The sequence below is a fragment of the Hyphomicrobium sp. genome (assembly GCF_020852195.1).
GTDB lineage: Bacteria > Pseudomonadota > Alphaproteobacteria > Rhizobiales > Hyphomicrobiaceae > Hyphomicrobium_C.
Genome location: NZ_JADZBI010000066.1, coordinates 1 through 43,608, shown reverse-complemented (window position 1 = coordinate 43,608; position 43,608 = coordinate 1). Strand labels below are relative to the sequence as shown.

At 66.0% G+C, this 43,608-nt stretch carries 42 protein-coding genes and 1 tRNA gene; 27 read left to right on the top strand and 16 right to left on the bottom strand.

Features of this window, described 5'->3' with window-relative positions; all coding sequences use genetic code 11:
- The coding region (locus tag IT540_RS05160) for a cyclopropane-fatty-acyl-phospholipid synthase family protein (RefSeq protein WP_291174160.1) at positions 1 to 800 on the top strand (800 nt) is incomplete at its 5' end.
- 72 nt (positions 801 to 872) lie between these two features.
- Here the strand turns inward: IT540_RS05160 and IT540_RS05155 are convergent.
- Complete coding sequence (locus tag IT540_RS05155; protein WP_291174158.1) at positions 873 to 1,373, bottom strand: DUF2147 domain-containing protein; 501 nt, start codon at positions 1,371 to 1,373, stop codon at positions 873 to 875.
- A gap of 136 nt (positions 1,374 to 1,509) precedes the next feature.
- On the opposite strand from IT540_RS05155, the gene hrpB reads away from it, so the two are divergent.
- Complete coding sequence (gene hrpB, locus IT540_RS05150) at positions 1,510 to 4,086, top strand: ATP-dependent helicase HrpB (protein ID WP_291174156.1); 2,577 nt, start codon at positions 1,510 to 1,512, stop codon at positions 4,084 to 4,086.
- A 68-nt stretch (positions 4,087 to 4,154) separates the two neighbouring features.
- On the opposite strand, the gene IT540_RS05145 is transcribed toward hrpB, so the two are convergent.
- Positions 4,155 to 4,439 (bottom strand): hypothetical protein, encoded by a 285-nt coding sequence (locus tag IT540_RS05145; protein WP_291174154.1) that lies wholly within the window; start codon positions 4,437 to 4,439, stop codon positions 4,155 to 4,157.
- A gap of 325 nt (positions 4,440 to 4,764) precedes the next feature.
- On the opposite strand from IT540_RS05145, the gene IT540_RS05140 reads away from it, so the two are divergent.
- The gene (locus IT540_RS05140) at positions 4,765 to 4,941 is read left to right on the top strand and encodes a hypothetical protein (RefSeq protein WP_291174152.1); all 177 of its coding nucleotides are present in this window, start codon (positions 4,765 to 4,767) and stop codon (positions 4,939 to 4,941) included.
- Positions 4,942 to 5,334: 393 nt separating this feature from the next.
- Here IT540_RS05140 and pabB read toward each other — a convergent pair whose 3' ends face one another.
- The gene (gene pabB, locus IT540_RS05135) at positions 5,335 to 7,188 is read right to left on the bottom strand and encodes an aminodeoxychorismate synthase component I (RefSeq protein WP_291174150.1); all 1,854 of its coding nucleotides are present in this window, start codon (positions 7,186 to 7,188) and stop codon (positions 5,335 to 5,337) included.
- Between the two features lie 339 nt (positions 7,189 to 7,527).
- Between pabB and IT540_RS05130 the strand changes: the two genes are divergently transcribed.
- A tRNA-Met gene (locus IT540_RS05130) sits at positions 7,528 to 7,604 on the top strand.
- Positions 7,605 to 7,619: 15 nt separating this feature from the next.
- Here the strand turns inward: IT540_RS05130 and IT540_RS05125 are convergent.
- A complete protein-coding gene (locus tag IT540_RS05125) occupies positions 7,620 to 8,849 on the bottom strand; it encodes a helix-turn-helix transcriptional regulator (RefSeq protein ID WP_291174148.1) in 1,230 nt (409 codons plus the stop codon).
- Positions 8,850 to 9,073: 224 nt separating this feature from the next.
- Between IT540_RS05125 and IT540_RS05120 the strand changes: the two genes are divergently transcribed.
- Positions 9,074 to 11,356 carry a tetratricopeptide repeat protein gene (locus IT540_RS05120; protein WP_291174146.1) on the top strand — a complete coding sequence of 761 codons (2,283 nt, stop codon included), beginning with the start codon at positions 9,074 to 9,076 and terminating at the stop codon, positions 11,354 to 11,356.
- A 26-nt stretch (positions 11,357 to 11,382) separates the two neighbouring features.
- Here IT540_RS05120 and IT540_RS05115 read toward each other — a convergent pair whose 3' ends face one another.
- The 5 genes from IT540_RS05115 to IT540_RS05095 all read right to left on the bottom strand — a co-directional run bounded on the left by IT540_RS05115 (position 11,383) and on the right by IT540_RS05095 (position 17,729).
- Positions 11,383 to 13,002 (bottom strand): pilus assembly protein TadG-related protein, encoded by a 1,620-nt coding sequence (locus tag IT540_RS05115; RefSeq protein WP_291174144.1) that lies wholly within the window; start codon positions 13,000 to 13,002, stop codon positions 11,383 to 11,385.
- A gap of 81 nt (positions 13,003 to 13,083) precedes the next feature.
- The gene (locus IT540_RS05110) at positions 13,084 to 13,521 is read right to left on the bottom strand and encodes a pilus assembly protein (protein ID WP_291174142.1); all 438 of its coding nucleotides are present in this window, start codon (positions 13,519 to 13,521) and stop codon (positions 13,084 to 13,086) included.
- Between the two features lie 234 nt (positions 13,522 to 13,755).
- Positions 13,756 to 14,478 (bottom strand): GntR family transcriptional regulator, encoded by a 723-nt coding sequence (locus IT540_RS05105; RefSeq protein WP_291174140.1) that lies wholly within the window; start codon positions 14,476 to 14,478, stop codon positions 13,756 to 13,758.
- Positions 14,479 to 14,794: 316 nt separating this feature from the next.
- A complete protein-coding gene (locus IT540_RS05100) occupies positions 14,795 to 16,963 on the bottom strand; it encodes a DUF1217 domain-containing protein (RefSeq protein WP_291174138.1) in 2,169 nt (722 codons plus the stop codon).
- Between the two features lie 271 nt (positions 16,964 to 17,234).
- Positions 17,235 to 17,729: a MarR family transcriptional regulator gene (locus IT540_RS05095; RefSeq protein WP_291174136.1), complete on the bottom strand. Its 495-nt coding sequence runs from the start codon at positions 17,727 to 17,729 to the stop codon at positions 17,235 to 17,237.
- A gap of 198 nt (positions 17,730 to 17,927) precedes the next feature.
- On the opposite strand from IT540_RS05095, the gene IT540_RS05090 reads away from it, so the two are divergent.
- The 4 genes from IT540_RS05090 (at position 17,928) to IT540_RS05075 (ending at position 22,367) form a co-directional block, all read left to right on the top strand.
- Complete coding sequence (locus IT540_RS05090) at positions 17,928 to 18,950, top strand: helix-turn-helix domain-containing protein (RefSeq protein ID WP_291174134.1); 1,023 nt, start codon at positions 17,928 to 17,930, stop codon at positions 18,948 to 18,950.
- Positions 18,951 to 19,044: 94 nt separating this feature from the next.
- On the top strand, positions 19,045 to 19,650 hold the full coding sequence (gene recR, locus IT540_RS05085; protein WP_291174132.1) for a recombination mediator RecR: 606 nt from the start codon (positions 19,045 to 19,047) through the stop codon (positions 19,648 to 19,650).
- 140 nt (positions 19,651 to 19,790) lie between these two features.
- Positions 19,791 to 21,164 carry an MATE family efflux transporter gene (locus IT540_RS05080; protein ID WP_291174129.1) on the top strand — a complete coding sequence of 458 codons (1,374 nt, stop codon included), beginning with the start codon at positions 19,791 to 19,793 and terminating at the stop codon, positions 21,162 to 21,164.
- 99 nt (positions 21,165 to 21,263) lie between these two features.
- Positions 21,264 to 22,367 carry a glycosyltransferase family 4 protein gene (locus IT540_RS05075; RefSeq protein ID WP_291174127.1) on the top strand — a complete coding sequence of 368 codons (1,104 nt, stop codon included), beginning with the start codon at positions 21,264 to 21,266 and terminating at the stop codon, positions 22,365 to 22,367.
- A gap of 151 nt (positions 22,368 to 22,518) precedes the next feature.
- On the opposite strand, the gene IT540_RS05070 is transcribed toward IT540_RS05075, so the two are convergent.
- A complete protein-coding gene (locus tag IT540_RS05070) occupies positions 22,519 to 22,986 on the bottom strand; it encodes a RimK/LysX family protein (protein ID WP_291174124.1) in 468 nt (155 codons plus the stop codon).
- A 171-nt stretch (positions 22,987 to 23,157) separates the two neighbouring features.
- Between IT540_RS05070 and def the strand changes: the two genes are divergently transcribed.
- From def to truA, 4 genes are all read left to right on the top strand, one after another.
- Positions 23,158 to 23,676, top strand: a complete 519-nt coding sequence (gene def, locus IT540_RS05065; protein WP_291174122.1) for a peptide deformylase — start codon at positions 23,158 to 23,160, stop codon at positions 23,674 to 23,676.
- A 48-nt stretch (positions 23,677 to 23,724) separates the two neighbouring features.
- Positions 23,725 to 24,675, top strand: coding sequence for a methionyl-tRNA formyltransferase (gene fmt / locus IT540_RS05060; protein ID WP_291174119.1), 951 nt, complete (start codon positions 23,725 to 23,727; stop codon positions 24,673 to 24,675).
- Positions 24,676 to 24,753: 78 nt separating this feature from the next.
- Positions 24,754 to 25,005 (top strand): hypothetical protein, encoded by a 252-nt coding sequence (locus tag IT540_RS05055; RefSeq protein WP_291174117.1) that lies wholly within the window; start codon positions 24,754 to 24,756, stop codon positions 25,003 to 25,005.
- 75 nt (positions 25,006 to 25,080) lie between these two features.
- Positions 25,081 to 25,818 carry a tRNA pseudouridine(38-40) synthase TruA gene (gene truA, locus IT540_RS05050; protein ID WP_291174115.1) on the top strand — a complete coding sequence of 246 codons (738 nt, stop codon included), beginning with the start codon at positions 25,081 to 25,083 and terminating at the stop codon, positions 25,816 to 25,818.
- A gap of 24 nt (positions 25,819 to 25,842) precedes the next feature.
- Here truA and IT540_RS05045 read toward each other — a convergent pair whose 3' ends face one another.
- The 3 genes from IT540_RS05045 to folE form a co-directional block, all read right to left on the bottom strand.
- The gene (locus IT540_RS05045; protein ID WP_291174113.1) at positions 25,843 to 26,259 is read right to left on the bottom strand and encodes a universal stress protein; all 417 of its coding nucleotides are present in this window, start codon (positions 26,257 to 26,259) and stop codon (positions 25,843 to 25,845) included.
- A gap of 90 nt (positions 26,260 to 26,349) precedes the next feature.
- Positions 26,350 to 27,168, bottom strand: coding sequence for an SDR family oxidoreductase (locus IT540_RS05040; protein ID WP_291174111.1), 819 nt, complete (start codon positions 27,166 to 27,168; stop codon positions 26,350 to 26,352).
- Positions 27,169 to 27,234: 66 nt separating this feature from the next.
- Positions 27,235 to 27,837: a GTP cyclohydrolase I FolE gene (gene folE / locus IT540_RS05035; RefSeq protein WP_291174162.1), complete on the bottom strand. Its 603-nt coding sequence runs from the start codon at positions 27,835 to 27,837 to the stop codon at positions 27,235 to 27,237.
- A gap of 263 nt (positions 27,838 to 28,100) precedes the next feature.
- Here folE and IT540_RS05030 point away from each other — a divergent pair, with 263 nt between their 5' ends.
- From IT540_RS05030 to radC, 6 genes are all read left to right on the top strand, one after another.
- Entirely contained in the window at positions 28,101 to 29,105 is a 1,005-nt protein-coding gene (locus IT540_RS05030) for an alpha/beta hydrolase (protein WP_291174109.1), read from the top strand.
- Between the two features lie 51 nt (positions 29,106 to 29,156).
- The gene (locus tag IT540_RS05025; protein ID WP_291174108.1) at positions 29,157 to 29,570 is read left to right on the top strand and encodes a tellurite resistance TerB family protein; all 414 of its coding nucleotides are present in this window, start codon (positions 29,157 to 29,159) and stop codon (positions 29,568 to 29,570) included.
- A 322-nt stretch (positions 29,571 to 29,892) separates the two neighbouring features.
- Positions 29,893 to 31,761 (top strand): monovalent cation:proton antiporter-2 (CPA2) family protein, encoded by a 1,869-nt coding sequence (locus IT540_RS05020; RefSeq protein WP_291174107.1) that lies wholly within the window; start codon positions 29,893 to 29,895, stop codon positions 31,759 to 31,761.
- A 172-nt stretch (positions 31,762 to 31,933) separates the two neighbouring features.
- Positions 31,934 to 32,596, top strand: a complete 663-nt coding sequence (gene rplS, locus IT540_RS05015) for a 50S ribosomal protein L19 (protein ID WP_291174106.1) — start codon at positions 31,934 to 31,936, stop codon at positions 32,594 to 32,596.
- 202 nt (positions 32,597 to 32,798) lie between these two features.
- Entirely contained in the window at positions 32,799 to 33,623 is an 825-nt protein-coding gene (gene map / locus IT540_RS05010; protein ID WP_291174105.1) for a type I methionyl aminopeptidase, read from the top strand.
- Positions 33,624 to 33,638: 15 nt separating this feature from the next.
- Complete coding sequence (gene radC / locus IT540_RS05005; protein WP_291174104.1) at positions 33,639 to 34,418, top strand: DNA repair protein RadC; 780 nt, start codon at positions 33,639 to 33,641, stop codon at positions 34,416 to 34,418.
- A gap of 13 nt (positions 34,419 to 34,431) precedes the next feature.
- Here radC and IT540_RS05000 read toward each other — a convergent pair whose 3' ends face one another.
- The gene (locus IT540_RS05000; RefSeq protein WP_291174102.1) at positions 34,432 to 35,019 is read right to left on the bottom strand and encodes an NAD(P)H-dependent oxidoreductase; all 588 of its coding nucleotides are present in this window, start codon (positions 35,017 to 35,019) and stop codon (positions 34,432 to 34,434) included.
- A 79-nt stretch (positions 35,020 to 35,098) separates the two neighbouring features.
- On the bottom strand, positions 35,099 to 35,503 hold the full coding sequence (locus IT540_RS04995) for a helix-turn-helix domain-containing protein (RefSeq protein ID WP_291174100.1): 405 nt from the start codon (positions 35,501 to 35,503) through the stop codon (positions 35,099 to 35,101).
- A 112-nt stretch (positions 35,504 to 35,615) separates the two neighbouring features.
- On the opposite strand from IT540_RS04995, the gene IT540_RS04990 reads away from it, so the two are divergent.
- Positions 35,616 to 36,503 carry an alpha/beta fold hydrolase gene (locus IT540_RS04990; RefSeq protein ID WP_291174098.1) on the top strand — a complete coding sequence of 296 codons (888 nt, stop codon included), beginning with the start codon at positions 35,616 to 35,618 and terminating at the stop codon, positions 36,501 to 36,503.
- A 126-nt stretch (positions 36,504 to 36,629) separates the two neighbouring features.
- Positions 36,630 to 37,595: a thioredoxin-disulfide reductase gene (gene trxB, locus IT540_RS04985; protein WP_291174097.1), complete on the top strand. Its 966-nt coding sequence runs from the start codon at positions 36,630 to 36,632 to the stop codon at positions 37,593 to 37,595.
- A 66-nt stretch (positions 37,596 to 37,661) separates the two neighbouring features.
- On the opposite strand, the gene IT540_RS04980 is transcribed toward trxB, so the two are convergent.
- A complete protein-coding gene (locus IT540_RS04980) occupies positions 37,662 to 38,528 on the bottom strand; it encodes a hypothetical protein (protein WP_291174095.1) in 867 nt (288 codons plus the stop codon).
- Positions 38,529 to 38,836: 308 nt separating this feature from the next.
- On the opposite strand from IT540_RS04980, the gene IT540_RS04975 reads away from it, so the two are divergent.
- The 6 genes from IT540_RS04975 to leuD all read left to right on the top strand — a co-directional run.
- Positions 38,837 to 39,739: a LysR family transcriptional regulator gene (locus tag IT540_RS04975; protein ID WP_291174093.1), complete on the top strand. Its 903-nt coding sequence runs from the start codon at positions 38,837 to 38,839 to the stop codon at positions 39,737 to 39,739.
- Positions 39,740 to 40,044: 305 nt separating this feature from the next.
- Positions 40,045 to 41,451, top strand: a complete 1,407-nt coding sequence (gene leuC, locus IT540_RS04970) for a 3-isopropylmalate dehydratase large subunit (protein ID WP_291174091.1) — start codon at positions 40,045 to 40,047, stop codon at positions 41,449 to 41,451.
- 94 nt (positions 41,452 to 41,545) lie between these two features.
- Positions 41,546 to 41,962: a metallopeptidase family protein gene (locus IT540_RS04965; RefSeq protein WP_291174089.1), complete on the top strand. Its 417-nt coding sequence runs from the start codon at positions 41,546 to 41,548 to the stop codon at positions 41,960 to 41,962.
- A gap of 190 nt (positions 41,963 to 42,152) precedes the next feature.
- On the top strand, positions 42,153 to 42,692 hold the full coding sequence (locus IT540_RS04960; RefSeq protein WP_291174087.1) for a hypothetical protein: 540 nt from the start codon (positions 42,153 to 42,155) through the stop codon (positions 42,690 to 42,692).
- Positions 42,693 to 42,900: 208 nt separating this feature from the next.
- Positions 42,901 to 43,332: a hypothetical protein gene (locus IT540_RS04955; protein WP_291174085.1), complete on the top strand. Its 432-nt coding sequence runs from the start codon at positions 42,901 to 42,903 to the stop codon at positions 43,330 to 43,332.
- A gap of 21 nt (positions 43,333 to 43,353) precedes the next feature.
- A partial coding sequence (leuD, locus tag IT540_RS04950) for a 3-isopropylmalate dehydratase small subunit (protein ID WP_291174083.1) occupies positions 43,354 to 43,608 on the top strand: 255 nt, incomplete at its 3' end.

Genomic DNA, 43,608 nt, shown 5'->3' with positions numbered 1-43,608 from the left:
TCTCCGACGACAACACGCTGGAGGAGGCGCAGCAAAACAAGCTGCGGCTCATCGCCTCGAAGCTCGACCTCAAGCCCGGCCAGAAGGTGCTCGACATCGGCTCCGGCTGGGGCGACATGGTGCTCTATCTCGCGCGCATGGCCGACATCAAGGCGGTCGGCGTCACGCTCTCCAAGGAGCAGTGCAAGCTCGCCAACGAGAAGGCCAAGCAGCTCGGCGTCGCAGACCGCGTCCGCTTCGAGCTGCGCGACTACCGCGACTTGACCGAGCGCTTCGACCGCATCGTCTCGGTCGGCATGTTCGAGCATGTGGGCGTGCACCACTACAACGAGTTCTTCGCCAAGGTGAACGACCTCCTCACCGACGACGGCGTCATGCTGCTGCACTCGATCGGTCACATGAGTCCGCCCGGCACCGCGAGCCCGTGGCTTCGGAAATACATCTTCCCGGGCGCCTACTCGCCGGCGCTGTCGGAGGTGTTCACGGCCGTGGAGCAGAACAGCCTCTGGGTCACTGATCTCGAGTTCCTGCGCCTGCACTACGCCAAGACGCTGGCGCACTGGGAGAGCCGCTTCCAGGCTAACCGCGCCAAGGTCGCCGAGATGTATGACGAGCGCTTCTGCCGCATGTGGGAGTTCTACCTGGTGAGCGCCGAGATGATGTTCCGCACCGGCAGCCAGCTCGTCTTCCACATGCAGCTTGCCAAGAAGCGCGACGCGGTTCCCATCGCGCGCGACTACATCACCGACACCCAGCGCGCCTACCGGAAGCTCGAATCCGAGCGCGGCATCGGCTCGTAGTCCCTTCTCCCCGTTCTTACGGGGAGACGGTTAGGATGAGGGGCAGGCACTTACCCACCCCTGGGTAGGGGCCTACTCCTTCGGCAGCGGCGGCGCGGGCGGCACCCCGTCGCGCTCGCAGTGGTACTGCGGCTTCGCCACCTTGCTCCACACCTCGGACGAGCCGAACAGCGGCAGGAACACGTAGCCGCGCACATCGATCTGTGTCGGGCTCAGCACCGTCGCATAGCCTTTGAAGCTCATGCCGAGATCGGGAACGTAGACATCACCGCCACCCCAGGTGCCGTCGGGCTGCTTTGTGAACCCTTCTATGACGCGCAGCCCACACACCTGGCGGTTCTGCAGCGCGGCATCCGGGTTGCGGTAGTCCTTGAGCGGCTTGCGGTCCGGACCGTAGGGCAGCCGCAGCCAGACCACCTTCGCGCACATCGCCGCGCCGCACGACTCGACCTCGAGCACCACCTCGCCGTGCGAGTCCATCCAGAAGCCGTCGAGCTCGGTGGCGCGCACCGCCCCCGCACCGGCGCAAATTCCCGCACCCATGAGAAGGAGCGATACTGCGAAGCGAAGCATGAGAACCGTCCCCGCAAGTGACCGGCCCGCCCCCGGGCCTTCCGAGAGAGCGGGTATCGGCCACGAGCGCGGTATTGTAAAGGCGGCGCGGCAAGGCCCCTCTCATTCGGAGTGACGGCGTGCTAAGCCCGCCACGATGACCCACACGGCCGACCCGAAATCCCTACGGGCATTCGCGCCCGCGCGGCCCATCGACGACGTGCTCGCGCCCCTCGCCGCGGCACTCGCGAAGAGGCCGGCGGCCGTGCTCGTCGCGCCGCCCGGCGCCGGTAAGACGACTCGCGTGCCGCTCGCCCTCCTGGACGCACCTTGGCGCAGAGACGGCAAGATCCTGCTGCTGGAGCCGCGCCGCCTCGCCGCCCGTGGCGCAGCGAGACGCATGGCAGCGACCCTCGGCGAGGAGGTCGGCGAGACCGTCGGCCTGCGCGCCCGACTTGAGACCCGTGTGTCGCGGAAGACCCGCATCGAGGTGCTGACCGAAGGCGTTTTCACGCGCATGATCCTCGACGATCCGACGCTCGACGGCATTGCCGCCGTGCTGTTCGACGAGTTCCACGAGCGCTCTCTCGACGCCGACCTCGGACTCGCGCTCGCGCTCGACGCCCAGCGCAGCCTGCGCCATGACCTCCGCCTGCTCGTGATGTCGGCGACGCTGGCCGGCGACAAGGTCGCGGATATTCTCGGCGGCGCACCGGTGATCGCAAGCGAAGGAAAAAGCTTCCCCGTCGAGACTCGCTACCTCGGCCGCAGCCCCACGGCCCGCATCGAAGACCAGATGGCCGACGCCATCCAGAGCGCGCTGCGCGCCGAGCCGGGCTCGATCCTGGCGTTCCTGCCGGGCCAGGGCGAGATCCGCCGCACCGAGGAACGCCTGCACGAGCGTCTCGATCCCAAGGCCGCCATCATCGCCCCACTCTATGGCGCCCTCGACCGGCGCGAACAGGATCGCGCCATCGAACCCGCGCCGCCCGGCGAGCGAAAGGTCGTGCTCGCGACCTCCATTGCCGAGACCTCGCTGACCATCGAGGGCGTACGCGTCGTCATCGATTGCGGCGTCGCCCGCGTGCCGCGCTTCGATCCGGACGTCGGCGTCACCCGCCTCGCCACCGTCCGCGTCTCCCGCGCCTCCGCCAACCAGCGCCGCGGCCGTGCTGGCCGCACCGAGCCCGGCGTCTGCTATCGCCTCTGGGACGAGGTCGAGACGGCGAGCCTCCCGGCCTTCGGCGAGCCCGAGATCCGCTCGGCCGATCTCGCGCCGCTTGTGCTCGATTGCGCCGAATGGGGCGTGACCGATCCTCGCGCGCTCACCTGGCTCGATCCCCCGACACCCGCGGCCCTCGATGCGGCACGTGGGGAGCTGGACGCGCTCGGCGCACTCGACGCCGCCGGCCGCCTGACCGAGACCGGCCGCCGCCTGCGTGCGCTTCCGCTGCCGCCGCGCCTCGCCGCCATGCTGATCAGGGCGGCGGAGATCGGAGCCCAGTCCGCAGCGGCCGAGATCGCCGCCGTGCTCGTGGAGCGTGGCCTCGGCGGCAACGACACGTCGCTCGATCATCGCCTGGACGCCTTCCGCCGCGACCGCTCCCGCCGCGCCACCGACATGCGCCGCCTCGCCGAGGGCTGGGCAAAGTCAGCCTCCCTCTCCCCGTCCTTGCGGGGAGAAGGGCAGCAACAGCCCGCAGCGCGAGCTTCCGCCCCTCACCTAAGCCCCCTCTCCGCAAAAGCGGGGAGAGGGGACGCGACGACCGCCGCCCTCCTCGCCCTCGCCTATCCTGAGCGCATCGCCAAGACCCGCGGCGCAGGCGGCCAGTACCTTCTCGCCAACGGCCGCGGCGCCAGCCTCGATGCGACCGACGCGCTCGCCCGAGCGCCGTTCCTCGTCGTGGCGGAGATGCAGGGCACGACCGCCGCGACGCGCATCGTGCTCGCCGCCGCGACCAGCGAGGCCGAGGTCATCCGCATCGCCGGCGACCGCATCGTTGCCACCGACGAGATCTCCTTCGACCGGGAAGCGGCGGCCGTCCGCGCCCGCCGCGTGCGTCGCCTCGGAGCCATCGCGCTCACGAGCGAGCCTCGTCCGGCTGACCCCGATCATCCCGAGACCGAAACCGCTCTCGCCGCGGGCCTCGCAGCGCTCGGCGCTGCGCGGCTGCCCTGGAGCAAGGCCCAGCTCCAGCTTCGCGACCGGGTAGCGTTCCTGCGTGATGCCGGCGGCAATGGCGACTGGCCGGACCTGTCCGACGACGCTCTCACCGCAACGTTGTCGGATTGGCTCGGCCCCTATCTCACCGGGAAGACGCGCCTTGCCGACGTCTCCGCTGACGACCTCGGCCAGGCGCTCGACACGCTGATTCCCTGGCCGATGAAGCGCCGGCTCGACGAGGAAGCGCCGACCCATTTCGAGGCCCCGACGGGCAACCGCCATGCCATCGATTACGAAGGGGCCGGTGCGCCGGCACTCCACATCCGCGTGCAGGAGCTGTTCGGTCTCAAGACGCACCCTGCCATCGCAGGAGGCCGGCTGCCGCTCACGTTGCATCTGCTGTCACCGGCCCACCGCCCGATTCAGATCACACGCGACCTGCCGGGCTTCTGGCGCGGATCATGGGCGGCCGTGAAAGCCGAGATGAAGGGCCGCTATCCGCGCCACCCCTGGCCGGACGACCCGGCGAGCGCGGCGCCCACCGCGCGCGCCAAGCCGCGCGGCACATAGTCGAACCTTATCGGGAACGGACAACGCGACAGCGATACATGAAACGGATCGCGCTTCCTTGCGCCGCACTATTTTCCGGCGGCCGCGGCTGCGGCGGCCGCCCGGCGCTGCGCGACCTCGGCAGCAGAAACCTCGCCTTCCGCGACCAGCGCATTGACACAGCTCGGGGTGAGCTTGGCACCGGCCTTCCGCATGCACGCCCTGAGCTCCGGCGTACCCAACCTGTGCAAATGGCAATGGTCGAAATAGTCGTTGGCGCAGAACTTCCTGACCTTCGGACCGTAGGCCATTGCGCTCGCGGGTGCGAGAAGCCAGGCGGCAAGAACGATGGCAACCGGGCACACACGTAGCATGGCAATCTCCTCACTTGCAGCCGGTGCTCTAGGATCCGTTGGCACCCGGCCGAAAATCACGGGCCGAACCTTTGTTTTAGGGCCGCCTGCCCTCTTTCCAACTGTTCTAGAAAACCATGGATAACGCGGTGATTCCAAGGGACAAAACAGCGCTCCCTGGAAAGGGTTCCAACATTGGACCGTGGACACGTCGCGACTGTGGCCGCGAAGCCCAAGCCACGGCCGGCGTCGGCTGCTATAAGCCCGGATGCGTCGGGCGAATCGCGCCTTGCCAGGCATGCCGATGAACCCGCATCGACGTCGAGGCCTTGAGGGGAGAACGACCATGGCACTGAAAGCACCCGGCATCCTGACCTACATGCTGTCGGTCATCCTTACGGTGCTCGCACTGGTCACATATTTCTTCGGCGCCTCAATTCCTTACATCACAGGTCAAGAATTCTGGGTGCTCGTCGTGGCCCAGTTCGTTCTCGTCTTCGGCTGCATCATGCGCGGGCTTTGAGGACATGCGGAAGCGGCCCGCGACCGGGCTTCCACGGCGCTCTCGCTACGCCGGAGATTCCGGCTTGATTAAGGTCGCCGCAGTGCACTGTGCCTATCTGTCGCGCGGCGTTCGAGGCTCTGGATACGGCGCGCTGGATTGCGCACATTGGCGCCCATGATGATACGCAAATTGCAGTCTGGCCCCTTCGCCGAGCGCGCGCGCCGATCGGTCCGTGAGATTATGCTTGCCGTTGCGTTGACCCTTGCGGCCCTGGTGTTCGTTGTCGCTGCCATTCACGGCCGCGTACCGGAAACGGCCTCCATCTCGACGTCGCAAACCAGCGTCGAAAATCGCGCAAACTAACCGTTGCGCCGCGGGCGTTCCTTTGCCGCCCGCCGATCCTGACCAAGATCAGGACAATGGCTTGACCGGCTCGGCTTTAACCAGCCCCCTCACCGAATTTCCGAGAAACACCGCATCTGCGCTAGCGAGGTCATCTAGTGTCAGCACGGCCTCGTGCGCCTTGCCGCTGGCGATCAACGTACTACGCAACACGCCCGGCAGGAGCCCGCTCGAAAGCGGCGGCGTAACGAGCCTCCCGTCCCGCTCCAAGAATACGTTGGTCCGGCTTCCCTCCGCCAGCTCGCCGCGCTCATTGAGATAGAGCACCTCGTCCGCCTTGAGCGTCTCGGCATAGTGTTGCCACTCACGGTCATAGAGCTCGCGTCGCGTCGTCTTGTGGAACAGGAACGCATTGCTGCTATCGAGCCGCGTGTCCGAGATCACATAGCGCATGACCGATTCCGGCGCCTGGGCCGGCTGCTCGGCGACCGTGATCGTGAGCGCCCCGTCCTCCGCCAGCGTGAGGCGTATGCGGAGCCGCTGGCCCGCTCGCTCCGCCACCGCGCTGTCGAGCGCCGCCCGTACCTTGGCCTCGTCATAGGCATAGCCGAAGTAAGCCGCCGACGCCGCGAGCCGCTGGAGATGACCCGCGAGCAGCCAATAGCCCGACCCCGGCTCATAGAGCAGCGTCTCGATCAGCTCGAAGCTCTTCGGCGGGTCGGTGAGGAACTTCATCTTGAGCAGGCACTCGGCATATTCCTTGGCGCCGACGGAGTCGTAGACCACGCCGGACCCGATCCCCATCTCGCCCTGCCCGCCGCGGAAGATGACGGGAGTCCGTATGGCCACGTTGAACAGCGCCTCGCCCGTGGGCGTGATGTGTCCGATGCCACCACAATAGACGCCGCGCGGCTCCGTCTCGTAGTCGCGGATCAGCTCCATGGCACGGATCTTCGGCGCCCCGATCACTGACCCCGGCGGGAAGATGGCGCGGATGAGATCGGCGAGCCCGACGCCTTCCTTGAGCGTCGCGCGCACCCCCGACGTCATCTGGTGCAACGTGCGGAACGTCTCGACGGTGAAAAGGTCCGTGACCTCGACGCTGCCGACATCCGCGATACGCCCGAGATCGTTGCGCATCAGATCGACGATCATGAGGTTCTCGGCCCGCTGCTTCACGTCGCTCGAGAGCACGCGGCGGGCGTCCGCATCCGCCTCTGGCGTGCCGGCTCGCGGCGCCGTGCCCTTCATCGGCCGCGTGGAGACGACGCGGTCGTTCTTCTCGATGAACAGCTCCGGGCTGGCCGACAGCACGGTCACCTCGCCCGTGTCGACGATGCCGGCATAGGCCACGCGCTGACGCTGGCGCATGTCGCGGTAGAACGTGAGCGGCGAGCCTTCGAGGCGGAAGCGCGCCTTGAACGTGAGGTTGAGCTGATAGATGTCGCCGGCGCGGATCTTGTCCTGCACGGCGGAGAAGCGGGCCTCGTACTCGGCCTGGCTCCAGGCGCAGGTGACCGACGTGAACTGGTACGACCCGCTGCGAGTGTGCGTCGCGAGCCAATGGTCAACCTCGCGCTCGCTCATCTCGCGCGGCGCGCGGTAGAGCCCGAACCACAGCAGCGGCACACTGCGTCCCTCCGGCAGCAGGTCGCGGATCTTGGGCTCGAGCACGTAGCCGAGCTCATAGGCGAGAAAGCCAGCCGCGTGATGCCCCGCCGCCGTGCCGGCCTCGAGCCGTGCCAGGGCAGCCGGCACCTCGTCCGGCGTGACCGCCGATATGATCTCCAGGGGCTCCGAGAAGAGGAGGGACGGTGCCCCGCGCCCTGAGCTGTTGTCGAGAAGAACGAACGTTTCCTCGAGGCCCGCCCCCGTGCACTTCGCCTGGGCGCGGTTGGCTCGTTTGGGGTCGGCGGCGGTCATGCGTGCGGGATCTCGTCTTGAGCGCTTCCAGTGAGCATATACGAAAGTAACTAGGCCATAGTGCAAGGCGCGCCCGCAAAAAAAAGCCGCGGATGACATTGCCCGTGGGTAATCCGCGGGTTCGCCGCAGGGACGCTCCCGGGTGGGGTTCACAAACCCGAAAATCGTGCTATAGACCTCGCCGAGCCGCCCAGCCGGCGGCTCCTTCGAACGGGCCGGTCCATGTCAAGGACAAGGCGGCCCTGATCAGCCCCAACACCAGACGGTGGCCGGATCGTTCGAACGACGTGACAGGCTTCCCCATTGGATGCCGGTCAGGTCGGAATTATGTGTCGGTATCGCGGGGTGGAGCAGCCCGGTAGCTCGTCAGGCTCATAACCTGAAGGTCATAGGTTCAAATCCTATCCCCGCAACCAACCCTTTAACCCCCTCTATTTCGAGCCGTTGCCGCCCTGAGCGCCGTCTGCCTTGACGAGGCCGATCGACGTGATTAGCCGCGTCAGCTCGGCTTGCCGGCTCGTGCCCGTCTTGGCGAACACCTTGCGCAGGTGCGTCTTGACCGTATTCGGCGACAGGTTGAGGGAGCCGGCCATCTCCGGGATGGAGCCGCCCGAGGCGGCCGCAAGGGCAACGCGGGCCTCGCCCGGCGTCAGACCATAGGCATCCGAGATCCACGCGACCGGGATGCCGGCGCGATTGGCGGGGTCCACGATAAGCAGCAGCACAGCAGCATCGCGCATTTCGATGTCGGCGAACCGACCGACATCGCGCCCGCGCACCGACGACACGATGAGCGTGACGAGATGCCCGTCCTGTGGCCGCGGAACGCTCATCGCCCCGGCCGCCGCCCCCCGCATCGCCGCGCCGATCATTGCGGCCAGTTGCTGCGAATGCGTGGGCGACCACGTCGAGATGGCGTCGTTGCGCAGGCGCAGCGCCCCGCCGTTCGCACCCTGGGCGCGGGCCGCCGCGTTGGCATAGACGACCCGCTCGTTGCGATCGAGAAGGACGATGCCCTCGGAAAGCCGATCCAGAACCTGCGCTTCGGCATTCTGCAGCGCGCGATAGGCCTCGACGCGAAACCCAAGCCGGATCGAGCGGCACAAATGCGGCACCAGCCACGCAAGGATCTTGCGCTCCTCCTCTCCGAACGGCCCCTGGCTCGCGCTCCGGCAGATGTTGAAGGCCGCGCGGAAGTCGTCCTTGGCCGCAAGCGGGATCATCGCGTTATGGTGCGAGTCTTGCGGCAGCAGCACCTCATCGAAAAAGGATGTCCGGCGCAGATCCTTGAGGTCGTAGATCTCGTCCGAGAAGACGACCTTGCCGACCGGCTTGTCCCACATCAGCAGCGACCACGGATTGCGCATGTGCCGCGCGCCGTAGATCTCGTTGTAGAGAGGGTCGCAGCGTCCGTTGTAGGCGAAGTGGAGGTCTTCGCCCTTGCCCAGGGACTGGCCGAACAGCACGCCGCACTGGCTGCCGGTCACGTCGGCGATCTCGCCGAGCACGGTGTGCCACAGCTCGCGCTCGGCGGCGGCATCGTAGATGAGATCCAGAAGCCTGTCGGCGCGCTTGCCCGAGAAACCCTTCCCCGAGTAACCCATGCCCCGAACCTCGTGCTCGTCGGCAGCCGCGCGTAACGCCTTCCGCAGCGCACTCACGCTTCATCAGCCTAATGATGCAATGCGACAGACGCAATAATCCGTCTCACCCGAGTGGGTGACGCGGCGCATGTGGGCCGATGGTATGCTGCCTGAATATCACAGGCGGCTGCACACCTTAGAAACTCAGCGAGCATTTCCGCCCGAGCCCCGGGCCGTTGCTGCTTGTGCGAATGGCCGGGCCCCGCCCGGACTTGTCCCGCTCGACAGGGAGCACGAGGTTCATGAGGGCAGTTGCCGCGGCACGCGCCGCCTTGTTTTGTCTCGCCACTTTCTTGATTGTCACCGACGCCAACGCCGATGCCGTCACGGATTGCAGCTCGTCACCCGATCCTGACCAGCGCATCAAGGGCTGCACCTCCCTGATCAACGGTAAGAAGCTCGCCAAGAAGGGGCTTGCCGTCGCCTACGCGCAGCGAGCCATCGCCTACTACGAGAAGAAGGACAACGAAAAGGCGTTGGCCGACGCAACCAAGTGCACGGAGCTCGATCCCAAGTTTGCGCTGTGCTGGCTGACAAGAGCCGGCCTGCTCGACCAAAACTTCAAGTTCGACGACGCGCTCGCGGCATACGCTCAGTACTTGAAGTTGATACCGCTCGATGCGAAGCGCTGCGACGCGCTCATGGAAAAGGCGAACGCCCACTTCAGAAAAATCTTCTGGGGTCAAGTCTTCGACAACGTCAAGGAACTCGGCGGAAAAGAGGTACCCAAGGACGCCCCCATCCCGGACATGACGCCGGAACAGAAGAAGCAGCGCGAGAAGGAGCTGGGAGAGGCGGTCCTCAACTTGAGCGAGTGCATTCTCCTGGACCCCAAGCGCGACGACGCCTACTTGCAGCGGGGCCAGTATCTCAATCAGCTAGGCCGGCACGACGAGGGCTATGCGGACTACGCCCAAGCCTATGCGATCAATCCGAACAACACCGACGCATTGAGCTACCTGGCAACGGGCGCGTTCAATCGCGGCGAGCACACCCGCGCCCTAGAGCTCACGGAAAAGTTGATGAAGCTCGATCCCGACGCCCTGGGCACTCAGGAGATGTACGCTCTCACATTGGAGAAGCTCGGCCGCAAGGACGAAGCGGACAAGCTAAAGAAGCTCGTCGACGCGAAGCGAACCTGCAGCAAAGCCGGCGACAAATCCGAACTCCAGGCGAGTGACTACGACGCTACGGCCGCCGGTTGCACGATCATCATCGAAACACCGGACGCCGAGACGAAGTGGCATCGCGCCGCCTACGAGCTGCGGGCGACGATCCGCACCAAGCAGCGCAAATACGCCGAAGCCGTCCAGGACTACACGCGCTGCATCGAGCTCGCGGACAACGACAAGTCCAAGGCGTTCTATCACCAGGAGCGCGGCGCCAATCTGTGGCTGCAGGGACAGCCGCAGGAGGCCATCAAGGATCTCGACGAGGCGCTGCGAGTTACCCCGGGAGAGGCGCGCGCCATCGAGCTACGCGGGTATGCGCATTATAAGGCCGGCAACATGGCCAAGGCCGAGGAGGATCTGAAGCAGGCCGTCCTCGTGAATCCGAACAACCACGCCGCCTACGCATACCTGGGCGACCTCGAATACAACCGCAGCAACTTCGACGCGGCGGCCAAATACTATTCCAAAGCCATCGAGATCAATCCGAAGTTCGCTGCCGCTATCCAGGCGCGCGGATCGTGCTACGAAAAGCTCGGCAGCAAGGACGAGGCCATGGCGGACTATCGCAAGGCCCTCGAGCTGGATTCCACGCTCGCCGTAAGCATCGCCGGATTGAAGCGGCTCGAGGAAGCGACGCTGCCGCCAGCGGTATCCGAGGCCAAGGCACAGTGCGATGCCGCCCTGACGGCCCTGGACCAGGGCCAGCAGGTGGACTTCGACCAGGGCATCAAGAGCTGCACGGCCGTCATCGACTCGGGGAGCGCAAGTCCGGCGATCCTCGCCTCCGTCCACGAGGCGCGGGGCGAGTTCCATACGCGGAAGCAGAACTTTGAGGCGGCCATCGCCGACTTCACGCGCTGCCTTGAGCTCGCGGGCAATAGTGATAGGAGCGACTACTTCTACCAGCAGCGCGCCTACAGTCTTATAAGTCTCGGCCAATACGACCGCGGCATCGCCGACCTGGAGCTGGTTCTGAAGAAGAAGCCGGATGACGCGCGCAGTATCGAGATGCGTGGATTCGCCTATTTTCAGCTCAACCAGCTCGACAACGCGAAAGCTGATTTCACCCGGGTCGTTCAGCTCGAACCGAGCAACAGCAACGCTCACATGGGACTTGGAGATGCGGAACGTCTTGGCAAGAAGTGCGATGCCGCGCTCCCGCACTACAACAAGGCGATCGAGCTCGCCCCCGGCGGCATGAGCGGATATTTCATCCGCGCCCTGTGCCTCGAGGAGCTCGGGCGCAAGGACGAGGCGGTCGCCGACCATCGCAAGGCACTTGAGCTAAACCCGGGACTGCCCGAAAGCACGGAAGCGCTAAAGCGGCTCGGAGCGACGGCTCAGGCACCTTAACGTACCTGCCGAAATTCGGAGGCACGCTATCCCGCCAGCACGGCACTGCCGCAGCGGATCCCGTTGACCCGCACGTCCACCTCTCCGAGGCCGAGACCGACAGCCTTGAGCACGCCGCCGACGATGGGATCCAGCAGCGCCGCCACGGGCGTCAAAATCCCCTTGAGCAGCGTCTTAATCGCCGGCGGCGTGAGACCGAGCCCGAGGCCCAAGACCTGCACGTCCAGGCTGAGCGAGTCGACGAGGCTCGTGACCAGAGACGCCGTATAGTCGCGCACCTGTGCGGTCTTGACGACATGCTGATCCACGTCGCTCTGCGTGAAACTGAGGTCGCTCGACGCGGCATTGCTCATCTCCGTGTACGCGCTCGCCGTCGCCTTGAGCAGCAGCGGCACCTGCACAAGCGTCGCCGCCGACACGTGAGGGCTCGAGCCGAAGAGCGAAAGCCCGCCTGGCGCGACATCACCGACCCACGCCCGCACGGCAGCAGGCCGCGCCTCGATGACGGCCTCGGTGCTCCCGCCCTGCGCGATCCCGCACGCGAGATCCTTGAGCCTCGCTTCCGCGCTCGCAACCTCGATGTAGAGAGGCAGCCGCACGCGCACGCCGGCGAGGAGTCCGCTTCCACCGACCTCGGCCACGAGGCGCAGCCGGGTCTGCGCGGTGCGCACGCTCGCACCGGGCTGTCCGACCGACACCCAGCCGGACGACTGCGCTCCCTCGCCGATGGCGAGATCGAGCTTCACGCTGAGCAGACCCGGCAACGCCACTCCGAGATCGACCGCAACCTGACTGCCCCCGTTGGCTAGGGAGGCCGCGGCCGTGATGAGCGACATCAGGCCAAGATCGGCATCGAGCCCCGCATGCGGCTGGCCGATCGCAACGTTGGCGAGCGGTCCGAGGTCGACGAGCTGGCTGAGCGGCAGCGTAGCCGTCGCCGAAACCTGGGACAGTAGCTTCCCCACGACCTGTGCCGCCTGCGCATCACCCCCGGATGCCGCCGCCTGCGCCGCAGCGCTCAGCACCGTTCCCACGGTGACGTCGGCGTTGAGCACGTCCCTGTACGTGCCGGCCGTCAGCCCCACATCCATCGCCAGCGCCGAGAGAAAGTCGAGGAGCAACACGTTCGCGTTGGCGAGCGCGTTGTAGTCCATCAGGCTGAGATTGACGTTGCCGCCGAGCAGCGATCCGAGCAGCGCGTTGACGACCCCGCCGTTGAGAGACGCCAGCCGGCTGCCGATGGAGAACATGGCCAGCGCATCCGCCGTGCCGAGGGCCGAAACGGAGATTTCGGGCTCCGCCATGAACGATTTCGCGAAATAGAGCTGGCTCCCCGTCGCCACATGGAGGCGCACCGCGTTGAAGGGCTCCTGGCCGGCCGCGAACCGCGCGCCGGGCAGCACTTCGGGATCGGGCTCGTAGCGCCCCTTGATCACGGAGAGCGCGCGGACGTCGCCGAATCCGTTGGCCGCGAGTGTCGCGCGCGCCGCCGCCTCGGCGCGATCGAGATCCCGCGCTGCCGCGATCGCGGCGAGATCCGCCGCCCCCTGCACCGTGCGTCGCTCGAGATAGAGCGAGCCCATATCGATCGCGAGGGCGCAGAGACTCACGGCGATGGTGAGAAACAGCGTCAGCACAACACCCATGGAGCCGTCCCGCGAGCGGAACGCGCGCACCGCAAAGGAGCTGCAGCTCGTCGGCAAACCTGCTGGAAAGAACGGAAGCATTTAGTAGCCCCCGCGTTTGATGACTGCGACGCGCTCAATGGTTTTCGCGGGCAGCGGCACCAGCCCCGAGAGAATCCAGATCGGCAGATCCTCGGAGTTGAACGAAACCCTCACCTCGAACTGCGAAGGATCCACCGCAAGCGCCTGCGCCGCGACCGAAAGGCGATCGGCACGCAGAAGGGGATAGCTGCCGCCGCCGGCCGCGACATGGCTCTGGACGATGGAGGCGCGCTCCGCGTCGTTGATGCCGCCAACCGAGGCGCGGGCAGCATCCGCAGCGAGCTGCTGCACGGAATGGGCAGCTCCGAAGTACATGCCATAGGCGAGCAAACCACAAAGGAAGACGAGCGCCACAGGAAAGATGAGCGCAAACTCCACAGCCGACGCGCCGTCGCTCGCCGTCATGCTGCGCACCACTCTTCCGCCGACACGTCTCATCGCCGAGCCCTCCGTGGACATGGGGCACAGCCTAGGCAGCGGATCGTCAATTCGGCGTAAGAGACAGCCCAACCGCGCACGCACTTTCAGAAATGGGTGAGCGCGCCGCTAAAAACAAATAAGTCGTCATTCAGAGGAAACGGCTTTGTCATGCATTTCACATCGTATGGAGAATAGAGGCCGCAAACACACGGCGCTCGCCCATCGAATCGAAATGCTTCACGAAACAACCGTTCAGTTGAATCGCACGAGATACCGCTCGTTGCGCATGAAGCAGAGTGCGACTCGCCATTCGAGCGGATCCTCGTGGTCCGAGAAGATGACGCGATCGAGCCGCAGGAGCGGCGTCCCTTCCGCGACACCGAGGTCGCTGGCACTTTGCGCGGTCGCGAGCGCGATATCGACCCGCTCGTCGGCGCGCCCCACCAGGATGGAATTGAGCTGGGCCAACGCCGACAGGCGGTAGCTGCCGAAGTCCTCCGGAAGCCGTGTGAAGAACTTCGCCGGCAGCAGGCACACTTCGGTCATGAATGTCTGGTCCAGGTGATCGCGCAGCCGCTCGACGCGGATCAGCTCGTCCCCGCGGCGCACGCCTAGCCGCGCGGCCTCCTCGACGCTCGCCTGCACGCGCGAGATCGATCGCCCGCGCTTGTGGCCGGAGATGCGCTGGCCTTCGGAGTCGTGGAACATGGAGAATGGGAACGTGGTCTCGGCGGACGCATAGTCATTGACGAACGTGCCGCGCCCTTGCCGGCGCGTGACGATGCGCTCGACCTCCATCAGATCGAGCGCCTTGCGCACGGTGCCGATGCTGATACCGAGCTGCTGTGCGAGCTGTGTCTCGTTCGGGAGCGTCGCCCCTGGCTTCCAGTGACCGACGATAATCCGCTGCACCAGCACGTCGCGGACCTGCAAATAGAGCGGCCGCGCCGCGAGACGAGTCTCCAGATCTGGCATGCGATGTCCCCCGAGCCTTGATGACGAGATCCGCACGAGACTGGGTCGCGAGTTCGAAGCAACGCAGAACGCAGCGAGCGACCCTCGCGCTCGTCGCAAAAGTTCTACGGGTGAGAAAACTTTTATGCAACCATAAATTGCATATCTACGCTGCAGCCCTATAAGCAATTGGGGAAATTGCTCAAAACACTGATTGATAGCGAACAGTTGATAGCGATCTGCAGGATAGGGTTTGCGCGATGGAGGAATGCGCGATGCGGCACACAGAGAGATGCCGCGCGCGGCATGCGGCCCTCGTATCAAGAGCGCGCGGGCTCTAGATGCGCACCTTCACGGACTGAATGCTGGAGAGCAGATCCTGGCCGATGCCAAGCCCCTCCTGTCCGAGCAGTAGCGAGGGGATCGAGGTCGTCGACTGCGGATTCTGGATGTCGTAGAGCGCCGCGAACCGGGCCAGGAACTTCTCCACCTTGGCCGGGTCCTTGAAATCCTCGAGGTTGATGCGGCTCGAGATCATCTTGGCGAGCACGTCCACGTCGGCCTGCGCCGCCGTATCCGGCAACCCGAGCGACGTCATCACCACCTCGAGCAGCGCCTTGTCGGCCAGGATGCTGTAGGCCGACTGGATGCTCGACGCCTTGCGCTGGAAGTAGAGGGCAAGGCGCACGCCAGCATTCTGATCGCCGGCCGTCTGCTCCATGGTCTGACGTATATAGAGATCCTGCGTGTTCGCGAGCACATTTGGATCCTGGACCTGACCGACCGCTATGCGTTTCGCCGTGCCGTCGGTCGCGAAGTTGAAGGCGCCCGCAAGCTCGCGGAACCGCGAGTTGCTTGCCAGATTGACGAAGCTTTTCGGGTCGTCGACATCGCTGGTCAGAATCTGCCGCCACATGCCGTCCGAGATGGTCTCCTTCTCGAACCCGAAGGCTTTCTTGATGTAGGCCACGAGCCGTTTGTCAGCGAGCAGTTGGTCGACGGTCTCGATGTTGTCGATCGCCTCGCTGTAGTAGTCGCTTTCGACCTCGCCCGCCTCCTTCTGGTAGTCGTATGTCCCAAGGGTGGCGGTATAGCGGTCGATCGTTTCCGTTTTCACTGACGAGAACTGGGCGCGCAGCGGTCCCTGCGGCAGCCCATCGGATCCAAAGTTGAAAGCGGACGCCAGGGTGACATAGCGCTCGTCGCGCAGCCGCCGGACAAAGCCGAATGGATCGTTCGGATCGCTGGTCAGCACCTGCCGGATCTTGCTCTTCGATTCCTCGTTGGGGTCGAGTCCGAACGCTCGCATCACGTAGGTGTAGGCCCGCTGGTCGTTGAGCAGGTCGTCGACGGTGAAGATGAGCCCGATCGAGCGCTTATAGTCGCTCGTGTGCAGAGTCTCGGAGTCGAGCGCCTTCGCTTGGTAGTTGGCATGATAGTCGTCGACCAGACCATTGAGCTGCGCGGTGGTCTGGGCGGGAACCCCGGCGTCGAGTGAGCCGTCGGTGTTGAAGTTGAACATCGCCGCGAGCTTCGCATACTCCGGCTTGGTGTTCGCATAGCTCGCGGGATCGTTGAGATCGCTGGTCAGGATATCGCGCACCATCTGCTTCGAGATCACGACCGGATCGATGCCGGCCGCGATCACCGCGTAGTCGCGCAAGAGATCGTTGTCGACGAGCTCGTCGACGGACGTGAGACTAGGCACCAGGCCCTTGTAGATGCCGGTGTTGAAAGCAGCGGCAGAGGCCGATGCACTGGCCCCGTTGACATCATAGTTGAGGTAGATGGTCTGCAGCATCTGCGATGCCGTTTGTGCTTCCCCGCCGGAGGCGACCGTGCCGTCGGCCTGAAACGAGAAGGCCGCCGCGAGCTTCTCGTACTTGGCGTAGTGGGGCGAGCCCGTGACGACGGAGAGATCGCCCGAGATCACGGACTTGATCGCCGCCTCGGAGGCGATGCTTGCGTCGATGCCGTAGGCCGTCAGCGCGAAATTGAATAGCCGCTCGTCGGCGACGAACTGGTCGGCCGACGTGATCGTCGCCATGCGCGCTTGGTAGTACTGAACCTCGGTCGCCACCGCCATGCCCTTGCGCAGGCGTTGCTCGGAATAGAGGCCGAGCACCTCGTCGAGGTCCGACTGATCCTGGACGACGGTCGTGCCGGCCGAGACGCCGCCCTCCGGCGTGAAGTTGAACGCCCGCGCGAATTCGAGGTAGCGCGAATCCACGAGCTTGCGCACGAAACTGTTCTCGTCGCTGAGATCGCTCTCGAGCACCTTGCGCATGAAGGCTTTGGCGTAGGTCATGTCCTCGAGCCCATACGCCTTCATGGCATAGGCGTAGAGGCGCTGATTGTTGAGGAAGTCGTCGACGGACGTGACCTTGCCGATGTTCTCCCGGTAGTAGCTCTGCTCGCGCGCGACCTGCGCATTGGCGAGCGTCCGCTGCACCGACTTGGCGATGTCGGCCGTGAACATGCGGTAGGAGAGGAACGTGGAAATCATCGCCGGCTTCCGATCGCGATCAGCCCTGCCCCACCTGCGGCGGCCGCGGCAGGAAAAGCCGCGAATCACGCCGACGGCTGCCCCGAGTGTTGCCGGCGCGACCTTATGTGAGCCTGCCCGCGCAACGCCCCCCCGATGGACACGGACGGAGCATGCGCCGTGGCCCCGCCGAGAGCGTGCACGGACGTGTTGCTGATGATCTTAGGAGCGAGGAGTAACGGGATGATTAATAAAAGGTAGAATAGGCCGGCGCGAGGCCGGCCTACGGAACCTACTTCCGCGCTTCGGCCTCGACGAAATGGCCGTTGCTGACCGGGCCGGCCGCAGGCGCGGCAGCACCGACGATCAAGCCGAGATTAACGAGGAACTCGTCCACGCGCTTGCCGTTGAGCGAGGACAGGAGCCGCTCCTCGATACGGCGCACGATGGGCGTCACGGTCTTGAACAGCCGCACGCCTTCTTCCGTGATCTTGACCTCGTAGGCCCGCGCGTCGTCCTTGTCGCGCTTGCGCTGGATGATGCCTTTCTTGAGCATCCGCCGCACGATATCGGCCATCGTCGAGCGGTCGATCCCCGTCGCATCGACGAGCTTGCTCTGGCTCATGCCCTCGGAATGGGCGAGCGCGAACAGCACCGCGTACTGGCGGGCCGTAAGATCGTAGCTCGACATCTCGGCCTGATAAATTTCCGTCACCACCTGGACGGCCCTATGGAAGAGATGCAGAGGCGACTGCCCCAGATCCGCTTCCGTTGAATTTCGCGTCATGGCTGCCCTGCCCCATCCTTTGCTCGCGAGGGTAGTTACCGAGGCACGGACTTCGCAGGTTTCCCAAACGGCCGAAAATCATCCGTCGACTCCTCAGTGGAGAAATTGTATTGAAATAGCAAAGGGCAACGCGGCGCTTGCACCACACGGCTCCAACTCTCGACTGACCGGGCACTTGCGCCGAAGACTGGCCAACGCATGATTTACTCGACCGAGGATGTCCACCCGAGGGAGCGGCTGAGCTACTGGCTCGAGGTCGCGACCCGGGGCTACGTCGAGCACGAGTTTCGCGCGGAGGATGCCAACACCTTCAGCGGTACCGTGGAAATTTCCGCCCTTCCCGGGGTAAGCCTGGCAACGTTCGACGCCGCGCCCGCTCACGTCCGCCGGTCCGAGCGCAGCGCGGCGCGCGCCGATAGCGGCGACGTCCTGATCGCCATGCAGCAGACAGGCGAAAGCCTGGTCTCCCAGGACGGCCACGATTCCGTGCTGCGCGGCCGCGGCATGTTTCTTGTCGACCCCCTGCGCCCGTTCAACATCGATCTCAAGACCTATTGCACGAGCATCGTCATTCGGGTGCCACGCACAACGCTGGAAGCGCGGCTAGGCAACTTCGCCGGCCTGACGGCCCGGCCCATCACGGCGGCCACCGGCGTCAGTGCACTGGCCATGGGGTTCCTCGAGCTGTTGCCGGACCAGGCCGGGAGGCTCGACGACGTCGCCGGTCTCAAGGTTGCAGAGCAGATGCTGGATCTCCTCGCGCTCGCCTTCACGGAGAGCCGGGGCGCCGCGCTTTCCTCGCCGCGAGCCGTCGCCCTGCTGCGGCTCAAGGGAACCGTGGAGCGCCTCCTGATCGAACCCGGCCTGAAACCCGAGCGGGTCGCGGCCGAGGCTGGCATTTCCGTGCGTTACGCCAATGCCCTGCTCGCCGAGGAGCACACATCGATCGAGCGCTACATCGCCGAGCGGCGGCTCGAGCGTTGCCGCGGCGCGCTGGACGACGTAGGCCACGCGCATCGCAGCATTAGCGAGATCGCGTTCAAATGGGGCTTCTCGGATCTGTCCCACTTCGGTCGTAGGTTCAAGGCGCGCTATGGCCTGACGCCGACCGAATACAAGCGCCGGGTCGGGCAGAGGATGGCCGAGCAGCCCCTCGTCCGGACGGACGGCGCCATCGAAGGCTTGACGCACGATACCCTCGTCGCGAGCGAGCACGCCTGATCAGCCCTCGGAGATCGGCCCTTTCGACAGTGTGACAACGCATGCCCGGCGTGCTTAGTTCTCCGGCGTTGAGTCCCAGCTCCAAGAACCCGAAATGTCGAAGAAAATAGCCGGCCCCGAGATCGAGCGGCTTGTTCAGCTCCTGGCGCGCCTTCCCGGTCTCGGCCCGCGCTCCGCCCGCAAGGCCGCGTTGGCCCTGCTCAAGAGGCGTGAGGATCTGCTCGTCCCGCTGTCGGAGGCTTTGGGCGTCGCTGTCCGCACTATCGTCGAATGCCCGACCTGCGGCAGTCTCGACACGGTCTCGCCGTGCACGATCTGCCGCGACGACCGCCGCGACCGCTCGACCATCGTCGTCGTCGAGGAGATGGGCGACCTCTGGGCGCTCGAGCGCGCGGCCGTGATCAACGCGCCCTATCACGTGCTCGGCGGCCATCTCTCGCCACTCGACGACATCGGGCCGGACCGCCTCAACCTCGCCAAGCTCATCGAGCGCGCCGCCGCAGGCGAGGTGAAGGAGGTCATTCTCGCCCTTAACGCCACGGTTGAAGGCCAATCGACTGCCCACTATCTGACGGAGCAGCTTGCCCCGACCGGCGTCGTCGTATCGCGCCTCGCCCAGGGCGTTCCCATCGGCGGCGAGCTGGACTACCTGGACGAAGGCACGCTGGCCGCCGCCATCAAGGCCCGCAAACGCATCTAGACCATGATCGCTTCGGACCCTATCAGTCCGAAGCGTGAATCATCGGTCTCATCAAATGGCTAGAGCGCGATCCCGGTTCAAACAAAGCTGATCGCGCTCTAGCTTCCCCCGCCGCCCGACAGCGGCCAACGAGGACCTCCATGGACGCCCGACCGGACGCGGCAGCGCTCTCTCACGCGCCACCGAAATTCGTGGTCGGCTCCCTGCTGCGCCACATCCTGGTCATGAGCGGCGCCGGCGGCGTCGGCCTCGGCGCGATCTTCCTGAGCGATCTCGCCAACATCGTCTTCCTGTCGTGGCTGAAGGATCAGGCCGTTCTGGCCGCCGTCGGCTACGCGAGCTCGATCCTGTTCTTCACCACCTCGATCGGCATCGGCCTCGCCATCGCCTCGAGCGCGCTCGTCTCTCGCGCGCTTGGCGCCCGGCGCCGGTTGCGCGCCTGCCGGCTCTCGGTCAACGCCCACCTCGCCAACCTCGTCGTCGGCGCGGTGACGGCGGTGGTCGTCCTCATCGCCATCCCGTGGCTCCTGACGCTGCTCGGCGCGACGGGGCGCACGCACGACCTTGCCGCGCGCTATCTCTACATCCTGACGCCCTCGATGCCCGCCCTCACGCTGGCCATGACGTCCGCGGCGGTGTTGCGCGCGGCGGGAGACGCACGCCGCGCCATGAACGTCACGCTCTACGGCGCGGTGGTGAACACCATCCTGGACCCGATCTTCATCATCCTCCTCGGCCTCGGCATCGACGGCGCAGCGTGGGCGACCGTCGCCGCCCGCCTCGCGTTCATGGCCGTTGGCCTCTACGGCGTGATCCGCGTGCACCGCCTGATCGCCCGCCCGCGCCTGCCGGCATTCGTGGCGGACGTGCCGGCCTTCACCGCCATCGCCGTGCCGGCGATCCTGACCAACGTCGCAACCCCGGTCTCGAACGCCTATGTCACGGCGGCCATCGCCACACACGGTGATGACGCGGTGGCCGGCTGGGCCATCATCGGCCGCATCCTGCCCGTGGCCTTCGGCGCCATCTACGCCCTCTCGTCCTCGATCGGTCCGATCATCGGACAGAACTACGGTGCCAACGAAAGCGCCCGCATGCGCGAAGCGTTCAGGCTCGCCCTCGGCGTCAACGTGGCCTTCACGGCCGCCGCCTGGATTCTGCTCGCGCTTCTGTCGCCGAGCCTGATCCGCGCCTTCGGCGCCACCGGCGAGGCCGCGACCCTGATCCACCTGTTCAACGTCTGGCTGGCGCCGCTGTTCGCCTTCATGGGCGCGCTGTTCGTCGTCAACGCCGTTTTCAACACGCTGGACTTCCCGCACTATGCGACGCTGCTCAACTGGGGCCGCGCCACCGTCGGCACCATCCCCCTCGTGCACCTCGGAAGCTGGCTCGCGGGCGCCGAGGGCGTGCTGACGGCGCACATGGCCGGCGGCATTCTGTTCGGCATCCTCGCGGTCTGGCTCTGCCTGCGCCTTTTCGACCGCCTCCTGGCGGAGGAGGAGCGCGCACTCTGAACCTGTGCATCCCATGCACCGCACAGGGCCCGCGTCCTTGTTGCCACCCGCGCGCCTGCGATAGGCTCCCGGCACGAATCGGCAGATCGGCCTCGCGCAGTGACTCACCCAGTCTCGGAACGGATCGCCCTTGTCGCGCCATCGGCGGAGGCGGCGGCCGTCCTGCGTCATGACCTCATCGAATGGCTGACGCACCAGGGCCACCGCGTGCTGTGCCTGACGCCGCCGGGACCGGGCCGATACGTGCTCGCCTTGCGCGGCATCGGTGCCCAGCACCGCGTCATCGACCCACCCCGCGCACGCTTTCGCATCCTCGACGACTGGCAGGAGATCGCGCACCTCGTCTCCCAGCTCAACGACTGGCAGCCCAACGTTGTGCTCACCTTCGGCCTGCGCACGCTGACGCTTGCTACCGTCGCCGCGCGCCGCGCCGGCGTTCGGCGTGTGGTAAGCCTCGTCAACGGACTGCCGAGCGACGGCATCGAAAGCGTCGGCCGCCGCCGCTTCGCCCACGCCATCCGCGCCAGCGACGCCGTGGTGTTCCACAACCGCGACAACCTCGCGACACTGACGCGGCTCGGCCTCGTGCCCGCGAACCTGGAGACGCTCGTCGTGCCGGGCAGCGGCGTCGACCTCAAGGCCTTTCCTTTCAAGCCTCTGCCACCGCTCGATGACGGACCGGTCTTCCTGATGCTGAGCCGTCTCGAGCGCCGCCGCGGCGTGCTGGAGTACAAGGCGGCAGCCGAGCGGCTGAAGGTGCTTTGGCCCAACGCGACGTTCCTCTTGGCCGGCCCCACGAGCAGCGAGCCCGATGCCGTTGCGCCCGAGGCCCTTTCCGCGAGCGGCGCCGTCGAATACCTCGGCCCCCTCGAGGACGTGCGCCCCGCGCTCGCCGCATGCCACGTCTTCGTCTATCCGTCCTATGGCGAAGGCATGCCGCGCGCTGCCCTCGAGGCGCTCGCGACGGGACGGCCGGTGGTGACCACGACCACGCCGGGCTGCGCCGATATCGTGGACGAGAAGGTCTCGGGCTGCCTCGTGCCAGCCGCCGACGCGGCATCCCTTGCCGTCGCCATGGAAAGCTACATCAACAATCCGGAGCAGCTCGCCGCGGGCTCACGCGCCGCGCGCCTCAAGGCCGAGCGCCGCTTCGACGTGAAGACCGTCAACGCCGCCCTCGCCCGCGTCCTCGGAGTCGCCTGACATCCCACGGATCTGGATGCCAGCCCGCGCCGGCAGGACGGAAATCGGTGGCAACCGATACGCCTATCTCAACGTCCCCCCGGCGCAGGCCGGGGTTGAGATCCGTCTCAAGGAAAGTTGCGAAAAATCCTCGGCGCGACCGGAGATGCTCTCAAGCCGACGCCCGATAGCGGCGTGTGCTGAGCTTCGGCAGCAGGAACGAGCGCGCGGGATCCACGAGCATGCCGGGCCGGATCGCCTGCCGCCCGAGCAGCATGCGGTGCGCCAGCCCCTCCCGGTTCGTAAGCCCGAGCTCGATTGGCCACGCGCGCCCGCCGACGCGGAGCGTTGTCGAGATAATGCACCGGCATTCCCGCTCGCCGCTCGAGCAGGTCACGTCCCGCGCGCCGACCAGATCGGCTTCGCACCACACGGCGAGCTCCGGTTCCTCCAGCAGCGGACGCACGAGGAACCGCGCCCGCGGCGCCGAGTCCGGGCCGAAGGTCTCGATGGACTCGGCATGGAGCGCCGACGTGCGCGCGCCCGTATCCACCTTCGCCTTGATGGCGAAAAGCCCAAGATCCGGCAGCGCCACCCATTCGCGGCGGCCGAGGATCAGAGGGTTGAGGTCATGCTTCATGCGCCGGTCTCTTGGAGCAGGCTCCGCAATATTACAGGATGTTACAATAGAGTTGACGGTGAATGCAGCGTGTTTCTAGGGGATTGGTAATAGTACGTAGTGTATTGCCGGAGGCCGCGCCGGCACGCGCCGCAGATTGACCCATGCGCCCGTCTTGCCTATTTCATGATCATGTCCGCCCTTCCGATCATCACGCTTCCTGACCCTCTGCTGCGCAAGGTTTCCAAGCCCGTGGAAACGGTCGACGCCGAGCTGTTGAAGCTCGCCGACGACATGCTGGAGACCATGTACGACGCGCCGGGCATCGGGCTTGCCGCCGTGCAGGTCGGCGTGCCGAAGCGCCTCATCGTGCTCGACGTTTCCGAGGACGACGACACGCCACGGCCCATGACGCTCATCAATCCCGAGGTCCTCAAGATCGACGGCGAGAGAACGCGCATGCACGAGGAAGGCTGCCTCTCGATCCCCGACTTTCGCCTCGAGATCGAGCGCCCGGCGAGCATCGTCGTGGGCTACCTCGACCGCGAGGGGAAGCCCCAGGAGCTCCCCGCCGAAGGGCTGCTCGCCACCGCGCTGCAGCACGAGATCGACCACTTGAACGGCAAGCTGATCATCGATTTCCTCTCCCGCCTGAAGCGCGATATCGTCGTGCGCAAGTTCAAGAAGATGGCGCGCGAAGCCTCAGCCTGACGTCGCGCCGCACGCATCACATAACGCCCGACGCGCCGAAAGGCTGCCATGTCCCTTAAGATCGTATTCATGGGAACACCGGACTTCTCGGTGCCGGCGCTGGAGGCGATTCACGCTGCGGGTCATGATGTTGCGGCCGTCTACGCCCAGCCGCCCCGCCCGGCCGGACGCGGCATGGCCCCGCGGCCCTCACCCGTCCACGCGAGGGCCGAGGCCCTCGGCATCCCCGTGCACACGCCGAAGTCTCTCAAGGATCCCGAGCAGCAGACCCTCTTCGCGGACCTGCGCGCCGATGCGGCCGTTGTCATCGCCTACGGCCTGATCCTGCCCTCGCCGGTCCTCGCCGCTCCGCGCCTCGGCTGCTTCAACGTGCATGCCTCCGCGCTGCCGCGCTGGCGCGGTGCAGCCCCGATCCAGCGCGCTATCATGGCCGGCGACACCGAGACCGCCGTCATGGTCATGCGCATGGAGGAAGGGCTGGACACCGGCCCCGTGGGGCTCGCCAAGCGGGTGCCCATCGGCCCCGACATGACCGCCGGAGAGCTGCATGACATCCTCGCGCGCCGCGGCGCGGAGCTCATCGTCGCCGCCCTGGCCGAGCTCGAGAACGGCACCTTCGATGCCGTGCCCCAGCCGGAGGACGGCGTCACCTACGCCGCGAAGATCGACAAGAAAGAAGCCGAGATCGACTTCGCTCGGCCCGCAGCCGAGGTCCACAACCACATCCGCGGCCTCTCGCCTTTTCCGGGCGCCTGGTTCGAAGCCGCGCCACCCGGCGGCAAGCCGGAGCGCATCAAGGTGCTGCACTCGACCCTAGGCGAAGGTCGCGGACTTCCTGGCGAGGTGCTCGACGACAGGCTCACCGTCGCCTGCGGCGAGGGCGCTGTCCGCCTGGTCGAGGTCCAGCGCGCCGGCAAGCGGGCCATGACGGCGGACGAGTTCCTGCGCGGATTCACCATGCCACGCGGCACGCGCATCGGGCAGCAAAACACCTATTAAGCATCGCGAGCGAACCGCGCTTCCGGAATGCACGTTGTCTCCTAAGGTCGGGGCCAAAGACCGTCCTGGAGATGCCCCATGATCCGCTCTCTCACAGCCTGCGCCGCAGCGCTTTGCCTCGCCGGCGCATCCGCTCACGCCGGCGACGCCACGACGACGCGCATCGTGCCCTACAACGCCTATGGCGCCACCGTCACCGTCGAGCACGGGGTGCGCGTCTTCCGCCCGCTTCCCCCTGAAGGCCACGTGATCGTCAATCCGGGCAACCGCACGCCCCTGAGCCTCAACGTGTATGAGCCCGGCGTGCCGGTGATCCGCGAGCGCCGCTGACGGCGCCGCATTGCGCCTTGAGCAACCGCACGGGGCGAGCTAGGCAGGGGCCTCGCAGGAACGCGTCTCGAGCCCATGCCCCGCTATCGTCTGACCATCGAATACGACGGCACGCCGTTCGTCGGCTGGCAGGTCCAGCCCGACGGCGTCTCCGTGCAGGGCGCCCTCGAGGCCGCAATCGTGAGCCTCACCGGCGAAACCGCGGGCGTACGCGGCGCCGGCCGTACCGATGCCGGCGTGCATGCCCGCAGGCAGGTCGCCCACTTCGACCTCGGCAAGGACTGGCCGGTGGACAAGATCCGCGACGGCCTGAACTTCTACCTGAAGCCGCAGCCTGTCGTCGTGCTGGCCGCCGCCGAGGTACCGGCCGACTTCGACGCCCGCTTCAGCGCCACGGCGCGCCACTATCTCTACCGCATCCTGGCACGCCGCTCGCCGCCAGCCCTCGACCGCAATCGCGTCTGGTGGCTTCCCCGCGCCATCGACGCCGAGGCCATGGCCGACGCCGCCTCGGTCCTCGTCGGGCGCCACGACTTCACGACCTTCCGCGCCGTCCAATGCCAGGCGAAATCGCCCATTCGCACGCTGGACCGGCTGGACGTCACGCATGACGGAGATGAGATCCGCATCACCGCGTCCGCCCGCTCGTTCCTGCACAACCAGGTGCGCTCGATGGTTGGCAGCCTGAAGCTCGTAGGGGAAGGAAAATGGACGCGTGACGACCTGCGCACCGCGCTGGAAGCCCGCGACCGCACCGCCTGCGGCCCCGTCGCCCCCGCCGCCGGCCTCTATCTCATGAGCGTGGACTACTAGAAGCGCCGCCAATAGCTGATACGCCTATCGCGCGACGGTCACGGCGCAGTGCGCGCGCTGAACCACATCGCGCGAGACCGACCCCAGCACCATGCGGAACGCGAGGCCCTTGCCTCCGCTGCCGACCACGATGTGGTCGAAGCCGTTCGTCTCCGCGAACTGCGTGATCGCCACCGCCGGATCGCGGCTGTTGACCGACGCCGTAGCAACCTGCGTTGCACCGGCCTTGCGAGCTTCCTCTGCTGCCGCATCGAGGACGCGCTGAGCTTCGACGCCGGTCCAAAGCAGCTTCGAGGCATCGGCGCTGGAGTAGCCGCCGATCATCTGGTTGACCGCGAGCAGCGTAAGCTCTGCACCGAGCGCGCCGGCAAGCTTCGCGGCCAGCCGCGCGGCCGGCAAGCTGTGCTCCGTGTCGTCGATCGCGCAAAGAACCTTGATCATGCATCACCCGTTGTTTTGAACGAATGATCGGTTGCGGCCCAAGCCGCAACATTGAGCTTCATCAACCCTAGGTAATGCGGCCGCGCGCGATCACCAGGCGTTGAAGATGCGCCGGATGAGCCGCACGTAGAGATGCCCCGGCACCCAGCCGCGCCCCCACACCGTGAAGGTCGCGTTCGGCTGATAGCGCAGCCGCGGCCAGATGCTGGTCGAGGCGCGCCAGATGCTGCGCGCGACCACGATCGGCTCCGCACCCGCGTCCTCCCAGGCCTTGATGTTCGGCATCACGGTCTCGACGAACGTGTCATAGGCGGTAAGCCCCTCCTTCGTCGCGACCTCGCGCGAACGCTCGAAGAAATCGGTCTTGATCATCCCCGGCTCGATGATCTTGACCTTGATGTTGTGCTGGCGCAGCTCGAACCAGAGCCCTTCCGAAAAACCTTCCAGCGCCCACTTCGTCGCGCTGTACATCGAGTAAAGCGGCATGGTCATGCGCCCCGCCGCCGAGCCTACGTTGACGATACGGCCCTGCTTCCTCTCGCGCATGTGCGGCAGCACCGCGCGCGTCACGTTGAGCACGCCGAACAGGTTGCATTCGAACTGCCGCCGGATCTGTGCGTCCGTCTGCGCCTCGAACGGCCCCATCAAACCGTAGCCCGCGTTGTTGACCACCACGTCGATGGCACCGAACGCGGCGATCACCTCCGCCACCGCCCGATCGACGGACGCCTGGTCCGTCACGTCGAGCTTGAACAGCTTGATGCGGTCCGAGACGCTTCCGAGATCGCTCGTCTCGGGCGTGCGCATGGTGGCCGCGACATTCCAGCCGTTTGCGGCAAACAGCTCGGCCGTGGCCCGGCCGATTCCGCTCGAGGAACCTGTGATCAGAACAGTCTTTCCGACACTCAACGCAATACTCCAGAAATGAAGCCGCCGGGACGAGGCCCGGCGGGTTGATTGAAAAATCTTACGGGATCAATCGATCATCGACAGAAACTCCTGCCGCGTGATGGCGCTGTCGCGGAAGATGCCGAGCATGCGGCTCGTCACCATGTCCGTTCCGGGCTTGTGGATGCCGCGCGTCGTCATGCAGTGATGCTCGGCCTTGAGCACCACGGCCACGCCCTGCGGCGCCAGCGCGCTCTCGATGGCATTGGCGATCTGCGCCGTCATCTTCTCCTGGATCTGCAGCCGCTTCGCATAGGCCTCCACCACGCGTGCAAGCTTCGAGATGCCGACCACGCGTCCGTTCGGGATGTAGCCGACCCACGCGCGCCCGATGATCGGCGCCAGATGGTGCTCGCAATGGCTCTCGAAGCGGATGCCGCGCAGCACGATCATCTCGTCGTAGCCCTCAGTCTCCTCGAAGGTCTTCTGCAGGATTGCCTCGGGATCGTCCTTGTAGCCGCGGAAATACTCCTCGAATGCCTTCGCCACGCGCTCGGGCGTCTCGAGAAGCCCGTCGCGCTCCGGGTTGTCGCCGGCCCAGCGCAGCAGCGTACGCACGGCGGCCTCGGCCTCCTCGCGCGTCGGAGCCGACACCTCGGGGGCGGTTACCTTGATCAGCTTGTTCTTCATGGGTGGGGGCGACTGCCTCATCGCGTGGAACCTTCAAGTAACTGCGCGGACGATACGGGCTCGGCACCGCCCCGGATCAGCCATATCGGGAGAGACCCCTTAACATAGTGCCCGCGAGACGAAAGAGAAGAAACACGCGACCGGCACTTAGGGGCAGGAATCGCCGCCCATGATTAATCGAGCGCGTTGCGACCCCGCCGTGCCCTTGTGCGGCGCAAGATCGAAGGCCATATGCGCCGGGAACCAGAGAGGGAGAAAAATCGATGCAACGGCGACGCGGCGCGCTTTTCGCGGTGGCGATAGTCCTCATCGCCGGCGGCAGCGCCCACGCCGACGGCATGCTGACGGATTTTTCCTATCCCCATCCCATGAAGCAGCACGCCTTCACCTCTCAGGGCCAGGCGCTGGTCATGGCCTACATGGACGTGCCGCCATCCGCGACCGCCAACGGCAAGACCGCCATCCTCTTCCACGGCAAGAACTTCTGCGGGGCCACCTGGGAAGGCGTCATCACGCCGCTCGCTGCCGCCGGCTATCGGGTCGTGGTCCCGGACCAGATCGGTTTCTGCAAATCCACGAAGCCCGCCACCTATCAGATGAGCTTCCATCAGCTCGCCGCCAACACGCGCGCGCTGCTCGCGAGCCTCGGCGTCACGCGCCCGATCCTGATCGGCCATTCCATGGGCGGCATGCTCGCCACGCGCTATGCGCTGAGCTTCCCGGATGACAAAGCCGCGCTCGTCCTCGTCAACCCGATCGGCCTCGAAGACTGGAGCGCCAAGGGCGTTCCCGGCCGCACCGTCGACGAGCTGCTCGAAGCCGAGCGCAAGACCGATGCGGCGCGCATCAAGGCCTACCAGCAGAAGACCTACTACGACGGCCGCTGGCGTCCCGAGTTCGACCGCTGGGTCGAGATGCTGGCCTCCACCTACCGCGGGACAGACAGCGAGCTCGCGATCCTCTCGCAGGCGCGCGCCTCCGACATGATCTTCACCCAGCCGGTGGTGCACGAGTTCACCCGCCTCGCGGTTCCCGTCGTGCTGCTGATCGGCGAGCGCGACACCACCGCTATCGGCAAGGACCGCGCACCGCCGGAAGTCGCCGCGAAGCTCGGCCACTACGCCGAACTTGCCCGCGAAGCCGAAAGCCGCATTCCGAACGCTCGTTTGGTCACGTTCCCCGAGCTGGGCCACGCTCCGCACATCGAGGAGCCGGACGCCTTCAACACCGTGCTCCTCGAGACCCTGGCCGGCCTCAGCACGCCTTGAATGGACTCGGCCGAAAGTTTGCATCGAGCCCATCACCCTAAAGAAGAACGCATGTCCGACCGCATCCCGCCGCCCGACGCCCTCATATACGCCATGGTCACGGTCTCGGCCGCCGACCGCACGATCACGACCGCGGAGCTGGACCGCATCAGCTCCATCGTGCGTGAGCTGCCGCCGTTCCATGCCTTCACGCGTGACTGGCTGGCCGATACCGCGCAGCAGTGCGGCAAGCTGCTGAGAAAGCCCGACGGCGTGGACGCGGTGATCGCCGTGATCAAGCAAAGTCTCCCGCCCCGGCTTTACGAGACCGCCTATGTGCTCTGCGCCGAGGTGGCGGCCTCCGACCTCTCCATTCACGCCAACGAGACGCACTTCATGGAGCTGCTGGCCGCAGCGCTTGGATTGGAAAAGCCGGTCTGCGACGCCCTCGAGCGCGGCGCTCGCGCCCGCCATCAACGCACGTAAGCATCCTGCGCAGTTGAGCCTTTCCACGGCGTGGAACCCGAACTGCCGGTCGCCGACGTATCTGACATCGGGGCGGAGGCTGGAGGCATCTGCTGCGCATGCCAGAGCCCCAGGCCTGCCGCGTCGGCAGTCTTATTTGCTTCAATCTAAGGCAATAGGCAGCACGAGCTTGTGGCCGTGGTGCCGCGCCAATGTCCGCACGAGGACGGACGACGGCCTCATAACCTTGCGCAGAACGGTGCAAAGGCTTTATCGAGGCAATGCAACCCGATTGTTGCAGCGCCTCTCCCGCTCGAGCTCCCTCCGGACATAAGGCATTCCCATGGCGACTGAAACAACGATAGCCGGCCTCGCCCCCGCCGTGGCCCTGCTGACGGCAAGCGTGGTTGCGGTCCCTCTGTTCCGGAAGCTCGGGCTCGGCTCGGTTCTCGGTTATCTGACCGCCGGTCTCGTCATCGGGCCGTTCGGCTTCGGTCTCATCACCGATCCGGTGGCGATCCTGCACGTCGCCGAGCTCGGCGTCGTCATGTTCCTGTTCATCATCGGGCTCGAGATGCGCCCGGCGAAGCTCTGGGCGTTGCGCAAGGACATCTTCGGCCTCGGCCTCGTGCAGGTGCTGACGTGCGGAGCGCTGTTGTCGGCGGTCGGCGTCTATCTCGGCGGGCTCTCCATCCCGGTGGCGGTGATCGGCGCCATGGGCTTCGTGCTGTCGTCCACCGCGGTCATCGTCAAGATGCTGGACGAGCGCGGCGAGACGGCGACGCCGGCCGGGCAGCGCGCGGTTTCCATCCTGCTGCTCGAGGATCTCGCCATCGTCCCGCTGCTGGCGCTCGTCGCGCTGTTCGCGGCCTTCAACGGCGGCAGCCTCACCGACGGCGATCAGCCGGTTTGGATGAGCGTTGCCATCGGCGCCGCCGCGATCCTTGCGGTCGTCGCGGCCGGGAAGTGGCTGCTCAATCCGCTGTTCGGGCTCGTGGCCACGCTCGGAGGCCGCGAGATCATGCTCGCGGCCTCGCTGATGGTCGTGCTCGGCGCGGCGCTCTTCATGCAGTGGGGCGGCCTCTCCATGGCCATGGGCGCGTTCCTGGCCGGCGTGCTGCTCTCGGAATCGACCTTCCGCAACCAGCTCGAGGCGGACATCGATCCCTTCAAGGGGCTCCTGCTCGGCCTCTTCTTCCTCAGCGTCGGCATGTCGCTCGATCTGGCGCTCGTCGCCAGGGAATGGGTGCTCATCGTCGTCGGCGTGATCGCGTTCATGGTGGCCAAGGCGATCGGCATCTTCGTCATCGCGCTTCTGTTCCGAGCCGACTGGAAGGAGGCCCTGTTGCGATCCGCCCTGTTCGCGCAGGGCGGCGAGTTCGCCTTCGTGCTCTATGCGGCGGCGCTCTCCCACGGCGTGTTCGACCAGCGCGTGGCGGCGATCATGAGCGCCATCGTCATCCTGTCGATGGCGCTGACACCGCTGATTGTGCTGCTGCACGACCGCTACGCACCCGCGACCAAGGTCTCCTTCGACGGCGTCGAGGCCGCGAAGGACCTCCAGAACCGCGTGCTGATCATCGGCTTCGGCCGCTTCGGGCAGCTCGTCAGCCAGCCGCTGCTCGCGCGCGGCGTCGACGTTTCGCTGATCGAGATCGACGTCGACATGATCCGCGCCGCCGGCAATTTCGGGTTCAAGGTCTACTACGGCGACGGAACGCGGCTCGACGTGCTGCGCGCCTCGGGCGCGGCGACGGCCGAGGCCATTCTCGTCTGCGTCGACAAGCCCGAGACCGCCGACCGCATCGTCGAGCTCGTCAAGGCCGAGTTCCCGGTGGCCAAGCTGTTCGTGCGCGCCTACGACCGCGGTCACGCGCTGCGCCTGATCGAAACGCGCGTCGACTATTACATCCGCGAGATGTTCGAATCGGCGCTCGTCTTCGGAAAGCACGTGCTGATCGGGCTCGGCTTCGATCCGGCGGTCGCCGAGGAGACGGCCCGCGACGTCCGCAAGCGGGACGAGGAGCGGCTGGCCCTGCAGGTGGTCGGCGGGTTCACGGCCGGGCGCCAGCTACTCCGCGGCAACATGACGACGCCCGAGCCGACCCCGCTCACGCAGCCGAAGAAGAAGGGCACGGCGCTGAGCCCATCGACGGCCGAGGTGCTGGAAAAGGAGGCCGAGCCGCCAAAACCGTCCGCGCCACCCGGCTGACGCCCCCGCGAGCGCGAGTCCGGCCTCGACAGGGGCCTCCAATTCGGCTATAGCGCGGCCAACAAATTTCCCATCAAGGGTCCGCTCCACAAGGAGCCGCATGAGCCGTGCACGCGGACGACTGTCCCGGCGCCGCTCCTCTGCATTGATGTACAAGCAAAAAGGAATGAAAATGAACATCATTCAACAGCTCGAGCGCGAGCAGATGGATGCCGTGCTCAAGACCCGGACGGTGCCGGAGTTCGGCCCCGGCGACACCGTAAAGGTGATGGTGAAGGTCTTCGAAGGCGACGGCAAAGGCCAGTCGGTCCGCCTGCAGGCTTACGAGGGCGTGGTCATCGCCCGCTCCGGCGGCGGCCTCAACGAGAGCTTCACGGTCCGCAAGATCTCCTACGGCGAGGGCGTGGAGCGCGTGTTCCCGATCTACTCGCCTTACATCGCGGAGATCGAGGTTCTGCGCCGCGGCAAGGTCCGGCGCGCGAAGCTCTACTACCTGCGCGGCCGCCGTGGCCGTGCCGCCCGCATCTTCGAGCGCACCGACGTGCGCGCCCGCCGTCTCAACGCGGCGTGGAAGGGCTTCAAGAAGCCCAAAGGCGAGGCCGATGATCTGACGCGCATCAAGGGCATCGACGCCGATCTCGCGGCGCGGCTCAAGACGCTCAACTGCTACAAGTTCGAGCAGGTCGCCAACTTCTCCGACGAGGACATCGCCAACGTCGACGAGGCGCTGAAGCTCAACGGTCAGGTCGAGCGCGACGACTGGGTCGGCGAGGCGCAGAAGCTCGTCGCCGAAGCCGCTGCCGCCGAGGTTCCGGCCGAGGAAGCCAAGGAGTAACGGCCGACCAATCCGGCCACACGGCTATAACGGAGACGGCGGCGCCCTTGGCAGCCGCCGTTTTTCATGAATGGACGGCCTACGTCGGCCCGCCGAGCGTTGCGCGGCGAAGGATTTGGACTACATTCCTTTTCTGTTCCCGCTGACGTCGACTAGGATCGGCGCTCTCGGTCCCGCTTGAGAGAAGGCACGCATTACACCCATGTCCAACGTCGAAGTCAGCCGCGCCCAGTTGCGTGAGACGGGCGCCATCAAGCGGCATGGGCCGGAGGCCTTCGCTGCCATGCGCAAGGCTGGGCAGCTCGCCGCCGCCGCGCTCGACATGATCGCCCCCTACGTCGAGCCGGGCGTGACCACCGAGGAGCTCGACGACCGCGTGCTCGAGTTCGCGCTCGACAACGGAGCCGTGCCGGCGCCGCTCAACTACCGCGGCTTTCCGAAGTCCATCTGCACGTCCATCAACCACGTGGTCTGCCACGGCATCCCCGGACCCAAGCCGCTGCGCGAGGGCGACATCATCAACATCGACGTGACGCTGATCGTCGACGGATGGCATGGCGACACGAGCCGCATGTTCTCGGTCGGCGCTATCAGCCGCCGCGCCGAGCGGCTGATCGAGGTGACCTACGAGGCCCTGAACCGCGGCATCGCGCAGGTGAAGCCCGGCAACACGCTGGGCCACATCGGCGCCGCCATCCAGTCGTTCGCGGAGGGCGAGCGCTGCAGCGTGGTCAAGGACTTCTGCGGCCACGGGCTCGGGCGGCTGTTCCACGACCGGCCGAACATCCTCCACTACGGTGAGGCCGGCGAGGGCGCCGTCATGGAGCCCGGCATGCTGTTCACCATCGAGCCGATGATCAACCTCGGCAAGCCGCACGTGAAGGTGCTCTCCGACGGCTGGACGGCGGTGACGCGGGATCGCGAGCTGTCGGCGCAGTTCGAGCACACGGTCGGCGTGACGGAGACCGGCGTCGAGGTGTTCACGCATTCGCCAGCCGGTCTCGAGTGGCCCTCCCGCCAGAGCTGATCCGCGGATAGACCGATGCAGGACCCCGGCGCGCGAGATCCGAAAGCTCAAGAGCCGGACTCGCCTGCACCGGAGCGGTCGCAACAGGAGACGAGCGCACAGGGCTCGTTCCTCGAAGGTCCGCAGCCGCTCTACACCGGGCATCGCCAAAGGCTGCGCGAGCGCTTCCGCAAGGCGGGGGCGGAGGCGCTTCCCGACTATGAGCTGCTTGAGATGGTGCTGTTCCGCGCCATCCCGCGCCGGGACACGAAGGATCTCGCCAAGCGGCTCTTGGCGCGCTTCGGATCGTTCGCCGAGGTGGTCAATGCACCCGACACCCGACTGAGAGAGATCACCGGCGTCGGTGACGCCGTCGTCACCGAGATCAAGCTGATCCGCGCCGCGGCGCTGCGCCTGATGCAGGGAGAGATCACATCCGGCCCGCTGCTCTCGTCGTGGAACCAGGTGCTCGACTATCTGCGGGCGGCCCAGGGCTTCGCACACCGGGAGCAGTTCCGCATCCTGTTCCTCGACAAGAAAAACCGCCTGATCGCCGACGAGGTGCAGGGCGAGGGGACCGTCGACCACACGCCTGTCTACGTGCGCGAGGTGGTGAAGCGGGCGCTGGAACTCTCGGCGACGGCGATCATTCTCGTCCATAATCACCCGTCGGGCGATCCGACGCCGTCGCGCGCCGACATCGACATGACGAGGATGATCGTCGATGCAGGTCGGCCGCTCGGCGTCACCGTCCACGACCACATCATCGTCGGCCGCGGCGGGCATGCGAGCTTCAGAGCCATGCGGCTGATCTGATGACGATGGCGCCCTATCGGGTTGCTGCCTCGCGGGCCTGCTTGAGCGCCACTGTCCACCATACGAGGTCATCCAGCATCGGCACGGCCGACTGCTCGAGATGCGGGTAGTCGGTCATCTGCTTGCCTTCGCGCAACATGCCGATCATCTCGACCATACCGATGTGGACTGCATGCTTGAGCGTGGCAACGTGCAGCTCGGCCAGAATATTGCGCAGATGCTCAATTGCTCTCGCAGCGCCGGTTCCGCCATATCCGACGAATGTCGCCGGCTTGCGCTGAGGCTCCTCGTAGAGGTGATCGAGCGCGTTCTTCAGCACACCCGTGATGCTGTGGTTGTATTCGGCGGTGACGAATATGTAGCCGTCGAAGCTTGCCATCTTGGCTGCCCATTGCCTGGCGACGTCGTTCTCGACGGGCGCGTAGATGAGCGGAATCTTCTGCTCGAAGAACGGCATCGGATAGTCGCGCAGATCGACGACCTCGAAGGTGGCGTCGCCGCGACGGCTCGCGATGTCGGCAATCCACGCGGTCGGAGTGTCGCCGAAGCGGCCTTGGCGCGTGGTGCTGACGACAATGGCGATGTGGGGTCTCGAAGTCATGAAAGGTCCCTCGGCTGATGCAATCGCGAGGGACCTAGGCGTGCCGTACCCACACCACAAGACGGCACTTTTTCGGTCGTTACTTACCGTTCGATAAGTGTCGGGAGCTATCGTTCTCCTGCGCCTTCTGGTCGAATTGTCGACGAGAGGCTTCGATGCTCTGCTGATTTGCGGATACCCAGGCGCCGACCGGCGCAAGGGCATCCTTGAGAGAGCGGCCGAGATCGGACAGCTCATACTCCACGCGCGGCGGTATGGTCGGATAGACCGTCCTGATCAGCAATCCGTCGCGCTCGAGGCTGCGTACCGTTACGGTCAGCATACGTTGTGAGATGCCGTCGATGGCTCTGTGCAACTCGCCAAAGCGCATACGTCTGTCGCCCAACGCGGCGAGCAGCAGCACGGTCCACCTGTCGCCGACGAGCGAGAGGATCTCGCCGATCGGCTTGCACGTTTCCGGACGGTGCTCATCGACGGTTTTCATGACGTGTCCTCTATCACGGGAGTCCCTTGGCGATCCAATCCGTTTCTCGAACGTGCTGGCGGACTTCGATTTTCGCGCGGCGTGTGAGCCTGTATAGGGAGACCGGCGGTCGATGACCCTGTTCTTCGATCGGAGATTGAGAACGCGGCCCGTTCGTCTCGACCATCTGCCGCCGGCGCTGGCCGGCGATCTCGCCTACCGGCGCTTCTGCCTGCCGAAGCTCTCCACGCGGCGCAGCGCGGATCACGTTCTGCTCGCCGAGCGCGCACGGTTCCACCTGCGCAATGCGCTCTGGGTGCGCATGCCGACCACCGAAGGCGAGGTGCAGGCCTACGTGTTCGAGCCCGAAGGAGACGGCCCGCATGCCGGCGTGCTTATCGCCCACGGCTGGACCAGCGAAGCCTCTTTCATGGCCGTGTTCGCCGAGCAGTTGCGCCGGGCCGGCTTCCGCGTCGTCGCATTCGATCAGCCCGGCCACGGCAAGAGCGCGCAGGAACGCGCCAGCCTGATCGATTGCGCGCGGGCCCTGCTGCACGTCGCCGAGACGCTCGGCCCGTTCAAGTTCGCGGTCACGCATTCCATGGGCGGCCTCGCCGCGCTGCTCGTGGGCGAAGGCGGCCCGCCGATGGCGCGCGCCTACCCGTTCGAGCGCTACGTGCTCCTCTCCTCGCCGAACAGCTTCTCGACCATCACACGGGAGTTCGCCGACGAGCTTCACCTCGGGCCGGCGGCAACGCGCAACTTCGAGCGACACCTCGAGCGCGTCGCGCACCGACCGATGGCGACCTTCACGGCTGCCAATCTGCTGGCCGCAACCGGCCGCCCGGCGCTCGTGATCCATGCCCGCGACGATACGGAGGTGGTGTTCCGGCATGCCGAGGAGATCGCGGCGGCGTGCCCCAAGGCGACGCTGCTGGCGTTCGACGGATTGGGACACCGGAATATTTTGTTTGCCCCGCCCGTGATTCGCGCCGCGCTGTCCTATCTATCGGACGGTTGATAGGTGCCGACTTGCGCTTGGCAGGGCTCGCGCTGGCCCCGGTCCTTGATTATATGAGGGCTGCCGCCCGCACCGGAGGGGTGCCGCGCGGCAGAGCCCCGAAAATGCGGGCCGGAAGGGTCGGTCATGAGCAAAGCCAAGCACGCACGCGTCGTCATCCTGGGCTCGGGCCCGGCGGGCTACACCGCCGCCATCTACGCGGCTCGCGCCATGCTGCAGCCCGTCCTCATCCAGGGCAATCAGCCGGGCGGACAGCTGACCATCACGACCGACGTCGAGAACTATCCGGGTTTCGCCGACGTGATCCAGGGGCCGTGGCTCATGGAGCAGATGAAGGCGCAGGCCGAGCACGTCGGCACCGAGATCATCATGGACTACATCGTGAAGGTGGACCTCGGCGTGAGGCCGTTCCGCCTCGAGGGCGATTCCGGCGACCGCTACACGTGCGACGCGCTGATCATCGCCACCGGCGCCCAGGCGCGCTGGCTCGGCATCCCGAGCGAAGAGACGTTTAAAGGCTACGGCGTCTCGGCGTGCGCAACGTGCGACGGATTTTTCTACAAGGGCAAGGAAGTGGTCGTGATCGGCGGCGGCAACACCGCCGTCGAGGAGGCGATCTTCCTCACCAACTTCGCCAAGAAGGTGATCGTCGTGCACCGGCGCGACCATTTCCGCGCCGAGAAGATCCTGCAGGACCGGCTGTTCAAGAACAACAAGATCGAGGTGATCTGGGACAGCGCGGTCGAGGAGATCGTGGGCGAGGCCGAGCCGCGCACGGTGACGGCCGTCAAGCTCAGGAACGTCAAGACGGGCAAGATCACCAAGCGCAAGGTGGACGGCGTGTTCGTCGCCATCGGGCACGCGCCGGCGACAGAGTTGTTCAGAGGCCAGCTCGAGACGAAGCCGTCGGGCTACCTCGTCACCGCACCGGATTCGACGGCCACGTCGATACCGGGCGTGTTCGCGGCCGGCGATGTGAAGGACGACGTGTATCGCCAGGCGGTAACGGCCGCCGGCATGGGCTGCATGGCCGCGCTCGAGGCGGAGCGATTCCTGGCGCATGCAGGGGCGACAGCCGCGGCAGCAGAGTAAATCTCGCCCCCCTCACCCGCGCCGCTTCCGCGGCGCGACCTCTCTCCAAGGGCGCTCCCGCCCGCGTCAGAACTTATAGGCGACCACCTTGCCGTCGACCATCAGCGGGATGATGGCGGTGCGCGTGCTCGGGTTGTAGTTGAGGTCAGCCGTGCCCTGGCCGAGAGACAGCACCACCTTGGCCTCACCCGAGCGCGAAACCTGGAACACCTTGCCGGCCACCCAGTCGGTCACGAGATAGTTGTCGGCGTCGAACGGCTCAAGGCCGTCGAGGTTGCCGACAGGGGTGCCGTTGCCGAGGTCGGCGACGGTCTTGTCGGCGAGGCTGACCGTCAGAAGGTTGCCGGGCGTCTCGGTGGAGAAGTCAGCCTTCAGACCGCTGCCCCAGGGGGCAATCACGAGCCTGTCGCTTTCGACGAGGAGCCCGTTCGGGGTCTTGAGCGCGTCGCTCTCGAGCCACTTCTCGAAAGTGCCGTCGGCGAGCCGCCAGATGGCGTTGCCTGCCCAGTCCGGCACGTAGATGCGGCCCTCGCTGTCGACGGCGGGATCGTTCAGGCTCTTGGCGCCCGCGGCCTGATGGCGGGTGACGGTTCCGGTCGCAACGTCGATCTCGACGAGATGGTCGACGTCGCCGACGTACAGCTTGCCATTGGACAGCGCCAGGCCCTTCGGTGCGTCGAGGCCGGTGACCCACTTCGCCTCCGTCACCTTGCCGTCGAGCCTAAGCTTCGAGATGAAGCCGTCGCCGTCCTTCTCGTCGGGCTTGCCGCCACCCATGTTGCTGACGTAGATCACGCCGGCGTCGGTGTCCGGAAGCGCCGATTCAGGCGCACTGAAGCCCGTAGCTTCCCACACTTTCGTCGGCTCGTCGGAGCCACCGCAGGCGCTCAGGGAGGCGGCAAGGGCGAGAGCAGCTACACGCAGGAACCTCATGTCGACACACCTTTGCTCTTGGGTCGGCGGCTAAGAAACGGCCGGCAGGGGTTGGGGATTGGCTGGCGGCAGGCGCGCCGCAGCCCGTCGTATACGCGCAGATATAACCACAGCTTGGTTCGCTGCCAATGCCGGCTTTACCTGTGGTGCAGGGTCGCCGCTATGCATTTTTCGATGGCCACCCTAATTCTGATATCAAATAATCGCAATGCTTAGGCAGACGATGCGTGTCCGTGCGGATGCACCGTTCGCCCGAGCGATCGGAATCGCTTGGTCGCCGGCCGATTGCTCGTTTGCGGGGTATCTCGATGGATTGGGACAAGCTCAGGATCGTCCATGCGGCCGCCGCGGCGGGCAGCTTCACGCACGCGGGCGACGCGCTGCACATGAGCCAGTCGGCTGTCAGCCGGCAGGTGTCGGCACTGGAGCGCGACCTCAAGGTCTCGCTGTTCCACCGCCATGCACGCGGCCTCGTGCTGACCGAGCAGGGCGAGTTGCTCTACGCCACCGTGGCCGAGGTCATGAGCAAGCTGCAGACGGCAGAAACGCTACTCGCCGATACCACCACCAAGCCGTCCGGACTGCTCTCGGTAGCGGCGCCGGTGGGGCTCGGCACGGTCTGGGTGTCGCAGCGGCTTCGCGAGTTCATGGAGCTTTATCCGGAGATCCGCATCGAGCTTCTGCTCGACGACGATCAGATCGACATCGCCATGCGCGCCGCGGATGTCGCTATCTGGACGCGCGAGCCGGAGCAGGCGGACCTCATCCGCCGGCCACTGTTCACGGCCAGCGTGCGGCCGATGGCCTCGACGAAATACACGCGCCGCTTCGGCGTTCCGGAGACATTCGCCGACCTCGACAACGGCAGCCACCGCGTGCTGTCCTACAGCGGCATGCCGCCGCAACTGCTGCCTGCGATCAGTTGGCTGGAGACGGCAGGGCGCCCGGAAGGCGAGCCGCGCGAGCCGGTGCTCCGGACCAACAGCGTGGTGGCGATCAAGCAGGCCGTGCTGGCCGGCATCGGCATCGGCATGATCCCCGACTACATGACGGAGCAGGACAGCGACCTGGTGCCCGTGCTCACCAAGTGCGACGCGGAAAAGCCGAGCCTGCCGGTGCTGTTCGTCTATCCCGAAGAGCTCAAGAGCTCGAAGAAGGTGCAAGTGCTGCGCGACTTCCTGGTCGCCAAGGCGCGCCACTGGCGGGAGTAGGCTGTACTTTGGCCTGGCGCGTAAAACCGCAGAGGGGTCCGGCCGTATCTCAGGCATCCGGTGCGGCGCTGAGCCGAGGGTTAATTGCCACCGCCCAAGGCGAGCTTCCGTGCTGGCCACCTCAGGCCGGGCCGCCGATCGGGGTCCGGCCCTTTTGCTGGCTGGCGTCGCCCGAGCGGGCACCGCACGTTGGGCGCAAACATCGCCGATTTTCACCTTATCGGGGCGGCAAGGGCGGCTGATTTGCAACCCGGCCGCCGAAACGCTATCTGATGGGAAAATTCCCCCTTTACCGAGCCCGAACCATGGCCAAGACGCTCTACGATAAGATTTTCGACGACCACGTGGTCGACCGGCAACCGGACGGCACCTGCCTGCTCTACATCGACCGCCATCTCGTGCACGAGGTGACGAGCCCGCAGGCGTTCGAGGGGCTCCGGATGAGCGGACGCAAGGTACGGGCCCCCGAGAAGACGCTGGCCGTCGTCGACCACAACGTTCCGACCACGGACCGCACCCGCGGCATCGCCGACGAGGACAGCCGGGTGCAGGTCGAGACGCTGGCCACCAATGCGCGCGACTTCGGCGTCGAGTACTACAACGAGCTCGACAAGCGGCAGGGCATCGTGCACGTCGTCGGCCCCGAGCAGGGCTTCACGCTGCCCGGCACCACCATCGTCTGCGGCGACAGCCATACCTCGACGCACGGCGCGTTCGGAGCCTTGGCGCACGGCATCGGCACGAGCGAGGTCGAGCACGTGCTCGCCACCCAGACGCTGGTGCAGAAGAAGGCCAAGAACATGCGCGTCTCCGTGGACGGCAAGCTGCCGGCCCACGTGACGGCGAAGGACATCATCCTGGCCATCATCGGCGAGATCGGCACCGCCGGCGGCACGGGCTCCGTGATCGAGTACGCGGGCGAGGCGATCCGCGACCTCTCCATGGAAGGCCGCATGACGGTCTGCAACATGTCGATCGAGGGTGGCGCGCGGGCCGGCATGATCGCGCCCGACGAGAAGACCTATGCCTTCATCAAGGGCCGTCCCAAGGCGCCGAAGGGCCAGGCCTGGGACATGGCGTTGAAGTACTGGGACACGCTCTACTCCGACGAAGGCGCGCATTTCGACCGCGAGGTGCGCCTCGACGCGGCCAAGCTGCCGCCGATCGTCTCCTGGGGCACGAGCCCCGAGGATGTGGTCTCGGTTGCCGGCCTCGTGCCGAACCCGGACGAGGTGGCGGACGAGAACAAGCGTGCCTCGATGAAGCGGGCGCTCGAGTACATGGGACTCGCACCCGGCACGAGGATGACGGACATCCCGCTCGACGTGGTATGGATCGGCTCCTGCACCAACGGGCGCATGGAGGACCTGCGCGAAGTTGCCAAAATCGTCGAGGGCAAGAAGATCTCCGAGCGGCTCGCCTACGCGATGATCGTGCCGGGATCGGGTCTCGTGAAGCAGCAGGCGGAGGCCGAGGGTCTCGACAAGATCTTCAAGGCCGCCGGCTTCGAGTGGCGCGAGCCCGGCTGCTCCATGTGCCTCGGCATGAATCCCGACCAGCTCAAGCCCGAGCAGCGTTGCGCGTCGACGTCGAACCGCAACTTCGAGGGCCGTCAGGGCTACAAGGGGCGGACGCACCTCGTGTCGCCGGCGATGGCGGCCGCAGCCGCGCTCGAGGGCCATTTCGTCGACATTCGCACCTGGCAGGCCTAGAACGCCTGCCGGATGCGCCGCCACCCCTTGAAGGGGTGGGCCCGAAGCGCCTATCTCTGCCCTTCGAAAATCAGAAACGGCGGGAGAGCAGGGCATGGCGGGCGCGGTGGACTGGAAATCGGCGACGCCGCCCACCCTGGCCGATTTCGAGATCATTGCGGCGGCGGCGTGGGAGCGCATCGAGCCAGAGTTCCGCGAGGTATGCGGCGATCTCGTGATCCGCATCGAGGATTTCGCTCTCGACGAGGTGCTCGACGAGCTCGACATCGAAAGCCCGTTCGACCTGATGGGACTCTACCAGGGGCTTTCGCTCGACAAGAAGAGCGTGCTCGACGCGCCGCGCGAGCCCGACATGGTGTTCCTCTACCGGCGGGCGATCCTCGACTACTGGACAGAGAGCGGCGAGCCCCTAGGCGAGATCATCACGCACGTGCTCGTGCACGAGATCGGCCATCATTTCGGCTTCTCCGACGACGATATGGAGGAGATCGAGGAGCAGGCGGCGCAGTGACTGGCCCGCCAGGAAAAAGTCCTGTTTCTATAGAACGACGAAAATTGCCGAGCGCTGCAATTTCGCCACAGCGCGCGGGGTGTTCTGCACAAGCTCGGCACGCCTGAGCGAATGTTAACTTTTGCAGGCGATGTTGAAGCTGCTAAGGATTTCTTCGGGGCGCGTGCGGGTGTCGCGTAGAGGTGCTCATTTGACGACGGTTCTCCGTCCGACCTTCCACTCCCTCTGCCGATCTCTCCTGGGCGCGAGCCTTGCGGCTTTTGCACTCGGAGTGCAGCCGGTCTCAGCCGACGATGTGCCCACGCCACAGGAGTATGTCGACCACGTCGGCGGCGATGCGCACGTCCTGCCGCCGGGTGAGCTCAAGCTCGACGGCAAAAAGCAAATCTGCGGGCAGCGCCCGACCGTAATCGACAGCCAGCTCGACGACTACGGCGCGGCCTATCCGGGCTTCCTGATCCTCAATCCGCGGCTCCTCGCCAAGGTCTCGACGCCGGTCAAGCTCTGGATCTTCGCGCACGAGTGCGGGCATCAGTTCCGCGGGCCCGACGAGGAGACCGCCGACTGCTTCGCCGTGCAGCGTGGACGGCGGCAGGGCTGGCTCGACGAGAACGGGCTCGAGGAGATCTGTGCCTTCATCTCTCCCGCCAAGGGCGACAGCATGCATTTCGCGGGCTCGCACCGCTGCGAGTACATGCGCAAGTGCTTCGCCGACCCCTCGATCCGGTAGAGGCCTTCCGTTACTGACAGAACGAGCCGACTCGGCTGCCACGAACTTGACGTCACTCCGGCGAAGGCCGGAGTCCAGACACGTCGAGGATCAACACCCAAGCCGTGCCACGTTCGGGCCAAATGGCATTAGCCTCTAGGTTTATCCCCGGCCGCAGGACCTGATTTACGATCGGGGGCTTAACCGCCTGTCCCGGTCGGCCGTCGCCATGCACGTTCTCGAGTTTCCGAAGCGGCTGCTTTCGATCGCCGAGACGGTCGGGACCTGGGCCGGCGCGCTCACGGCGCTGGACCGGTCGCGGCGCGCCAAGGTGGCCCGCTATGCCGACGCCATCGCCGAGACGCTGGGCCGGGCGGCCCGCCACTCGGCACGGCTCGCGACAGCCCCCAACGACAGGGTGGCGCAGCGTGGGGTGATCCGTGAATTCGGCCGGATCACGGGCTATCTGGAGACCCTGGTCGGCGTGCTGCAACACCATCTTGACGGACGAAAGCTTGCTGGCGTTAAAAGGCGGCTGGAGCAGCTCGGCGCGCACCGGACGACGGTCGGGCCTGCGGCGTCGGCGGCCGCCATCCGGGTCGACCGCCTGCTCGCCGCCGAAGGCTATTTCCGGGCGCTGGCAGACAGCCTGCGCGTTTGAAGGTTCAGGACACACCAAGAGATGCAGAAGTTTACCAAGCTAACGGGCGTCGCCGCTCCCTTTCCGCTCCGGAATGTGGACACGGACATGATCATCCCGAAGCAGTTCCTGAAGACGATCAAGCGCACGGGGCTCGGCCGCGCGCTGTTCTACGAGCTGCGCTACGACCAGAGCGGCAAGGAGAATCCCGACTTCGTGCTCAATAAGCCCGCGTACCGGAGCGCGGAAATCCTGGTTGCGGGCGAGAATTTCGGCTGCGGCTCCTCGCGCGAGCAC

Excerpts from the sequence above, each read along its gene's own strand:
- truA (WP_291174115.1), top strand. The coding sequence starts at position 25,081 with ATGCCCCGCTATCGTCTGACCATCGAATACGACGGCACGCCGTTCGTC.
- fmt (WP_291174119.1), top strand. The coding sequence starts at position 23,725 with ATGTCCCTTAAGATCGTATTCATGGGAACACCGGACTTCTCGGTGCCG.
- IT540_RS05030 (WP_291174109.1), top strand. The coding sequence starts at position 28,101 with ATGCAACGGCGACGCGGCGCGCTTTTCGCGGTGGCGATAGTCCTCATC.
- folE (WP_291174162.1), bottom strand. The coding sequence starts at position 27,837 with ATGAAGAACAAGCTGATCAAGGTAACCGCCCCCGAGGTGTCGGCTCCG.
- IT540_RS05020 (WP_291174107.1), top strand. The coding sequence starts at position 29,893 with ATGGCGACTGAAACAACGATAGCCGGCCTCGCCCCCGCCGTGGCCCTG.
- def (WP_291174122.1), top strand. The coding sequence starts at position 23,158 with ATGTCCGCCCTTCCGATCATCACGCTTCCTGACCCTCTGCTGCGCAAG.
- IT540_RS05100 (WP_291174138.1), bottom strand. The coding sequence starts at position 16,963 with ATGATTTCCACGTTCCTCTCCTACCGCATGTTCACGGCCGACATCGCC.
- IT540_RS04955 (WP_291174085.1), top strand. The coding sequence starts at position 42,901 with ATGCACGTTCTCGAGTTTCCGAAGCGGCTGCTTTCGATCGCCGAGACG.
- IT540_RS05000 (WP_291174102.1), bottom strand. The coding sequence starts at position 35,019 with ATGACTTCGAGACCCCACATCGCCATTGTCGTCAGCACCACGCGCCAA.
- trxB (WP_291174097.1), top strand. The coding sequence starts at position 36,630 with ATGAGCAAAGCCAAGCACGCACGCGTCGTCATCCTGGGCTCGGGCCCG.
- IT540_RS05105 (WP_291174140.1), bottom strand. The coding sequence starts at position 14,478 with ATGCCAGATCTGGAGACTCGTCTCGCGGCGCGGCCGCTCTATTTGCAG.
- IT540_RS05070 (WP_291174124.1), bottom strand. The coding sequence starts at position 22,986 with ATGAAGCATGACCTCAACCCTCTGATCCTCGGCCGCCGCGAATGGGTG.
- IT540_RS05025 (WP_291174108.1), top strand. The coding sequence starts at position 29,157 with ATGTCCGACCGCATCCCGCCGCCCGACGCCCTCATATACGCCATGGTC.
- IT540_RS05145 (WP_291174154.1), bottom strand. The coding sequence starts at position 4,439 with ATGCTACGTGTGTGCCCGGTTGCCATCGTTCTTGCCGCCTGGCTTCTC.
- IT540_RS04975 (WP_291174093.1), top strand. The coding sequence starts at position 38,837 with ATGGATTGGGACAAGCTCAGGATCGTCCATGCGGCCGCCGCGGCGGGC.
- IT540_RS05140 (WP_291174152.1), top strand. The coding sequence starts at position 4,765 with ATGGCACTGAAAGCACCCGGCATCCTGACCTACATGCTGTCGGTCATC.
- pabB (WP_291174150.1), bottom strand. The coding sequence starts at position 7,188 with ATGACCGCCGCCGACCCCAAACGAGCCAACCGCGCCCAGGCGAAGTGC.
- rplS (WP_291174106.1), top strand. The coding sequence starts at position 31,934 with ATGAACATCATTCAACAGCTCGAGCGCGAGCAGATGGATGCCGTGCTC.
- IT540_RS04980 (WP_291174095.1), bottom strand. The coding sequence starts at position 38,528 with ATGAGGTTCCTGCGTGTAGCTGCTCTCGCCCTTGCCGCCTCCCTGAGC.
- IT540_RS05055 (WP_291174117.1), top strand. The coding sequence starts at position 24,754 with ATGATCCGCTCTCTCACAGCCTGCGCCGCAGCGCTTTGCCTCGCCGGC.
- radC (WP_291174104.1), top strand. The coding sequence starts at position 33,639 with ATGCAGGACCCCGGCGCGCGAGATCCGAAAGCTCAAGAGCCGGACTCG.
- hrpB (WP_291174156.1), top strand. The coding sequence starts at position 1,510 with ATGACCCACACGGCCGACCCGAAATCCCTACGGGCATTCGCGCCCGCG.
- IT540_RS04965 (WP_291174089.1), top strand. The coding sequence starts at position 41,546 with ATGGCGGGCGCGGTGGACTGGAAATCGGCGACGCCGCCCACCCTGGCC.
- IT540_RS04995 (WP_291174100.1), bottom strand. The coding sequence starts at position 35,503 with ATGAAAACCGTCGATGAGCACCGTCCGGAAACGTGCAAGCCGATCGGC.
- IT540_RS05090 (WP_291174134.1), top strand. The coding sequence starts at position 17,928 with ATGATTTACTCGACCGAGGATGTCCACCCGAGGGAGCGGCTGAGCTAC.
- IT540_RS05095 (WP_291174136.1), bottom strand. The coding sequence starts at position 17,729 with ATGACGCGAAATTCAACGGAAGCGGATCTGGGGCAGTCGCCTCTGCAT.
- IT540_RS05155 (WP_291174158.1), bottom strand. The coding sequence starts at position 1,373 with ATGCTTCGCTTCGCAGTATCGCTCCTTCTCATGGGTGCGGGAATTTGC.
- map (WP_291174105.1), top strand. The coding sequence starts at position 32,799 with ATGTCCAACGTCGAAGTCAGCCGCGCCCAGTTGCGTGAGACGGGCGCC.
- leuC (WP_291174091.1), top strand. The coding sequence starts at position 40,045 with ATGGCCAAGACGCTCTACGATAAGATTTTCGACGACCACGTGGTCGAC.
- IT540_RS05110 (WP_291174142.1), bottom strand. The coding sequence starts at position 13,521 with ATGAGACGTGTCGGCGGAAGAGTGGTGCGCAGCATGACGGCGAGCGAC.
- IT540_RS05120 (WP_291174146.1), top strand. The coding sequence starts at position 9,074 with ATGAGGGCAGTTGCCGCGGCACGCGCCGCCTTGTTTTGTCTCGCCACT.
- IT540_RS05115 (WP_291174144.1), bottom strand. The coding sequence starts at position 13,002 with ATGGGTGTTGTGCTGACGCTGTTTCTCACCATCGCCGTGAGTCTCTGC.
- recR (WP_291174132.1), top strand. The coding sequence starts at position 19,045 with ATGTCGAAGAAAATAGCCGGCCCCGAGATCGAGCGGCTTGTTCAGCTC.
- IT540_RS04990 (WP_291174098.1), top strand. The coding sequence starts at position 35,616 with ATGACCCTGTTCTTCGATCGGAGATTGAGAACGCGGCCCGTTCGTCTC.
- IT540_RS05080 (WP_291174129.1), top strand. The coding sequence starts at position 19,791 with ATGGACGCCCGACCGGACGCGGCAGCGCTCTCTCACGCGCCACCGAAA.
- IT540_RS05045 (WP_291174113.1), bottom strand. The coding sequence starts at position 26,259 with ATGATCAAGGTTCTTTGCGCGATCGACGACACGGAGCACAGCTTGCCG.